The sequence below is a fragment of the Caulobacter hibisci genome, assembly GCF_016135805.1.
GTDB lineage: Bacteria > Pseudomonadota > Alphaproteobacteria > Caulobacterales > Caulobacteraceae > Caulobacter > Caulobacter hibisci.
Window position 1 is genome coordinate 560,532 of sequence record NZ_JADWOX010000002.1, and the last position, 54,772, is coordinate 615,303.

At 68.9% G+C, this 54,772-nt stretch carries 53 protein-coding genes and 2 pseudogenes (2 of these 55 only partly in view); 19 read left to right on the top strand and 36 right to left on the bottom strand.

Features of this window, described 5'->3' with window-relative positions:
* From I4Q42_RS05750 to radA, 5 genes are all read right to left on the bottom strand, one after another.
* Positions 1-301, bottom strand: the 5' end (the start) of a protein-coding gene (locus I4Q42_RS05750) for an SDR family NAD(P)-dependent oxidoreductase (RefSeq protein WP_198575094.1). The gene continues 452 nt to the left of window position 1, outside the view; the window shows 301 of its 753 coding nt (coding positions 1-301); the start codon lies at positions 299-301; its stop codon lies off the left edge, out of view.
* A 52-nt stretch (positions 302-353) separates the two neighbouring features.
* Positions 354-1,337: a bile acid:sodium symporter family protein gene (locus I4Q42_RS05755; protein ID WP_198575095.1), complete on the bottom strand. Its 984-nt coding sequence runs from the start codon at positions 1,335-1,337 to the stop codon at positions 354-356.
* Between the two features lie 135 nt (positions 1,338-1,472).
* Positions 1,473-2,975 (bottom strand): amidophosphoribosyltransferase, encoded by a 1,503-nt coding sequence (gene purF / locus I4Q42_RS05760; RefSeq protein ID WP_198575096.1) that lies wholly within the window; start codon positions 2,973-2,975, stop codon positions 1,473-1,475.
* Positions 2,972-3,595 carry a CvpA family protein gene (locus tag I4Q42_RS05765; protein WP_198575097.1) on the bottom strand — a complete coding sequence of 208 codons (624 nt, stop codon included), beginning with the start codon at positions 3,593-3,595 and terminating at the stop codon, positions 2,972-2,974. The genes purF and I4Q42_RS05765 overlap by 4 nt, the downstream gene beginning before the upstream one ends.
* On the bottom strand, positions 3,592-4,974 hold the full coding sequence (radA, locus tag I4Q42_RS05770; protein ID WP_198575098.1) for a DNA repair protein RadA: 1,383 nt from the start codon (positions 4,972-4,974) through the stop codon (positions 3,592-3,594). The genes I4Q42_RS05765 and radA overlap by 4 nt, the downstream gene beginning before the upstream one ends.
* 162 nt (positions 4,975-5,136) lie before the next feature.
* Here radA and I4Q42_RS05775 point away from each other — a divergent pair, with 162 nt between their 5' ends.
* On the top strand, positions 5,137-6,330 hold the full coding sequence (locus I4Q42_RS05775; protein ID WP_198575099.1) for a Yip1 family protein: 1,194 nt from the start codon (positions 5,137-5,139) through the stop codon (positions 6,328-6,330).
* 18 nt (positions 6,331-6,348) lie between these two features.
* Here the strand turns inward: I4Q42_RS05775 and alr are convergent, their stop codons facing one another.
* From alr to rpsF, 8 genes are all read right to left on the bottom strand, one after another.
* Positions 6,349-7,431, bottom strand: coding sequence for an alanine racemase (alr, locus tag I4Q42_RS05780; RefSeq protein WP_198575100.1), 1,083 nt, complete (start codon positions 7,429-7,431; stop codon positions 6,349-6,351).
* 61 nt (positions 7,432-7,492) lie between these two features.
* Positions 7,493-8,179 (bottom strand): MarC family protein, encoded by a 687-nt coding sequence (locus tag I4Q42_RS05785; RefSeq protein WP_198575101.1) that lies wholly within the window; start codon positions 8,177-8,179, stop codon positions 7,493-7,495.
* Positions 8,180-8,240: 61 nt separating this feature from the next.
* On the bottom strand, positions 8,241-8,549 hold the full coding sequence (locus I4Q42_RS05790; protein WP_198575102.1) for a hypothetical protein: 309 nt from the start codon (positions 8,547-8,549) through the stop codon (positions 8,241-8,243).
* A gap of 5 nt (positions 8,550-8,554) precedes the next feature.
* Positions 8,555-10,075, bottom strand: coding sequence for a replicative DNA helicase (locus I4Q42_RS05795; RefSeq protein ID WP_198575103.1), 1,521 nt, complete (start codon positions 10,073-10,075; stop codon positions 8,555-8,557).
* A 152-nt stretch (positions 10,076-10,227) separates the two neighbouring features.
* Positions 10,228-12,642, bottom strand: a complete 2,415-nt coding sequence (locus I4Q42_RS05800) for a TonB-dependent receptor plug domain-containing protein (protein WP_198575104.1) — start codon at positions 12,640-12,642, stop codon at positions 10,228-10,230.
* Positions 12,643-12,856: 214 nt separating this feature from the next.
* Positions 12,857-13,441 carry a 50S ribosomal protein L9 gene (gene rplI / locus I4Q42_RS05805; protein WP_198575105.1) on the bottom strand — a complete coding sequence of 195 codons (585 nt, stop codon included), beginning with the start codon at positions 13,439-13,441 and terminating at the stop codon, positions 12,857-12,859.
* A gap of 13 nt (positions 13,442-13,454) precedes the next feature.
* Positions 13,455-13,730, bottom strand: a complete 276-nt coding sequence (gene rpsR / locus I4Q42_RS05810) for a 30S ribosomal protein S18 (protein ID WP_198575106.1) — start codon at positions 13,728-13,730, stop codon at positions 13,455-13,457.
* A 14-nt stretch (positions 13,731-13,744) separates the two neighbouring features.
* On the bottom strand, positions 13,745-14,152 hold the full coding sequence (rpsF, locus tag I4Q42_RS05815) for a 30S ribosomal protein S6 (protein ID WP_110117828.1): 408 nt from the start codon (positions 14,150-14,152) through the stop codon (positions 13,745-13,747).
* A 342-nt stretch (positions 14,153-14,494) separates the two neighbouring features.
* On the opposite strand from rpsF, the gene I4Q42_RS05820 reads away from it, so the two are divergent.
* On the top strand, positions 14,495-15,151 hold the full coding sequence (locus I4Q42_RS05820; protein WP_198575107.1) for a hypothetical protein: 657 nt from the start codon (positions 14,495-14,497) through the stop codon (positions 15,149-15,151).
* Positions 15,152-15,332: 181 nt separating this feature from the next.
* On the opposite strand, the gene I4Q42_RS05825 is transcribed toward I4Q42_RS05820, so the two are convergent.
* The gene (locus I4Q42_RS05825; protein WP_198575108.1) at positions 15,333-15,878 is read right to left on the bottom strand and encodes a peroxiredoxin; all 546 of its coding nucleotides are present in this window, start codon (positions 15,876-15,878) and stop codon (positions 15,333-15,335) included.
* Between the two features lie 204 nt (positions 15,879-16,082).
* Here I4Q42_RS05825 and fabD point away from each other — a divergent pair, with 204 nt between their 5' ends.
* The gene (gene fabD / locus I4Q42_RS05830) at positions 16,083-17,027 is read left to right on the top strand and encodes an ACP S-malonyltransferase (RefSeq protein WP_198575109.1); all 945 of its coding nucleotides are present in this window, start codon (positions 16,083-16,085) and stop codon (positions 17,025-17,027) included.
* Positions 17,028-17,064: 37 nt separating this feature from the next.
* On the opposite strand, the pseudogene I4Q42_RS26560 reads toward fabD, so the two are convergent.
* Positions 17,065-17,159, bottom strand: a pseudogene (locus I4Q42_RS26560) (hypothetical protein); the annotation flags it as partial.
* A 23-nt stretch (positions 17,160-17,182) separates the two neighbouring features.
* Here I4Q42_RS26560 and fabG point away from each other — a divergent pair.
* The 6 genes from fabG to gmk all read left to right on the top strand — a co-directional run bounded on the left by fabG (position 17,183) and on the right by gmk (position 22,417).
* Positions 17,183-17,923, top strand: a complete 741-nt coding sequence (fabG, locus tag I4Q42_RS05835) for a 3-oxoacyl-[acyl-carrier-protein] reductase (protein ID WP_198575110.1) — start codon at positions 17,183-17,185, stop codon at positions 17,921-17,923.
* A 160-nt stretch (positions 17,924-18,083) separates the two neighbouring features.
* A complete protein-coding gene (locus tag I4Q42_RS05840) occupies positions 18,084-18,323 on the top strand; it encodes an acyl carrier protein (RefSeq protein WP_007672577.1) in 240 nt (79 codons plus the stop codon).
* Between the two features lie 176 nt (positions 18,324-18,499).
* Positions 18,500-19,780 (top strand): beta-ketoacyl-ACP synthase II, encoded by a 1,281-nt coding sequence (gene fabF, locus I4Q42_RS05845; RefSeq protein ID WP_198575111.1) that lies wholly within the window; start codon positions 18,500-18,502, stop codon positions 19,778-19,780.
* A gap of 10 nt (positions 19,781-19,790) precedes the next feature.
* Positions 19,791-20,885, top strand: coding sequence for an endolytic transglycosylase MltG (gene mltG, locus I4Q42_RS05850; RefSeq protein ID WP_198575112.1), 1,095 nt, complete (start codon positions 19,791-19,793; stop codon positions 20,883-20,885).
* A 4-nt stretch (positions 20,886-20,889) separates the two neighbouring features.
* On the top strand, positions 20,890-21,771 hold the full coding sequence (locus I4Q42_RS05855) for a YicC/YloC family endoribonuclease (RefSeq protein WP_198575113.1): 882 nt from the start codon (positions 20,890-20,892) through the stop codon (positions 21,769-21,771).
* Entirely contained in the window at positions 21,761-22,417 is a 657-nt protein-coding gene (gene gmk / locus I4Q42_RS05860) for a guanylate kinase (protein ID WP_198575114.1), read from the top strand. Before I4Q42_RS05855 ends, gmk begins: the two co-directional genes overlap by 11 nt.
* A gap of 118 nt (positions 22,418-22,535) precedes the next feature.
* On the opposite strand, the gene I4Q42_RS05865 is transcribed toward gmk, so the two are convergent.
* From I4Q42_RS05865 to lptF, 8 genes are all read right to left on the bottom strand, one after another.
* The gene (locus tag I4Q42_RS05865; protein ID WP_198575115.1) at positions 22,536-22,934 is read right to left on the bottom strand and encodes a response regulator; all 399 of its coding nucleotides are present in this window, start codon (positions 22,932-22,934) and stop codon (positions 22,536-22,538) included.
* 22 nt (positions 22,935-22,956) lie between these two features.
* The gene (locus tag I4Q42_RS05870; protein ID WP_198575116.1) at positions 22,957-23,361 is read right to left on the bottom strand and encodes a response regulator transcription factor; all 405 of its coding nucleotides are present in this window, start codon (positions 23,359-23,361) and stop codon (positions 22,957-22,959) included.
* A gap of 123 nt (positions 23,362-23,484) precedes the next feature.
* Entirely contained in the window at positions 23,485-24,318 is an 834-nt protein-coding gene (gene rsmA / locus I4Q42_RS05875) for a 16S rRNA (adenine(1518)-N(6)/adenine(1519)-N(6))-dimethyltransferase RsmA (protein WP_198575117.1), read from the bottom strand.
* Between the two features lie 173 nt (positions 24,319-24,491).
* On the bottom strand, positions 24,492-25,496 hold the full coding sequence (pdxA, locus tag I4Q42_RS05880; protein ID WP_198575118.1) for a 4-hydroxythreonine-4-phosphate dehydrogenase PdxA: 1,005 nt from the start codon (positions 25,494-25,496) through the stop codon (positions 24,492-24,494).
* The gene (locus I4Q42_RS05885) at positions 25,493-26,818 is read right to left on the bottom strand and encodes a peptidylprolyl isomerase (protein WP_332873025.1); all 1,326 of its coding nucleotides are present in this window, start codon (positions 26,816-26,818) and stop codon (positions 25,493-25,495) included. Before I4Q42_RS05885 ends, pdxA begins: the two co-directional genes overlap by 4 nt.
* A 168-nt stretch (positions 26,819-26,986) precedes the next feature.
* The gene (locus tag I4Q42_RS05890; RefSeq protein WP_232792864.1) at positions 26,987-29,386 is read right to left on the bottom strand and encodes an LPS-assembly protein LptD; all 2,400 of its coding nucleotides are present in this window, start codon (positions 29,384-29,386) and stop codon (positions 26,987-26,989) included.
* Positions 29,387-29,414: 28 nt separating this feature from the next.
* Complete coding sequence (gene lptG / locus I4Q42_RS05895; protein WP_232792919.1) at positions 29,415-30,506, bottom strand: LPS export ABC transporter permease LptG; 1,092 nt, start codon at positions 30,504-30,506, stop codon at positions 29,415-29,417.
* Between the two features lie 11 nt (positions 30,507-30,517).
* Positions 30,518-31,660 (bottom strand): LPS export ABC transporter permease LptF, encoded by a 1,143-nt coding sequence (gene lptF, locus I4Q42_RS05900; protein ID WP_198575122.1) that lies wholly within the window; start codon positions 31,658-31,660, stop codon positions 30,518-30,520.
* A 248-nt stretch (positions 31,661-31,908) separates the two neighbouring features.
* Between lptF and I4Q42_RS05905 the strand changes: the two genes are divergently transcribed.
* Genes I4Q42_RS05905 through I4Q42_RS05915 form a run of 3 tightly spaced genes read left to right on the top strand, consistent with a single transcriptional unit; the run spans position 31,909 to position 34,195 of the window.
* Complete coding sequence (locus I4Q42_RS05905) at positions 31,909-33,390, top strand: leucyl aminopeptidase (protein WP_198575123.1); 1,482 nt, start codon at positions 31,909-31,911, stop codon at positions 33,388-33,390.
* Between the two features lie 8 nt (positions 33,391-33,398).
* Entirely contained in the window at positions 33,399-33,860 is a 462-nt protein-coding gene (locus I4Q42_RS05910; RefSeq protein WP_198575124.1) for a DNA polymerase III subunit chi, read from the top strand.
* Positions 33,857-34,195, top strand: a complete 339-nt coding sequence (locus tag I4Q42_RS05915) for a peptidase inhibitor I78 (RefSeq protein ID WP_198575125.1) — start codon at positions 33,857-33,859, stop codon at positions 34,193-34,195. Before I4Q42_RS05910 ends, I4Q42_RS05915 begins: the two co-directional genes overlap by 4 nt.
* Positions 34,196-34,914: 719 nt before the next feature.
* Here I4Q42_RS05915 and I4Q42_RS26565 read toward each other — a convergent pair.
* Positions 34,915-35,064, bottom strand: a pseudogene (locus I4Q42_RS26565) (hypothetical protein).
* Between the two features lie 27 nt (positions 35,065-35,091).
* On the opposite strand from I4Q42_RS26565, the gene I4Q42_RS05920 reads away from it, so the two are divergent.
* Entirely contained in the window at positions 35,092-35,409 is a 318-nt protein-coding gene (locus I4Q42_RS05920; protein ID WP_198575126.1) for a hypothetical protein, read from the top strand.
* On the opposite strand, the gene I4Q42_RS05925 is transcribed toward I4Q42_RS05920, so the two are convergent.
* Together I4Q42_RS05925 and I4Q42_RS05930 are read right to left on the bottom strand one after the other, a co-directional pair.
* Positions 35,406-35,816: a hypothetical protein gene (locus I4Q42_RS05925; protein ID WP_198575127.1), complete on the bottom strand. Its 411-nt coding sequence runs from the start codon at positions 35,814-35,816 to the stop codon at positions 35,406-35,408. The two genes, I4Q42_RS05920 and I4Q42_RS05925, sit on opposite strands and share 4 nt — an antisense overlap.
* Before the next feature lie 99 nt (positions 35,817-35,915).
* Entirely contained in the window at positions 35,916-37,787 is a 1,872-nt protein-coding gene (locus I4Q42_RS05930; protein WP_198575128.1) for an ABC-F family ATP-binding cassette domain-containing protein, read from the bottom strand.
* An 89-nt stretch (positions 37,788-37,876) separates the two neighbouring features.
* On the opposite strand from I4Q42_RS05930, the gene ndk reads away from it, so the two are divergent.
* The gene (gene ndk, locus I4Q42_RS05935) at positions 37,877-38,296 is read left to right on the top strand and encodes a nucleoside-diphosphate kinase (protein WP_198575129.1); all 420 of its coding nucleotides are present in this window, start codon (positions 37,877-37,879) and stop codon (positions 38,294-38,296) included.
* 161 nt (positions 38,297-38,457) lie between these two features.
* Here the strand turns inward: ndk and purN are convergent, their stop codons facing one another.
* A complete protein-coding gene (gene purN, locus I4Q42_RS05940; protein WP_198575130.1) occupies positions 38,458-39,039 on the bottom strand; it encodes a phosphoribosylglycinamide formyltransferase in 582 nt (193 codons plus the stop codon).
* On the bottom strand, positions 39,039-40,076 hold the full coding sequence (purM, locus tag I4Q42_RS05945; RefSeq protein WP_198575182.1) for a phosphoribosylformylglycinamidine cyclo-ligase: 1,038 nt from the start codon (positions 40,074-40,076) through the stop codon (positions 39,039-39,041). Before purM ends, purN begins: the two co-directional genes overlap by 1 nt.
* Before the next feature lie 125 nt (positions 40,077-40,201).
* Here purM and rnd point away from each other — a divergent pair, with 125 nt between their 5' ends.
* Both rnd and I4Q42_RS05955 read left to right on the top strand, forming a co-directional pair.
* A complete protein-coding gene (rnd, locus tag I4Q42_RS05950) occupies positions 40,202-41,371 on the top strand; it encodes a ribonuclease D (RefSeq protein WP_198575131.1) in 1,170 nt (389 codons plus the stop codon).
* 253 nt (positions 41,372-41,624) lie between these two features.
* Positions 41,625-43,304 carry an ATP-binding protein gene (locus I4Q42_RS05955; RefSeq protein ID WP_332873026.1) on the top strand — a complete coding sequence of 560 codons (1,680 nt, stop codon included), beginning with the start codon at positions 41,625-41,627 and terminating at the stop codon, positions 43,302-43,304.
* A gap of 15 nt (positions 43,305-43,319) precedes the next feature.
* Here the strand turns inward: I4Q42_RS05955 and I4Q42_RS05960 are convergent, their stop codons facing one another.
* From I4Q42_RS05960 to hdaA, 5 genes are all read right to left on the bottom strand, one after another.
* A complete protein-coding gene (locus I4Q42_RS05960) occupies positions 43,320-43,604 on the bottom strand; it encodes a hypothetical protein (protein ID WP_198575132.1) in 285 nt (94 codons plus the stop codon).
* 124 nt (positions 43,605-43,728) lie between these two features.
* Positions 43,729-45,216, bottom strand: a complete 1,488-nt coding sequence (locus tag I4Q42_RS05965; RefSeq protein ID WP_198575133.1) for a Ppx/GppA phosphatase family protein — start codon at positions 45,214-45,216, stop codon at positions 43,729-43,731.
* Positions 45,217-45,313: 97 nt separating this feature from the next.
* A complete protein-coding gene (locus I4Q42_RS05970) occupies positions 45,314-47,539 on the bottom strand; it encodes an RNA degradosome polyphosphate kinase (RefSeq protein WP_198575134.1) in 2,226 nt (741 codons plus the stop codon).
* A gap of 76 nt (positions 47,540-47,615) precedes the next feature.
* Positions 47,616-48,344, bottom strand: coding sequence for a DUF6624 domain-containing protein (locus I4Q42_RS05975; protein WP_198575135.1), 729 nt, complete (start codon positions 48,342-48,344; stop codon positions 47,616-47,618).
* Between the two features lie 67 nt (positions 48,345-48,411).
* A complete protein-coding gene (gene hdaA, locus I4Q42_RS05980; protein ID WP_198575136.1) occupies positions 48,412-49,110 on the bottom strand; it encodes a DnaA regulatory inactivator HdaA in 699 nt (232 codons plus the stop codon).
* A gap of 249 nt (positions 49,111-49,359) precedes the next feature.
* On the opposite strand from hdaA, the gene I4Q42_RS05985 reads away from it, so the two are divergent.
* Complete coding sequence (locus tag I4Q42_RS05985) at positions 49,360-50,136, top strand: EcsC family protein (protein ID WP_198575137.1); 777 nt, start codon at positions 49,360-49,362, stop codon at positions 50,134-50,136.
* A 26-nt stretch (positions 50,137-50,162) separates the two neighbouring features.
* Here the strand turns inward: I4Q42_RS05985 and I4Q42_RS05990 are convergent, their stop codons facing one another.
* The 3 genes from I4Q42_RS05990 to I4Q42_RS06000 are packed head-to-tail and all read right to left on the bottom strand — an operon-like array spanning position 50,163 to position 52,409.
* A complete protein-coding gene (locus I4Q42_RS05990) occupies positions 50,163-50,399 on the bottom strand; it encodes a hypothetical protein (protein WP_198575138.1) in 237 nt (78 codons plus the stop codon).
* Between the two features lie 35 nt (positions 50,400-50,434).
* The gene (locus I4Q42_RS05995; protein WP_198575139.1) at positions 50,435-51,070 is read right to left on the bottom strand and encodes a DsbA family oxidoreductase; all 636 of its coding nucleotides are present in this window, start codon (positions 51,068-51,070) and stop codon (positions 50,435-50,437) included.
* Between the two features lie 16 nt (positions 51,071-51,086).
* On the bottom strand, positions 51,087-52,409 hold the full coding sequence (locus I4Q42_RS06000; protein ID WP_198575140.1) for a diguanylate cyclase domain-containing protein: 1,323 nt from the start codon (positions 52,407-52,409) through the stop codon (positions 51,087-51,089).
* Positions 52,410-52,594: 185 nt separating this feature from the next.
* Between I4Q42_RS06000 and I4Q42_RS06005 the strand changes: the two genes are divergently transcribed.
* Together I4Q42_RS06005 and I4Q42_RS06010 are read left to right on the top strand one after the other, a co-directional pair.
* Positions 52,595-53,722 carry a CaiB/BaiF CoA transferase family protein gene (locus tag I4Q42_RS06005; RefSeq protein ID WP_198575141.1) on the top strand — a complete coding sequence of 376 codons (1,128 nt, stop codon included), beginning with the start codon at positions 52,595-52,597 and terminating at the stop codon, positions 53,720-53,722.
* Positions 53,723-54,068: 346 nt separating this feature from the next.
* A protein-coding gene (locus I4Q42_RS06010; RefSeq protein ID WP_198575142.1) for a YihY/virulence factor BrkB family protein crosses the window boundary here: on the top strand, positions 54,069-54,772 show its 5' portion. The gene runs 247 nt beyond the window's last position; only the first 704 of its 951 coding nucleotides appear in the window; the start codon lies at positions 54,069-54,071; its stop codon lies beyond the right edge, outside the window.

Below are 54,772 nucleotides of genomic sequence, written 5' to 3' on the forward strand. Positions count from 1 at the left end.
CCAGAACCCCGGCCGCGCCGATCAGGATGTCCAGCCTGCCAAAGCGTTGATGCAGCGCCGCGCCCAGATGATCCAGGCTGTCGGCCTCGCGCAGGTCCATCGGCACGAGAGTGGCGTGCTCGCCGGTGGCGGCCAGGATGGCGTCGTCCAGCGCCTCCAGCGCCCCTTGCGTGCGGCCCAGGGCCACGACGTGGGCGCCGGCCTGGGCCAGGCCCAGGGCGATCGCCTGGCCGATGCCGCGGGTGGCGCCGGTGACGAGGGCGATGCGGCCGGCCAGCGGCTTGTCGGTCGGGATGGTCATGAGCGTTTCCGGGGGCCTCTGACGGGCGATTGTTCTTGGCGTGGGAAGGAGATCAGGTCTCGTCGGCGGGCCTGGCGCCGTAGCGCTGGGCGATGACCGAGCAGGCCATCAGCTGGATCTGGTGGAAGATCATCAGCGGCAGCACCAGCACGCCGGCGGTGGCGCCGGGGAACAGGATGCCGGCCATCGGCACGCCGGTGGCCAGGCTTTTCTTGGAGCCGCAGAACACGATGGCCACCTCGTCGGCCTTGGAGAAGCCCAGGGCCCGGGCGCCGAACACCGTGGCCAGCATGACCACGGTCAGCAGCACGCCGCAGGCCAGCAGCAGCACGATCAACTCCAGCGGCGAGACCTTGCGCCAGAGGCCCTCGACCACGGCGGCGCTGAAGGCCGAATAGACCACCAGCAGGATCGAGCCGCGGTCGACGCGGCCGACCAGGGTCTTGTGCTTCTCGATCCACTTGCCGACCACCGGCCGGGCCAGTTGGCCGGCCACGAACGGCAGCAGCAGCTGGACGACGATCGACTGGATCGAGTCCCAGCCGCCGACGTCGCCGTGGGCGTTCATCAGCAGGCCCACCAGCACCGGCGTCAGGAAGATGCCGAACAGGTTCGAGGCCGAGGCCGCGCAGACGGCGGCGGCGACGTTGCCGCGTCCGATCGAGGTGAAGGCGATCGACGACTGCACGGTCGAGGGCAGGCAGGCCAGGAACACCATGCCCGCCGCCATGGTCGGCGACAGCACTCCGGCCTTGCTGATCGCCAGGCCCAGGAGCGGGAACAGCAGGAAGGTGAAGGCCAGGATGGTCAGGTGCAGCCGCCAGTGGGTGATCCCGGCGACCACGGCTTCGCGAGAGAGTTTCGCGCCGTGCAGGAAGAACAGCAGGGCGATGGCGATCTTGACCACCCAGCCCATGATCTCGGCGGCCTGGCCGCGCACCGGCAGGAACGAGGCCAGCACGACCATGCCGATCAGGGCCAGGATGTAGCCGTCGATCTTCAGCTTGGAGAGGACGGCGGAAACGGGATTGGCCAAGGGGCGACTCTCACAGGAGGTGTCACCCGTGTGTCCGGGCGATCCGAGCGGCCGGAGGTCAAACCAGACAGGCCGTGTAGCGGGTTAGCGCAGCTTGGGTCCCCCGAACAAGCCGGAGGACCCGAAAGGCGCGGCCTAGGCGCTGACCAGCAGCGACAGCTGCTTCTCGGCCTGGTCGTTGCGGCCTTCGGCGATCTCGCGATCGGTCAGGCGGGTGGGGTAGTCGCCGGTGAAGTAGTGGTCGGTGAACTGCGGGGCGGCCGGATCGCGCGGTGCGCAGTCCAGGGCCTCGTACAGGCCTTCGACCGACAGGAAGCCGAGGCTGTCGACCTCAAGGAACTTGGCCATCTCTTCCAGCGACTTGGTGGCGGCCAGCAGCTGTTCGCGCTCGGGCATGTCGATGCCGTAGAAGTCGGGCCACTTGATCGGCGGGCTGGCCGAGCGCAGGTGCACTTCCTTGGCGCCGGCCTCGCGGACCATGCGGACGATCTTCAGCGAGGTGGTGCCGCGCACGATCGAGTCGTCGATCAGGATGACGCGCTTGCCTTCCAGCACGGCGCGGTTGGGGCTGTGCTTCATGCGCACGCCCAGTTCGCGCACGCCTTGGGTCGGCTGGATGAAGGTGCGGCCCACATAGTGGTTGCGGATGATGCCCAGGTCGAAGGGCAGGCCGCTTTCGGCCGCGTAGCCGATCGCCGCCGGCACGCCGCTGTCGGGCACGGGCACCACGACGTCGGCCTCGACGCCGGTCTCCATCGCCAGGCGGCGACCCATGCGCTTGCGCACCTCGTAGACCGAGCGGCCGTTCACGACGCTGTCGGGACGGGCGAAATAGACATATTCGAACACGCAGGGGCGGGCGGCCGGGGCCGCGAACGGCCGCAGCGACTTCACGCCGGTATCGCTGATCACCACCATCTCGCCGTGCTCGACGTCGCGCACAAAGCGGGCGCCGATCATGTCGAGGGCGCAGGTTTCCGAGGCCAGCACCGGCTTGCCGTCCAGGTCGCCCAGAACCAGCGGGCGGATGCCCAGCGGGTCGCGGATGCCGATCATCTTCTTGTTGGTGATGGCGACCAGGGCGTAACCGCCCTCGATCTGGCCCAGGGCGTCGATGAAGCGGTCGACGATGCGGGCCTTTCGCGAGCGGGCGATCAGGTGGAGGATCACCTCGCTGTCCGAGGTCGACTGGAAGATCGCGCCTTCCTGCACCAGGCGCTCGCGCAGGGTCAGGAAGTTGGTCAGGTTGCCGTTGTGGGCGAGGGCCAGGCCCCCCGTCTCCAGGTCGGCGAACATCGGCTGGACGTTGCGGATGAAGCTGCCGCCGGCGGTGGAATAGCGGGTGTGGCCGATGGCCATGTGGCCCGGCAGGCGCTGGACCAGGTCGGCGCCGGTGAAGGCGTCGCCCACGTGACCCATGTGGCGCTCGGTGTGGAAGCGCTGGCCGTCGAAGGCGGCGATGCCGCAGGCTTCCTGGCCGCGGTGCTGCAGGGCGTGCAGGCCCAGCGCCGCGATGGCCGAGGCGTCGCGCACCCCGAACACGCCGAACACGCCGCACTCCAGGCGCAGGGTGTCGTCCTCGGGGTCACGCCAGGGCATGGACGAGAAGCGGTCGGTCGACTGGCCGATAGACGTCATCGAGATTTCTCCACCAGGTCGTCGGACTTTCGACGCTGGTCTTTATCATAGCCTTCTTCGCCACGGTCGGCGTCGGACGGTTTGTCGCTGGCGCCGTCTCGGACCGCGTCCTCGATGGCGGGAGCCAGCTTGCCGGCAAGTCCTGCGCCCTTCGGGGCGAACACCTTCAGCACCCGGGCGCTGGCGTTGGACAGCGGATAGAAGATCGACTCCGACACCCAGGCCGGCACGCGGTCGCGCGGCGTGGCCATGTGGAAGACGAGGTTGAAGACGCCCAGCACCACGAGGGCGCGGAGCAGGCCGAAGGCCAGGCCGATCAGCCGGTCCAGCAGGCCCAGGGCGCCGTCGGCGTGCAGGGTCTTGGTCAGCTGGCCGCCCAGCAGGCGCAGGGCCACGAAGGCCACGACGAAGGTGACCAGGATGGCGGCGGCTGTCGCCGCCCAGTCCGGATCCATGATGTCTCGGAACAGGGGACCCGTCAGCCGCAGGCCCAGCAGCGCCACCACGGCGGCGACGATGAACGACAGGGCCGAGGTCAGCTCCCGCGAGGCGCCCCGGAAGAAGCCGACGGCGCCGGAGACCAGCAGGATCAGTCCGGCGATGATGTCGAACGGCGTCACGCGTGCGAGCTCCAGATGTCGTTCTCGATTCTACGGACCGCGTCGGCCAGTCGCGCCGCGCCGGCCACCGGCAGGGCGCCGCCGCCTTCGGGCAGGCCCGACAGCGGTCCCAGCGCGCGGCCGAACCCCAGCTTGGCGGCTTCCTTCAAACGCGACTCCATTCGGCTCACGGGCCGGATCTCGCCGGAGAGGCTGACCTCGCCGAACACCACGCAGTCCTGCGGCAGGGCGACATCCATGGCCGAAGAGGCCAAAGCGGCCGCCGCCGCGAGGTCGGCGGCGGGTTCGGTGATCCTCAGCCCGCCGGCGACGTTCAGATAGACGTCCTTGTCGCCAAAACCAAGGCCGCAACGCGATTCAAGCACGGCGAGCACCATGGCCAGGCGTCCGGAATCCCATCCGACCACGGCGCGTCGGGGCGTTCCGTAAGCGGACGGGGCCACCAGGGCCTGGAATTCCACCAGCACCGGACGCGAGCCCTCGATGCCGGCGAACACCGCCGCGCCCGCCGCCCGCTCGCCGCCCTCGTTGAGGAACAGGGCCGAGGGGTTCTTGACCTCGCGCAGGCCGATGTCGCCCATCTCGAACACGCCGATCTCGTCGGTGGCCCCGAAGCGGTTCTTGGCCCCGCGCAGGATGCGGAACGGATAGCCGCGCTCGCCTTCGAAGCTCAGCACCGCGTCGACCAGGTGCTCGACCACGCGCGGGCCGGCGATCTGGCCGTCCTTGGTGACGTGGCCGACCAGCAGGATGGCCACGCCCTGCTTCTTGGCCAGCCGCACCAGCTCGGTGGCGCAGGCGCGGACCTGGGTCACCGTGCCGGGACCGGCCTCGTGGGCGTCGCTCCACATGGTCTGGATCGAGTCGATGACCACCAGGTCGAACTTGTCGCGCTTCAGCCCGTCGAGGATGTCGCGCAGGCTGCTCTCGGCCGCCAGCTTCACCGGCGCGCCGGCCAGGCCCATGCGGTCGGCGCGGCCGCGGATCTGCTCCACGGCCTCTTCGCCCGAGATGTAGGCGCAGGACACGCCCCGGCTCGAGGCGTTGGCGCAGACCTGCAGCAGCAGGGTCGACTTGCCCACGCCTGGGTCGCCGCCGATCAGGATCGCCGAGCCGGGCACCACGCCGCCGCCGCAGACCCGGTCGAACTCGTCGACGCCGGTCAGGATGCGGGGCGGGGCGGGGGTGTCGCTTTCCAGGCCGGTGAACTGCAGGCCGCGGTTGCGGGTGGCCTTGGTGGCCGACAGGCTGCCGGGCGCGCGCACGCCGACCTCCTCGACGAGGGTGTTCCAGCTCTGGCAGGCGGGGCATTGCCCGGCCCATTTGCTCTGGACCGCCCCGCAGGACTGGCAGGCGTAAACGGCGCCGTCGCGGGCCATGGGGTCTTCCTGATTCTCGAATGGGTGGAGACTACAGGCTGGCGCGGTCCTGCGCCAAAGCCGGACGCAGCAGGCCGTCGCCGAACCTTGTTCCCGTTTTGCGCGCGGTGCGTATAGATAACACCGGGGGGCGCAGACTCAGGATCTTTCTGGAGGCGCCTAATGTCCGTGGTCGAGCCCGGCACTGTTTCTTCTTCCGACCTGGTCGGCCGCGTGAAGCGGCTGCTGCTGTCACCGTCCGCCGAATGGGAGCGGATCGATCCGGAACCGGCCACTATCAGGGGGCTGTATGTCGGCTATGTCTGCATCCTGGCGGCCATTCCCGCGATCGCGGGACTGATCGGCGGCCAGGTCTTCGGCCACGGCATTCCCGGTCTGGTGACGGCCAGACCCGCCCTGGCCGCCGCGATCGTCGGAACCGTCGTCGCCTACGGCCTGTCGCTGCTGTCGGTGTTCCTGCTGGCCCTGATCATCGACGCCCTGGCGCCGTCGTTCGACGGTCAGAAGAACCAGATCCAGGCCTTCAAGGTGGCCGCCTATTCCAACACCGCCGGCTGGCTTGCCGGGGCTTTCAGCCTCTTCCCGCCGCTGGGGATCATCGGCGGGCTGCTAGGGCTCTACGGTCTCTACCTGCTCTATACGGGCCTGCCGCGCCTGATGAAGGCGCCCAAGGACAAGGCCGTCGGCTACACCGTGGTGACGGTGATCTGCGCCATCGTGCTGTTCTTCGCCGTCAGCCTGGTCACTGGCGCCATCGCCGGCATGGCGGCCTTCGGCGGCCTTGCCGCGGCCTCCAAGGTCTCGGGCGACAGCGGCTCGCTGACGATCGGGGGCAACACCGTCGACCTCGGCAAGATGGAGGCGGCCTCCAAGCAACTGGAGGCGGCCAACGCCTCGATCGAGGCGGGCAAGGACAAGCCGGCCACCTCGCCCGACGTGCTGAAAGGGTTCCTGCCGGGCGCCGTAGCGGGCTTCTCGCGCACCACGCTGGAGGCCCACTCGGCCGGCGCCGAGGGGGCGGGCATGTCCTCGGCCCAGGGCGACTACGAGAAGGACGGCAAGCGCTTCAGCCTGGCCGTCACCGATCTGGGCGCGCTGGCGGGCCTGACGGCCATGGCCTCGGCCATGAACGCCCAGAGCTCGACGGAAACCGAGACCGGCTACGAAAAGGCCAGCACGGTCGGTGGCCGCCTGGTGTCCGAGAAGTGGGACCGTCAGGCCAAGTCCGGCAGCTACAGCGTCGTGGTCGGCAACCGCTTCACCATCGAGGCCAATGGCGACGCCGACAGCATCGACCAGCTCAAGTCGGCCGTGGCGGCGGTCGACGCGGGCAGGCTCGAAGGCCTGGCGAAGTAATGGAAAGGGGCGGGGCCCTCAGGCCTCGCCCAGCACCACGCGGCGGGCGCGGCCGGCCAGGCGCACCAGCAGCTCGTAGCTGGTCGTGCCCGCCGCGGCGGCGGCTTCGTCCACCGGCAGGTTCGGGCCGAACAGTTCGACCATCGCCCCGGGACGGGCCGCGTCGCAGTCGGTGATCTCGACCGCGATCAGGTCCATCGACACCCGGCCCAGGATCCGCCGGCGCGCGCCGTCGAACCACACCTGGCCGGCGGGGCTGGCCGCGCGTAGCACGCCGTCGGCATAGCCGCAGGCCAGGATCGCCACGCGGGTAGTGTCGTCGGCCGTGAAGGCCGCGCCATAGCCGATCGACTCGCCGCGCGGCACGACCCGCACCTGCAGGATCGGCGCTTCCAGGGTCGCCACGGCCTTGATCCGGTCGTCGGCCACGTCGCGCGGCCCGCCGCCATAGAGGCTGATCCCCGGCCGGCACTGGTCGAAGCGATAGGCCTCGCCCAGGAAGATCCCGGCCGAATTGGCGAGACTCCGGCGAGCGTTCGGGAACAGCGCGGCCGCGTCGGTGAAGCGGGTCAGCTGGCGGGCGTTCAGCGGATGCTCCGGCTCGCCGCCGCAGGCCAGGTGGCTGATCACCAGCGAGACGTTCAGGTGCTTCAGCCGGTCCATCGAGGCCGTCAGCACCGCGGCCTCCTCGTGGCGCAGGCCCAGGCGGTTCATGCCGGTGTCGATGTGGATCGCCGCTTCCAGCACGCCCTTGCCGGCCTGGCTGTTCCAGGCCTCAACCTGCGGCAGGCTGTTGAGCACAGGGATCAGCCCGGCCTGGACCAGCGTCGGCCCCGAGCCCGGCGTCGCGCCGTCCAGCACGTGGATCGTCGCGTCCCGTTCGCCCAGCGCCTTGCGCAGGGCCACGCCCTCCGACAGCCGCGCCACATAGAAGCCGCGCGCGCCTTCGTCCCACAGGCGACGGGCGACCAGGCCCGCGCCCAGGCCGTAGCCGTCGGCCTTCACCGCTGGCGCGAGCTCGGTCCCGCCGGCCTCGGCCTTCAGCGTGGCGTAGTTGGCCGCCAGGGCGTCCAGGTCGAGGGTCAGGCGAGCTTCGGTCACGGCTGGGGAGGTAGCCGACCCGCGCGGCCAAGGCCAGTGCAGATGCTGTGGAGATATCGGTCTAGCGCGTACTCAGGAACTGCGTCACCAGGGCCTCGACGCCGCTGGCGACGATCTGCACGCCGATGCACATCAAGAGGAACGCCATCAGCCGTGACATCACCCGCGCGCCGTTGACGCCCAGCAGGGCCAGCACACGGTCCGAGGCGCGATAGAACACCCAGACCATCAGGGCGATCACCGCCACCGCCAGGCTCGCGCCCAGGAAGAACGGGGCCACCGAATGGCCCTCGGCCGGCCGCTGCGACGATAGGGCTATGGCCACCGAGATCGCGCCGGGGCCGGTGGTGAACGGCATGGTCAGCGGGAAGAAGGCCATGTCCTCGGCCCGGCTCTTGGCGGGTGAGGCGGCCTGGTCGGCCTTGCGCTCCTCATGCTCCTCGGGGGTCATCAGCAGCGCCCAGGCGCGGATGGCCACCACCAGGCCGCCGGCCACGCGCAGCGCGCCCAAGCTGACGCCGAAGAAGTTCAGCACGTAGCCGCCCAGCAGCAACGAGCCGAGCAGGATGAAGAAGGCGTAGAGCGCGATGGTCGGCGCCAGGCGCCGGCGGGTCTCGGCTGGGTGGTCGGCCAGCATCTGGTGGAAGATCAGCGCCGCCCCGACCGGATTGACGATCGAGAACAGGGCCGGAAAGGCCAGCAGGAACGCCCCGACGAAGGTCGAGACGGGCAGGGGGCTGAAGTCCATCAGGCAACCTCGTTCACGCGACGACCGACACCCTGGCCGACGGGCGTGCTCCGGGTCAAATTCAGGCGACCGAGAAGGTCGTCAGCCCCTTGGGGTGCAGCACGATATAGCGCTCGTCGTCGGCTTCATCGTCGCGATAGGCGGCTCTCAGGCTCGTCATGTACGGCGCCAGGAGCGATGCGAGCGCCGCCAGGGCGCTTTCCGGTTCTGGCGAGAAGACGAAGATGTTCATCTCGCCCTCGCCAGCGTCGTGGCCGTCCACCTCGCCAAGCTCGCCGAGGACCTCGTCGATCTGCTCTTCCAGCGCGATCATGGCGTCGTAGTCCGCCAGCGCGTCGTGCGGAAACTGGAGAACGAGCTGATAGGCCATCGCGATTACTCGTCGCTGCCCGAGCGCATCTGGTGGAAATAGTGGTCGCGGGCCAGGTTGCCGAAGCGGGTGGTGTCGCTGTTGAACGACAGGCGCACCGTGCCGATGGGACCGTGACGTTGCTTGGCGATGATCACCTCGGCCAGGCCCTGCAGCTTGTCCATTTCTTCCTGCCAGGTCAGGTGCTCGGGCGTGCCCTCGCGCGGCTCGGCCCGGCCGACATAGTAGCTTTCCCGAAACACGAACCAGACCATGTCGGCGTCCTGCTCGATCGAGCCGGATTCGCGAAGGTCGGACAGCTGCGGGCGCTTGTCCTCGCGGCTTTCGACCTGACGCGACAGCTGCGACAGAGCGATGACCGGGCAGGCCAGTTCCTTGGCCAGGGCCTTCAGGCCCATGGTGATCTGCGAGACTTCCTGCACGCGGCTGGCGTTGGAGCCCAGGTCCGAGCCGGTGACCAGCTGCAGGTAGTCGACGACGATCAGGTCCAGGCCCACCTGGCGCTTCAGGCGCCGGGCCCGGGCGGTCAGCTTGGCGATGGAGATACCACCGGTGGCGTCGATATATAGCGGCGCTTCCTGCAGCTCCATGGCCGCGTCGCGCACACGGCCGAACTCGCTGGCGTCGATCTCGCCCTTGCGGAGCTTGTCGCCCGAGACGCCCGAGGCGTCGGCCAGCATACGCAGGGCCAGCTGCTCGGCGCTCATTTCCAGCGAGTAGAAGGCCACGACCCCGCCGTTGACGGTCTTGCGGCTGCCGTCCGGCTGGGGCTCCCAGGCGTACTTCTTGGCGACGTTGAAGGCGATGTTGGTGGCCAGGGCGGTCTTGCCCATCGACGGACGGCCGGCCAGCACGATCAAGTCCGATGGGTGCAGGCCGCCGATCTTCTGGTCGAGGTCGATCAGGTCCGAGGCCAGGCCCGACATGCCGCCGTCGCGCTGGAAGGCCTCTGCGGTCATCTCGACGGCGCCGCGCAGGGCGTCGCCGAAGCTGACGAAGCCGGAGCTGGCCGTGCCGCTTTCGGCCAGGGTGTAGAGCTGCTGTTCGGCCGACTCGATCTGGTCGCGGGCCGGGCGCTTCTCGTCGCCGTGGCCGTGGGCGGCCGAGGCGATCTCGCCGCCGATGCGGATCAGGTCGCGGCGCAGGGCCAGGTCGAACACCGCCCGGGCGTAGTCGCCGACATTGGCGGCCGGCGGGGCGCGATCCACCAGGTCGGCCAGGTAGCGGATGCCGCCCAGCTCCTGGAACGCGGTGTCGTGCTTGAACTCGTCGGCCAGCAGGATCGGCTCGGCCAATTGGCCCTTGCGGATATGGGTCTCGATCGAGCCGAACAGCCGCTGGTGGAAGGGCTCGTAGAAGTGCCGCCCCTGCAGGCTGTCGGTCAGCCGCTCATAGGCCGAGTTGTCGTACAGCAGCACCCCCAGCAGCGCCTGCTCGGCTTCCAGGTTGTGGGGGGCGACAGCGATAACGGGGGCGTCCTGCGCCGGCGGGCGCAGATCAAGGGCAGGTACGAGCGACATCGTCATAAGTTAACGCGAACGCCGTCCGGGCGCGCGGACGCAGCACGGTGAACGGCCAGATGGCTGGGGATGTTCTGTGTATATCTTTCCTATGACAAACGGGGACGCAGCGTCGCCGCCGCGTCCCCGTTCATGCTTACGTTAGGTTAGGTTAGGTTTCACCAGTTGTAGCTGACCCGGGTGTAGAGGAACCGGCCGTTGAAGCCGAACGGCGAGTAGTTGGGGAAGCCGACCACGCCGCTGGTGCTGTTGACGGCCGCCGGGGTGCGGTTGGGATACTCGTCGAACAGGTTGTTGGCGCCGACCGCCCAGGTCAGGTTCTCGCCGAAGGTGCGGCGGGCCTCCAGGTCGATCACCGCCTTGCGGCCGGTCCAGTAGTCGAGCGAGGCCGTGGCGTTGGGCTGCAGCACGGTGCCGTAGCCGGTCAGCTTCAGCGTCGCGCCCCAGGGTCCGTTGCTCCAGTCGCCGCTGGCCACGAACTTGGTGCGCGGCGTGCCCCGTTCGAAGGTCAGGACGTTGACCCGGCCAAACAGGGTCGGCGGGACCGGCAGCGACGACAGGGTGTTGGTCGTCGGCAGGCGGGTGACCTCGGTCTCGTTGTAGTTCCCCGCCAGGGTCAGGTCGAAGCGGCCGGCCGCCTCGGCGTCCAGGCGATAGCGCACGACCACGTCCAGGCCCTTGGTGGTGGTGTCGACGCCGTTGATGAAGAACCGCGCCGTGGTCACGCCGTAGGGCTGCAGCAGGGTGTAGATCGCCTGCTGGGTCGCCGTGCCGGTCGCGCTGCCCTGGATGTTCTCCGAGAGCACGATGCGGTTGTCGATGTCGATCTGGTAGGCGTCGAGCGTCACTTCCAGCGGGCCGCGGCGATAGACCACGCCCAGCGAGTAGTTGGTGCTCTCTTCCGGCTCCAGGGCCTTGGCGCCCAGCACCTGCGAGACGGCGCTGGTGGCCGGGAAGGTGCCGACCTCGGTGGCCACGCCGCTGATGATGTTGGTCGAGGTGGCCGTGAAGTACTGCTGTTGCAGGGCCGGAGCCCGGAAGCCCGTCGACACCGCCCCGCGCAGGGCGAAGCTGTCGGTGAAGTCGTAGCGGGCGGCGATCTTGCCGGTCGTGGTCGAGCCGAAGTCGGAATAGTCCTCGAAGCGGGCGGCCACATCGACGTCCAGCTTGTCGGTCACCTGGCTGTCGAGGTCGACATAGAGGCTGTAATTGTCGCGGCTGACATCGACCTCGTTGCTGGGGCGGAAGCCCGGGAAGCCCTGGGCGCCGGCCGCGAGGTTGTTGTAGCCGCCATTGGCCCAGGACGCGGTCTCGCCGGCCAGGATCTCGTAGGATTCCTTGCGGTACTCGGCCCCGAACGCCAGGGTCGAGGGCTGGGCGAAGGCGGCGATTTCCAGCGGACGGGTGATGTCCAGCGAGGCCACCGCCTGCCGGTACTTCATCGAGCCGGCGTAGAACGCGGTCGGCGAGGTCGGGCCGTAGGAGGCGTTGAGGCTGTCCTTGACGCCGTAGTCGATGTCGTTCTCGCCGTAGGTGACGCTGGCGTCGACCGTGTAGGCGCCGATCTCGCCCTTGGTCCCCAGGGCGAAGTTGTAGTCGTCGATGTCGGTGGTGATCTTCGGCAGGAAGCCCTGCGGATAGATGGCGGCGATGTTGTTGGCGTTGCTGGCCAGGCGCGGGAAGGCCGCGCTCTCGCCCTCGCGCTTCTGGTAGCCGGCCCAGCCGTAGAGGCTCCAGGTCTCGCCCAGCGGCAGGCCGGCGTTGGCGAAGATCGACTTGCTCTCGACCTCGGCGTCGCCGTAGCGGCCGGTGACCTTGTTCGGGGTGATGGCCGAGGACAGGTCGGAACGGTTGGTCGGGTTGCGCTTGGACCAGTCGCCGGTGACCGTCAGGAAGCCGTCCTTGGGCAGGGTGAAGCCCTGCCAGATCGAGGCGGTGTAGGTGACGCCGTCGTGGGCCTTGCGGCCGTCGGTGTCGCGGGCGGTCTTCACCTCGGTGTCGTAGAGGCCGTAGCTGGCCGTGGCGCCGCCGCCGCTGCGGGCTTGCCGCAGGCGCAGGTTGACGACCCCGGCGATGGCGTCCGAGCCGTACTGGGCGGCCGCGCCCTCGCGCAGGATCTCGACGCGGTCGAGGGCGGCGGTCGGGATGGTGTTGAGGTCGAAGGCGGCCGAGCCGCGGCCGACCGCGCCGTTGATATTGACCAGGGCGGCGGCGTGGCCGCGCTTGCCGTTCAGCAGCACCAGGGTCTGGTCGGGCGCCAGGCCGCGCAGCGTGGCCGGACGCACCGAGTCGGTGCCGTCCACGGCCGACGGGCGCGGGAAGTTCAGCGACGGCGCCAGGGTCGACAGGGCCTGGGCCAGTTCGGTCGAGCCCTGGCGGGTCAGGGCCTTGCTGTCGACCACGTCGACCGGCGAGACGGTGTCCAGGCGCGAGCGGCCGGCGGTGCGGGTGCCGGTGACGACCAGCTCCTCGACGGCGGTGGGATCGGTCGCGGCGACGTCCTGGGCGTAGGCGGACGAGGCGGCGAAGGCCGATGCCGAGGCGGCGGCCAGCAGGGCAAGTTTGATACGCATGAGATAACCCCTCTCGAAACCTGTCGGTCGGGGGACGTGCTGATACGCCTCTTGTATCCGACAGATGGATAGATGCTCGGAACTTGGGTGAGCGGAGGGGGCGATACAATCTGAGCAATTCTAGCCGCCCGCACAGAAAAATAGGGGGGGCGCAGAAAAAACGGCGCGGATTGCTCCGCGCCGTTCTTCAGTCTTCTGCGAAGGTCCTGACGGATCAGGCTTCGTAGTGGTCGCCTTCGTGCGAACCGGCGCCACCTTCCAGCATGTCCTGGGCGGCTTCGGCGTCGGCGGCGCGATCTTCTTCGAATTGCGAGGCGATGACGTTTTCGCCGCGCGCTTGGCGATCGGCTTCGTCTTGGCTGCGCGCGATGTTGAGGGTGACCGTGACGGTCACTTCAGCGTGCAGCTTCACCTTCACTTCGTGGACGCCCAGCGTCTTGATCGGCTTGTCCAGCACGATCATCGAGCGGTCGACCTTGCCGCCTTCGGCCTTGATGGCGTCGGCGACGTCGCGGCCCGCGACCGAACCGTACAGCTGGCCGCTTTCGCCAGCTTGACGGATCAGGACGTACTGCGTGCCGTCCAGCGATTCACCGGACTTGCCGGCGGTTTCGCGGTTGCGGACGTTGCGGGCTTCGATCTCGGCGCGTTGCGCTTCGAAAGCCTTGAGGTTGTTCGAGTTGGCGCGGAGAGCCTTCTGGCGCGGCAGCAGGAAGTTACGGGCGTAGCCGTCCTTCACCGTCACCACGTCGCCCAGGACGCCCTTGCCTTCGACTCGTTCGAGCAGGATCACTTTCATCGTGGCGTCTCCCTTACTTCACGACGTAGGGGAGCAGAGCCAGGAAGCGGGCGCGCTTGATGGCCTTGGCCAGTTCGCGTTGCTTCTTGGCCGACACCGCGGTGATGCGCGACGGCACGATCTTGCCGCGTTCGGAAACGTAACGCTGCAGCAGCTTCACGTCCTTGTAGTCGATCTTCGGCGCGTTGGCGCCCGAGAACGGGCAAACCTTGCGGCGACGGAAGAACGGGCGGCGAGCGCCGCCGGCGGCGGCCGGAGCCGCGGCTTCGGGAGCAGTCGTATCGGTCATGATCTATTTCTCCCTTACGCTTGCGGGGCGAAGTCTTCGCGCGGACGCTCGGAACGCTCAGGGCGGTCCGAACGCTCGGGGCGATCGCTGCGCTCACGGTCGCGACGGGCCAGAACCGGCGACAGTTCCAGGTCCAGCTCTTCCACGCGGATGGTCAGGAAACGCAGCACGTCTTCGTTGATCGACAGCTGGCGCTCCAGTTCCTTCACCGCCGGCGCCGGGGCGTCGATGGCGAGCAGGGAGTAGTGGCCCTTGCGGTTCTTCTTGATGCGATAGGTGAGGTTACGCAGACCCCAGTATTCGATCTTGGCGATGTGACCACCACCTTCTTCGATCAGGGTCTTGATTTGCTCGTTGAGAGCTTCGGCCTGTTGCGGCGAGATGTCCTGCCGCGCGATGACCACGTGTTCGTAGAACGACATGTTTTCCTTCTTCCGTTGTGGAAGGCGGCGCGGTCGGCGACGGAAGTCCGACAACCACGATGGATCCTGTGCGACGAGCGGGATAATCCCGGCCCCGTGAGGGGTTCGCGCAAGACCGCCTTCCAATAGAGCGCGCGCTATTACAGGAAACGGCGGTGCGAGGCAAGGCGAGGATCCATCCGGCGCCTGGCCGTCGAGCGCCGGGCGGGGCGCCTGAAATGCGGGCGCAATGTGCAGAGCCGCCGCGCCGCAGGCCTTTCTGCGTCGAAATTTCCGCGGCGAAATGGCTTTCGTAGCGGAAGTCAGCTTGCCGTTAACACCTTCGGTGGATAGGGAAGGAGCATGCGGGGCAGCATCCTCAGAAGCTTGATCCTTGGCGGCGCGATCGCGCTGTCGATGACGGCCGCCCCGACCTTCGCCCAGACCCTGCTGCGCAAGCCCGACCTGTCGGTGTCGTCCAACGACGGCCGCTTCACGGGCTATTCGGCCGCCCTGCCGGTCGACCTGTCGACCGACGCCGAGCGGGTCGACTTCACGGCCAAGGTGGCCGGCAATATCGAGCAGCCCACCTACGACGTGAACCTGAACCTCACGGCCAAGGCGCAGGAAGGGCCCAGCCCCCACGCCGTGGCCCTGGGCGCCTCGCTCAACAAGCGCGAGGCCGGCTTCCGCTCGTCGATGTCGCGGCTGTTCGGCTTCGGCGACCTGCCCAAGTCGAACTATGTCAGCCTGTCGGTCGACATGAACGCCACCCGCTCGATGATCGTCCCGGCCGCCATTCCGCTGGCCCGCGCCAATCTGCGCTCGGCCCTGACGCTGGACGGCCGCCAGGTCGCCGCTATCGGCTTCGGCGGCGGCACCATCGGCGACGAGGGCGTCGACTTCGCCCTGATCCGCCCGTTCGACATCCCGGCCGAGTTCTCGGTCAGCCTCCGCGCCGAGGACGAGCGGCTGCAGGACGGCCGCTTCATGGTCAAGCTGATCAAGACCAACTGGTAGCGGTAGGGCGCGGCGAGCGCGCCGCTGTCTTCAAAAACTCCCCCTACAAAAAGTCATCGCCCGCTTCATGCGGGCGACCCAAGCGACATGTCAGGATCGCAAAGTCAGCTTGGGTCGCCCGGACAAGCCGGGCGATGACTTCAGATACAGGAATGGAGGGAGGGCAGGGCGCCCCCGCCCCCTACTTCTTCTTCCCCGCCTTGTAGGCCTTCACCGCCTCCATGGTCTGGGTCACGTGGCCCTGGAAGTTCAGGTCGCTATAAGCCAGCAGCACCTTGCCGCCCGGCGCGATGACGTAGGAGGTGCGGTTGGACATGGTGTCCTTCAGCGGCAGCTTGACGTCGTAGTCCTTGATCAGGGCCGGGCTGGCGGCGGCCACGGCGAACTTGTCGCGGCAGTGCTCCTTCGAGAACTCCTTGATCCGGTCGACATTGCCGCCGGTGACGCCGATCACCGTCGCGCCCAGCTTTTCGAACTCGGGCGTGGCCTCGGCGAACTCGTGGGCCTCGGCCGTGCAGCCCGAGGTGTAGGCGGCCGGGAAGAAATACAGCACCACCGGGCCCTTCTTCAGCGCCTTGCTCAGCTTGAACTCGAAGTCCTTGCCGGCCAGGGCCGCCGGGGCGGTGAAGTCGGGGGCCTTGTCGCCGGGCTTCAGCGCCGCCAGGGCGGGGGCGGCGGCCAGCAGGCCGAAAGCAGCCAGCGAGGCGGCGAGGGCGAGGCGTTTCATCTTGGCGACTCCGATAGGGCGGGGGAAGAGCGGTGCGCGTTCAGATACGGAACGGCGAGCAATGTGGACGCGCCCCAACGGAAAGCAAGCGACGGCCCTTAGGGAAAGCAAGCGGGGGCAAAACGTCGGTCCGGCTTGCCCAGGCCTTGGGTTTCCCCTAACCCTCCGCCCCCAAGACATTGAATTACAGAGGAGCGGGCCGCCATGAGCATCGCCTTCATCTTCCCGGGGCAGGGCAGCCAATCGGTCGGCATGGGCGTCGAGCTGGCGGAGGCCTTCGCGTCCGCCCGCGAGGTGTTCCAGGAGGTCGACGACGCCCTGGGCCAGAAACTCTCCCAGCTGATGCGCGAAGGTCCGGAGGGTGATCTCACCCTGACCGAGAACGCCCAGCCGGCCCTGATGGCCGTCAGCCTGGCCGTGACCCGCACCCTCGAGAAGGAGTTCGGGATCGGCATCGAGCGCGCCGCATTCGTGGCTGGCCACAGCCTCGGCGAATATTCGGCCCTGGCCGCCGCCGGCGCCATCAGCCTGACCGACACCGCGCGCCTGCTGAAGCTGCGCGGCCAGGCCATGCAGCGCGCCGTGCCGGTGGGCGAGGGCGCCATGGCCTCGCTGATCGGTCCCAAGACCGATCTCGCTTTGGCCGAAGCGGCCGCCGCCGCCGGCTCGGAAGTCGGCGTCTGCGTCGTCGCCAACGACAACAACAACGGCAATGTCGTGATCTCCGGCGCCAAGGCCGCGGTCGACAAGGCCATCGAGAAGGCCAAGGAACTGGGCGCCCGCGCCATTCCGCTGAACGTCTCGGCCCCGTTCCACTGCCCGCTGATGCAGCCGGCCGCCGACGAGATGGCCGCCGCCCTGGCCGTGACCACCATCCTGGCCCCCAGGGCCCCGCTGCTGGCCAACGTCACCGCATCGCCGGTCCATGATCCGGACGTCATCCGCAAGCTGCTGGTCGAGCAGGTCACCGGCCGCGTCCGCTGGCGCGAGAGCATGACCTGGCTGGCCGGCGAGGGCGGCGTCACCCGCTTCGCCGAGGCCGGCGCCGGCAAGGTGCTGTCGGGCATGGCCAAGCGCATCGCCCCGGACGCCGAGGCGACCCCGCTCAACAGCCCGGCCGACCTCGAAGCCTTCGCCAACTCGCTCTGAAGGCGTCGCTCTGATCTTCCGCCTTGCCACGTCCTTATCCTTCGACAAGCTCAGGATGAGGACGACCGGCGCGGCGATCCGTTTGAAAACCTCATCCTGAGCTTGTCGAAGGACGAGGTTTTCGCGCTCAATCCCTCCGAAACGGAGAACGAAAAATGTTCGACCTCACCGGCAAGACCGCCCTCGTCACCGGCGCCACCGGCGGCATCGGCGGCGCCATCGCCCGGGCCCTGCACGGCCAGGGCGCCCACGTCGTGCTCTCGGGCACCCGCGAATCGGCCCTGACCGAACTGAAGACCGAGCTGGGCGAGCGCGCCTCGTTCGTCGTGGCGAATCTGTCGGACGCCGCACAGGTCGACGGCCTGGTCGCCAAGGCCGAGGAAGCCGCCGGCGCCCCGCTCGACATCGTCATCGCCAACGCCGGCATTACCCGCGACGGCCTGATCGTGCGGATGAAGGACGAGGACTGGGAAACCGTCATCAAGGTGAACCTGGAAGGCTACTTCCGCCTGGCCCGCGCCGCCGCCAAGGGCATGATGAAGCGCCGCGCCGGCCGCATCATCGGCATCACCTCGGTGGTGGGCGTCACCGGTAACCCCGGCCAGACCAACTACGCGGCCTCCAAGGCCGGAATGATCGGGTTTTCCAAGGCCTTGGCCCAGGAACTGGCCAGCCGCGGCGTGACCGTCAACTGCGTCGCCCCCGGCTTCATCGCCAGCCCGATGACCGACTCCCTGAACGACGCCCAGAAGGCCGGCATCCTGTCGACCATTCCGGCCGGAAAGCTGGGCGAAGGGAGCGATATCGCCGCCGCCTGCGTTTACCTGGCCAGCGATCAAGGTGGTTACGTCACCGGTCAGACCTTGCACGTCAACGGCGGCATGGCCATGATCTAGGCGAACGCCGCCTTGGGCTTTAAATGGCCCCGCTTCTTCGCGGCTGACCCGCTGGTCACCCGAAAAGGAACGTGATAGGCGGTGACCCGACATCTCGCGGACGGCGAATATTTTCAGCCGGTCGTGGGGTAAACAGATATCAAAACGAGGGACTAACAGAATGTCCGACATTCTCGAGCGCGTGCGTAAGATCGTCATCGAACACCTGGATGCCGATCCCGAGAAGGTCACCGAGAAGGCTAGCTTCATCGACGACCTGGGCGCCGACAGCCTCGACAACGTCGAGCTGGTCATGGCGTTCGAAGAAGAATTCGACATCGAAATTCCGGACGACGCGGCTGAGCACATCCAGACGGTTGGCGACGCCGTGAAGTTCATCACGGAAAAGACCGGCGCCTAAGGGCGTCGGGTTCGTACCCTCACGGGCGAACAGGACTATCAGCCGCCGCGCAGCACGGGCTCTTGCCATCGTGCGCGCGGCGGTTTTCGTATGTGGCCAAGATTCGCGCCGCAACCGGCCGATAGGGGTTAGCCTTATCGTCCGAGAACGGTGCGTCGGAAGGTTGGGAGCAATCCATGCGTAGAGTCGTCGTCACCGGGCTGGGCCTGCTGACTCCTCTGGGCCAGGGCGTCGAGACGTCCTGGAAGAACATCCTGGCCGGCAAGTCCGGCGCGGGCCGCATCACGGCTTTCGATCCGACCGACTATGCCTGCCAGGTCGCCTGCGAAGTGCCGCGGGTCGACGGTCGCGGCGGCGGCGGTCCGGATGTCGAGGGTTCGTTCGACCCCGACCAGACCATGAGCCCGCGCGATCAGAAGCGCGTGGACGACTTCATCCTCTACGGCATCGCCGCGGCGGACGAGGCGGTGAAGGATTCGGGCTGGGTGCCGGAAACCGACGAGCAGAAGTGGCGCACGGGCGTCATCCTCGGCTCGGGCATCGGCGGCCTGTCGACGATCGCCGACACCGCCCTGGAGCTGGAAGCCAAGGGCCCGCGCCGCGTCAGCCCGTTCTTCATCTCCTCGGCCCTGATCAACCTGATCTCGGGCCAGGTCTCGATCCGCTACGGCTTCAAGGGCCCCAACCACGCCGTGGTCACGGCCTGCGCCACCGGCGCCCACGCCATCGGCGACGCCGCCCGCCTGATCAAGTACGGCGACGCCGACGTGATGGTGGCCGGCGGCGCGGAAGCGGCCGTCTGCAAGATCGGCATCGCCGGCTTCATCGCCTGCCGCGCCGTCGCCACGGCCTATAACGACACCCCCGAAAAGGCCTCGCGTCCCTACGACAAGGACCGCGACGGCTTCGTCATGGGCGAGGGCGCCGGCGCCGTCGTGCTCGAGGAGTACGAGCACGCAAAGGCCCGTGGGGCCAAGATCTACGCCGAAGTGGTCGGCTACGGCCTGTCGGGCGACGCCTATCACATCACCGCCCCGGCCGAGGACGGCGAAGGCGGCGGCCGCGCCCTGGCGGCGGCGGTCAAGGACGCGGGCCTCCAGCCCTCGGACATCGACTACATCAACGCCCACGGCACCTCGACCATGGCCGACGGCCTGGAAGCCGGCGCCGTGGCCCGGTTCCTCGGCGATCACGCCAAGAACGTGGTGATGTCCTCGACCAAGTCGATGACCGGCCACCTGCTGGGCGCGGCCGGCGCGATCGAGTCGATCTTCTCGATCCTGGCCATCCGCGACCAGATTTGCCCGCCGACCATCAACCTCGACAATCCCGACGTCGACGTGCCGATGAACCTGGCGCCCAACAAGGCCGTGCCGAAGAAGATCGACGTGGCGGTATCCAACAGCTTCGGCTTCGGCGGCACCAACGCCTCCGTCGTGTTCCGTAAAGTCTCGTGAGCCAAGTCTCGTGAGCAAGGCCCCGCGTCCGCAGAAGAAGGCTCCGGCGTCCAAGCGGGCGTCGGGCGCCCGTAAACGGGAAACCGCGACCCTGGGGCGTCGCCTGGCCGCCATGGCCGGCGGCGGCCTGGTGGTCGCCGCGGTCGCGGCGCTCGTCGTCGCCGGCGGGGCCGTCTGGGTCTATGGCGGGCCCGGCCCCAAGGCCAAGAACGGCGAATACACCTCGGTGGTCCTGCGTCGCGGGGCCAGCGTCTCCGAGATCGCCGGCGCGCTGGAAGCGGGCGGGGCGATCCGCTCCTCGTCGCTGTTCCTGACCGCCTCGCAGATCACCGGCGCGGCCCGCAGGCTGAAGGCCGGCGAATACGAATTCCCCACCGGCGCCTCGCTCTCCACCGTCCTGGCCATGGTCCGCGACGGCAAGGTGGTGCGCCACCAGGTCACCGTGCCCGAGGGCGTGACCTCCGAGATGGTCGTCGAGATCCTGCAGCGCTCCGACGTGCTGGTCGGCGACGTGCCCACCCCGCCGGAAGGCGCCGTCCTGCCCGAGACCTATCAGGTCGAGCGCGGCGAGGAGCGGGCCGCCGTCCTGCAGCGGATGATGGACGACCGCGACAAGGTGCTGAACGCCCTCTGGGCCGACCGCGAGCAGGGCCTGCCGTTCCAGACCAAGGACGAGGCCGTCACCCTGGCCTCGATCGTCGAGAAGGAGACGGGCCTGGCCAGCGAGCGTCCGCGCGTCGCGGCCCTGTTCATCAACCGCCTGCGCATCGGCATGCGGCTGGATACCGATCCCACCGTGATCTACGGCATCACCCGCGGCCGGCCCCTGGGCCGGGGCCTGCGCCGGTCGGAGCTGGACACGGTCACGCCCTACAACACCTACAAGATCCCCGGCCTGCCGCCGACGCCGATCGCCAATCCGGGCCGCGCGGCCCTGGCGGCGGTGATGAACCCGCCCAAGACCGACGAGCTCTATTTCGTCGCCGACGGCACCGGCGGCCACGTCTTCGCCAAGACCTACGAAGAGCACGAGCGCAACGTCGCCCAGTGGCGCAAGATCGAGCGCCAGGCCAAGACCACGGCGCCGCCGTCGGCGGGAGACTGATCGCATGGCGCTTTCGGGCATGACAGGTTTCGCGCGCGTCGAAGGCGCCCTGGGCGACTGGAGCTGGGCCGTCGAGGCCCGCAGCGTCAACGGCCGCAACCTCGAGACCCGCTTCCGCGGCCCGCCGGGCCTGGACAGCCTCGACCGCGCCGCCCGTGACGGGGCGCAGGCCCGCTTCCAGCGCGGCCAGCTGACCGTCAACGTCCAGGCTCGCAAGGCCGAGGCCGCCGCCGCCCCGCAGGTCAATGTCGAGGTGCTGGAGCGCTATCTGAAGGCCGGCAGCCCCTATGTCGCCACCGGCATGGTCGCCAAGCCCAGCCTCGACGGCCTGCTGGCCCTACGCGGGGTCATCGAGGTCCGCGAGGACGACGAGGATGCCGACGCCCGCGCCGCCCTCGAGGCCGCCATGGCCGCCAGCCTGCACCAGGCCCTCGACGGCCTGAAGGCCGCGCGCCAGGAGGAGGGGGCTTCGCTCGCCCCGGTGCTGGCCGGTCTGGTCGACCGCATCGAGACCCTCACGAGCCTCGCCGCCGCCGAGGCCGAGGGCCAGCCGGCCATCCTCAAGCAGCGCTTCGAGCGCCGCATGGCCGAGCTGCTGGGCGAAAGCGCCTCGCCCGACCGCATCCTGCAGGAAGCCGCCGCCCTGGCGGTCAAGGCCGACGTCCGCGAGGAGCTCGACCGTCTGGCCGGCCACGTCGCCGCCGCCCGCACCCTGCTGGCCAGCGACACCGCCTCGGGCCGCCGCCTCGACTTCCTGTCCCAGGAATTCATGCGCGAGGCCAACACCCTCTGCAGCAAGTCGGCGCTGACCGCGCTGACCGCCCACGGCCTGGAACTCAAGGCCACGATCGAACAGTTTCGCGAACAGGTTCAGAATGTCGAATAACCCGGCCGACAAGAGCGGGCGCAAGCACCGCGGCCTCCTGCTGATGGTCGTGGCCCCCTCGGGCGTCGGCAAGACCTCGCTGACCCGCCGCCTGGTGGCCGACCATGGCGACCTGCACCTGTCGATCAGCGCCACCACCCGCGAGCCGCGCCCCGGCGAGCACGACGGCCGCGACTACCACTTCGTCTCCAAGGACAAGTTCAAGGCGATGATCGAGGAAGACGCCTTCTTCGAGTGGGCCGAGGTCTACGGCAACTACTACGGCAGCCCCAAGGCCCCGATCCTGGAGGCGCTGGAGCGCGGCGAGAGCGTGCTGTTCGACATCGACTTCCAGGGCGCCATGAAGGTGCACACCCAGGCCGGCCCCGACAGCGTGCTGGTCTACATCCTGCCGCCGTCCCTGGCCGAGATGAGCCGCCGCCTGCACGCTCGCAGCCAGGACAGCGAAGAGGTCATCGCCCGCCGCCTGTCGCGCGCCAAGGACGAGGTCGCCGCCTGGGAAGAGTTCGACTACGTCGTGCTCAACGACGACTTCGACAAGGCCTATGCGGACCTGGCCCACATCTACCACGCCGAACGCCACAAGCGCGCCCGCAACCCGTGGATCGGGGATCTGGTGCAGGACCTGCTGGGCGAGGAGATCTGAGCGGGATCACTGCGTGATCCTCGTCCTTCGACAGGCTCAGGATGAGGGTCAAGGACGGGCTGGACGCTAAGAAAACCTCACCCTGAGCTTGTCGAAGGGCGAGGTTTTAGCCCCCCACTCAGTAGTGGAAGCTGCCGCTCTCGCGCGGCTGGATCAGCTCGCGGGCCCGCATGACGATCTGCACGGCGGTGAAGGGCTTCATCATGTAGGTGGTGGCCCCGGCGCTCATCGCCTCGACCACGCGGTCCAGGCGCCGCTCGCCGGTCATGATCACCACCGGCACCTCGCGGCCCCAGTCGCTGACCCGCAGCCGCCGCAGCACCTCGATCCCCGTCTCGCCCGGCATGCGCACGTCGAGGAAGACGATCGCCGGCTTGCGGTCCTGCACGTCGGTCAGCAGGCTCTGGGCGCCTTCGGCCGTCTGGACGTCGAAGCCGCCATCGATCAGCGCGCCGGCCACGAACTCCAGCATCAGAGTGTCGTCGTCGATCACCAGGGCCAGGGGACGGGACGTCATGCGGGGTCTCCGTACGCGCGCGTCACAACCAGACGCGAGACTGGTTCTTGGTCGCCGCGCGCACCCTTTGCAACAGGTCGTCGGCGGAAAACGGCTTGAGCACGTAGCCGACCGCCCCGGCTTCCATGGCGGCCTTGACGTTGGCGCCGGCCGCCGAGGCGGTGATCATGATCGCCGGCACGTCCTTGAGCCGCTTTTCGGCCCTCAGACGGCGCAGCAGGGTCAGGCCGTTGATCTCGGGCAGGCCGACGTCGAGCAGGAAGACGTGCGGCGGACGGCGGATGGCGGCGGCCAGGGCGTCTTCGGCGTTGTGGGCCACCTCGACGGCGAAGCCGTCCATCTCCAGCCGAAACCGGACGAATTCGGTCACCAACGGGTCGTCGTCGACCACCAGGACCGGGTGCTGCTGCTCGGGCGAGGCCTGCATGACCAAATGATTCCTCCGCCGGAGCAGAATGGCAAGCGCCGGCTCAGGCGGCGGCGATCAGGGCGCCGGAGCGCGCCAGGGTTAGGTGTTGAGCGGCTAACCCGCCCGGGCGCGCTCTAACACTCAAATCAGAGCCTGAAAGGCTCTGGCCAGGTCCTGGAAGCCGTCGACGGAAATGGTCTCGGCGCGGGCGTCCGGATCGATCCCGGCCGCCTCGCACAGAGCGCCGCCGCCCAGGGTCTTGAGGCTGGAGCGCAGCATCTTGCGCCGCTGGCCGAAGGCGGCGGCCGTCACCCGCTCCAGGGCCGAGACCATGGCCTTGTCGGGGGCCGGCGCCAGCGGGACCAGGTGGACCACGGCCGAAGCCACCTTCGGCGGCGGGGTGAAGGCGCGGGCCGGCAGGTCCATGACCACCTTGGCCGAGCACACCGTCTGCGAGATCACCGCCAGCCGCCCATAGGCGTCGTCGCCGTCCTGGGCGGCGATGCGGTCGGCGACCTCCTTCTGGAACATCAGGGTCATCGACAGCGGCCGGAACGGTCCCGTCAGCCAGTCGATCAGGAGCTGGGTGCCGACATTGTAGGGAAGGTTCGACACCATGTGCGCCGGGCCGCCCGCCAGGGCCGCCATGTCGGCCCGCAGGGCGTCGCCCTCGACCAGGGTCAGGCGGCCGTCGGCGGCCTCGGCCAGCTCGCCCAGCAGCGGCAGGAAGCGGCTGTCCTTCTCGACGGCGATCACCTTGGCGCCGGTCTCCAGCAGGGCCCGCGTCAGGCCGCCGGGGCCGGGGCCGACCTCGATCACCGTGTCGCCTTCGCCCACCTGCGCCATGCGCGCGATCTTGCGGGTGATGTTGAGGTCGAGCAGGAAGTGCTGGCCGAAGCTCTTGCGGGCCAGCAGGCCGTGGCGTTCGAGCGCCTCGCGCAGCGGCGGCAGGTTGGCGAGGGAAGGGATCGTCATCGCCTTCGTCTAATTCGAATTGCCGCGTAAGCCTAGGATGGATCGCACGGCCTTCCGAGACGAAAACCTCGTCCTTCGACAAGCTCAGGATAAGGTTTTTCTACAGTCCAGGCCTGCAATGGTCCTCACCCTGAGCCCGTCGAAGGGCGAGGACCACGCAATGAGCGCTGTTTTCAGCTGGCCGCGCGCCGGGCGGCGATCTCGGCGGCCAGGCGCAGGGCGGCGATCAGGCTGTCGGGACGGGCCAGGCCGCGCCCGGCGATGTCGAAGCCCGTGCCATGGTCGGGCGAGGTGCGCACGATCGGCAGGCCCAGGGTGACGTTCACCCCGCCCCAGAAGTCGAGCATCTTCACCGGGATCAGGGCCTGGTCGTGGTACATGCACAGCACCCCGTCATAGGTCTTGCGCGCGTCGGGATGGAACAGGCTGTCGGCGGGCGAGGGGCCGCGGGCGTCGACGCCGCGGGCCCGCAGGGCCGCCACGGCCGGGATGATCGTCTCGATCTCCTCGCGACCCAGGGCCCCGCCTTCGCCGGCGTGCGGATTGAGGGCGGCCACGGCCAGGCGCGGCTGGGCGATGCCGAAATCGGTCTTCAGGGCCTGGGCGGTGACCAGGCCGGCCGCGACGATGCGGTCGATGGTCAGGGCGGCCGGAACCGTGCCCACCGCCTGGTGGATCGTCACTAGGGTGGCGCGCAGGTCGGCGGCGGTCAGCATCATCACCGGCCCGCGGGCCCCGGCATAGGGCGCAGGGGCGGTCAGCTCGGCCAGGAACTCGGTATGACCGGGAAACTTGAAGCCGGCTTCGTACAGCGGCGCCTTGGCGATCGGGGCGGTGACCAGGCCGGCCACGGCGCCCGACAGCGCCAGGCCCGCGCCGGTCTCGATGCAGCGGATGATCTGGGCGGCGTGGGCGCTGGACGGCTGGCCGGCGATCACCGGCGACTGCAGGGGCGTGTCCAGCACGGGCAGGGCGTCGGCGAAGACCTTGGCGGCTTCGACCGGCCCCGTCACGGCCTTGACCTTAACCCCGCCGCCGGCCGCGGCCAGGCTCTGCAGGTCGCCGACGGCCATGAAGGCCGGCCCGGTTTCCCGAAGCTGGCCCCAGGCCTTGGCGATGATCTCGGGCCCTACGCCGGCGGGATCGCCGACGCTGAGGGCCAGGATGTCTGTCTTCACCGGGTCTCGATGGTGGCGGAGTTGCGCAGGTCTCGCAGGTAACGTTTGGAGATCAGCGCAAGTTGCTGACCACGCAGGCGGTTTTCGATCTGGTCGTGGTTCGGGGCGGCGGCGCCGGACTGGCGCTTGCCGCACACCGCGATCAGGTGCAGGCCGGCGTCGGTGCGGATCGGGTCCGACACCTGGCCGACGTTGAGGGCGTTGGCGGCTTCCTGGAAGGCAGGAGCCAGGTCGCCGATCTCGGCTTCGCCGAGGTCGCCGGCCACGACGCCGCTGACCTTGCCGGCCTCGGCCTCCAGGGTCGGGCAGCTGGTCAGCTTGGGCTTCAGGCCCGCCAGCAGGACGGTGGCGGCCTGGACGTCGGCTTCCGGCGCGTCCTTGGGCAGGGCCACGGCCACCTGCTTCAGGTCGACCAGGGTCGCCTTGGAGCCCGAACGCTTGTCGCGCAGATAGACGATGTAGACGCCGTCCTTGACCGGGATCGGGGTCGACAGCTGGCCGGGGCGCAGCTGTTCCAGGGCCACGTCGACCTCGGCCGGCATTTCGCCGGGGCTGACCCAGCCGGCGTCGCCGCCGTTGGCCGCGGTGGCGGCGGCCGAGAACTGGCGGGCCACGGCCGGGAAGGGCGCGCCCTGCTGGATCTGGGTCACCAGCTGGCGGGCCCCGTTCAGGGCCACGTCCGGGCCGCCGACGCGGGTGGCGTCGATGAACACTTCGCTGACCTGGTACTGCGGCTTGCTGGCCGATTCGGACAGGCGGCGCTGGAAGGCCTTGATCTGGTCTTCGCCGATGCGCAGGCGCGAGCCGTAGCGGCCGCTGATCCAGTTCTGCCAGCTGGTCTCGGCGCGGATCTGGGCGCGCCAGGTGTCGGCGCTGACGCCCTGGGCGGCCAGCTGGTCCAGCAGCTGCTGGGCGGTCATCTTGTTGCCCTGGGCGATGCCGCCGATCTCCTCGTCGACTTCCTTGTCGGTCGAGATGATCGTGATCTTCTGTTCCTTCTCGACCCGACGCAGCTCCTGCATCTGGACGTGCTCGTCGATCAGCGAGCGCAGGGCTTCCTGCTCCAGCTGGGGCAGGTTTTCCTGGGTCGGCTGCAGGCCCGAGGTGACCATCAGCAGGCGCATGCGCTGCATCAGGTCGTAGGACGAGATGATGTCGTCGTTGACGACGGCCGCGACGCTTTCCGACAGCGGATTGGCCCGAGCCTGGGGCGGGGCCGCCGCGGGGGCGTCGATGACGGGCGCGGCCTGCTGGGCGTGCGCCGGAAGGCCCGCCATGGTCAGGGCGAGAATGGACGCGGCGCTGGCCGCGAAAGTCGTCACGCTACGCGCAGGCCGCATGGGTAGTGTCGTTCCTCTGGAGCCCGACCCCTTGGGATCGGCCTCGATTTCAAGCCTCTGATGGCGCGAGCGCCCCTGTGGGCGATCGCGCCTCGATACGCCATATGGACGGGTGCGGACCCCCGCACGCCCCCCGGCGCGATGGATTTCTTAGTCGCTGTACCCTGTATCACCTAATGTGGCGAGGGTTAGGCGGACCACGATCGACTCGTCTGGCTGGAGCTTCAGCCCGGTAACGGTCGAGCTATAGCGGTCTTCGTGTTGGTAGATGATGTCCACCCGGATGCAATCGTCCGTGTAGGCGATCCCCAGGTCGCGACGGCGCCAGGTCTCGGCCACCAGGTCGAGCTGGCCGAAGGCGGTCAGGGCCCACTTGTCGGTCAGCTTCAACTGGCCCCGGGTCTCGAAGTTTTCCTGCCGCTCGCCGTTGGAGTCGACATTGTCCTTCAGGTAGCGGAACGAGCCCTGGACCCGCGAGGTATAGGCGTCTGCGCCGGTTTCCAGGCGGTTGATCTTGGTGGTGTCGGAGTCCAGGCGCGTGCGGATATAGGCGTTGATGCCGCGCACCGGCGTGACCGTGGCGGCCACGATCCAGTCGGACGACTTGTCCTGCAGGCCCGTGCGTTCCGGCAGCAGCGGATCGTATTCGGTGCGGAAGCTGCGCCCGACCAGGATGCTGCCGCCGCGGCCGTCGGCGGTGTTAAAGGTCGCCCGGCCGCCGACATTGGCCCGCGTGCCGCCCTCATAGAGGTCGAAGCCCGGCGACTTGTTGGTGCGGAACAGGTTGGTCTCGTCGAACTCGAAGGCCGAGCTGTCCTCGTTGTAGAGGTAGGTCGTGGTCCCGTTGCGCGCCACCACCACCGGCACCCGCGAGCTGTCCGAGCCCGAGGCGATCTGCACCAGGGGCTCCAGCACGACGCTGCCGCCGTTCTTCAGGCCCTTGTAGAGCGGCAGGCTGAGGTCCACCCCGGCCACGCCCAGGGCGCGGGAATAGTTGACCTCGGCGTCGTCGCCGGCCGCCAGGGCCGCCGTCGTCAGGTAGATGCCCTTGACCTTGTAGGCGTCGGCGCGGGCCTGGGCGAAGGGCTGGATGCGCAGGCCCGGCCCGACCACCGCGCTGGCGCGCCAGTCGGCCTGGAAGCTGCCGCGAACGCTGTCGACGCCGTCCTCGCCCCGATAGGCGGTGAAGGCGTAGGGCGACTCTCCGTATTGCGACTCCGAGCGGTTCAGCATCACGCCCGAGCCCTGCAGGCGCAGGCGCCCGAACAGCACCGGCGATTCAGGCTCCCAGCGGCCCTCGACCAGCGGGCCGATGAACGGGAAGGCGCCGCTGTTCTCGAACTTGTTGCCCAGGCCCGTCGAGGAATCGGTGCCGACGACCCGCAGGCCCTGCACCGAGACGGCCGAGACCGAGAACCACGACCGCTCGTCCTGCCGCGAGGCGTAGACCTGCGAGGTCAGACGGTGGTCCTCGCTCGTGAACAGGCCGCGCTGCTGGTAGACGTCGTTGATGTCGTACTTGTCGAACAGCAGGGCGTCGGAGGCGCGCTCGGCGCTGAAGCCCCACTTCCACTTGTCGTCGATGTCGAAGGCGCCCTTGGCCAGGATGTAGCTGCGGGTGGTCGCCTCGCCGAAGCGATTGCCCCGGTTGTCGAATTCCTTCTCGTACGTCGCCCCGAAGCGCGCCTCGAGCATGCCCGAGTAGAAGCGCTTGCGGAAATTGACGTTCACGAACGGATTGATTTTCGTGTTGATCTGAGGACTTACGATGACATCCGAAGACGGCGAGAGAACCTGCAGATAGGGCTGCTGGTACGAAAGTCCGCGCTTCTTCGACAGCCCGACCTTCGGCGTCAGGAAGCCCGAGCTCTGCTCGGCCTGCGGGTCCGGGTGCCAGAACAGCGGCAGGTAAAGCAGCGGCGCGCCCCACAGGCGGATGCGGGCGCCGTGGTAGTAGACGATCTTCTTGCTCTTATCCTGCACCACCTTGTCGGCTTCGATCGACCAGGTCGGCTTGGGCTTTTCGGCGCAGACGTCGCAGGGGGTGTAGATCGCCTGGTTGAGCTCGGTGACCTGCTCGTTGCGGCGGATGGCCGTAGCGGCGGCGATCTTGACGTTCTCGTCCAGGCGCGTGGAGAAGTTGCGCGCGAAGCCGGCGCGCATGTCCTTGTCCAGGGTCAGGTCGTCGGCGAACTGGGCCGTGCCGTCGGCGTTGATCAGCGAAACCTTGCCGTGGGCGGTCACCACGCCGGTCTTGGTGTCGTAGATCACTTCCTGGGCGCGCAGCACGCGGCCCTGGTAGCGCACCTCGACCGAACCGCGCGCGGTCATGGTCTGGGTGGTGTCGTCGCGGATCAGCAGATCGGATTCGAGATAGTAGCCGTCGTCGCCCAGGCCGTCGTCGGGAACGGCGGGTCTGGCCGGAACTTCCGGGATCGTCGTCAGGGCGGGCTGGGCGGCGGCCGCGCTCGCGGCGAACGCCAGCCAGGCCACGCCGGCCATCAGCAGCTTGCGAACCGCCGCGCCAGGCGCTGGGCTTAGATCGATCATCAGGGGCCTCGATGCCGGCGTCACAGACTCAACCATCCTCGGTATAGCAAAGCAGGGTCAAACCCGCCAAAAGCGCCGCGGCCGGCGGGGTCCAGGCGGCCAGGATCGGCCCCAGGACATCGGCCTTGCCAAGCGCGCCGCACAGTTCGTTGAAGAAGAAGAAGCCAAAGCCGAGGGCCACGCCCGAGCCGGCCAGGGCCGCCAGGCCCCCCAGGCGCATCAGGCGCAGCGAGAAGGCCGCCGCCAGCACCGACATCGCCGCGAACAGCAGCGGCGTGGCCAGCATCTGCTGCAGGCGCATCTTGAACGGCGTCGCTGAGAAGCCGGCCGCCTCGGTGCGGGCGATGGTCTCGGGCAGGCGCCAGAAGGCCACGGCCTGCGGGTTCTTGAAGCGGTCGGAGGCGGTGCGCTCGTCCAGGTCCGACGGCACCGAGGCGCTTTCCGAGCGCAGGGCGCCGGCGCCGGGCGTGGCCTCGCTGACGCCGGTCAGGCGCCAGAAGCCCGGCTCCAGCCGCGCCTCGGCCGCCTCGTAGCGGCGCGAGAACACCAGGCTGCCGTTGGGCTGCACGTCGTAGACGAAGAACGACACGCCGCGCAGGCGCACCGCGCCGCCGACCGTGTCGCGCATGCGGGCGCGGATGACGATCTGGCGCTTGTCGTCGCCCTGCCGCAGCCAGGCGCCCTTGGGGGCGTTCTTCAGATAGCCGGCCATCAGCGCGTCGCGCTCGGTCTCGAAACGCGTGCTCATCGCCGCCGTCAGCGGGTTCAGCAGGGTGACCGTGACGATGCCCATGGCGAAGGCCGCGAAGGCCGCCGGCAAGATGAAGCGCCAGGCCGAGACGCCGGCCGCGCGCATGGCGATCAGCTCGCTGCGGCGGTTCAGGCCGACGAATGCGCCCAGGGTGCCGAACAGGAAGATGAACGGCGTCAGGGTCAGCAGGGTGGCCGGCGCCTGCAGCACGGTCAGGTACAGCAGCTGGCCAAAGCCCGCGTCCTCCGAGCGCGTGCCGACATTGCGGGCGATGTCGACGAAGGCGATCAGCATCACCAGCGCGCCCAGCACCGCCAGGGCCGCGCCCAGCGAGGCCAGCGTCTTGCGCAGCACGTAGCGCTCGATCATGCCCGGACCGATCACGAGGCGGCTCCCAGCGGCTGGAGGTCGTCGCGATGCTTGCCGATGGGCACGTAGCGCATGATCTTCTGCCGGAAGATCTGCGACAGCCCCCACCAGATGGCGCCGATAGGCACGGCGTATTGCAGCACGTTCAGCCAGACGTTGTCGTCGCAGGCCGCCTGCACGCCGAAGCCGACGATGCGGATCACCGCCGCGGCTGCGCCGACGGCGGCGATCCGCTTGGCGTAGCCCATGCGGCTGAACGAGCCGCCGATCACGGCCGCCAGGGCCATGGCCATCATGGCGATGTTGTAGAGCGGGCTCGACAGCCGCGAATGGCCCTCGGCGATCAGCTTCACGCGGTTATGCTGCTCCCACTCCTGGGTCATGTCCGGGAAGAACAGCTCGTGCGGATAGCGGTCGGCGATCTTGTAGTGCAGCAGCTCGTCGCTCTGGAACAGGGTCGACAGGTCGAAGACGTATTCCTCGAACGACAGGTAGTTCAGCACGCCGTTGCTGGAGAACTCCTGGTTCGAGCCCTTGCGCATGATCAGCACCGGCAGGTCGTTGCGCTTGGCGATGACGCCTTCGCGGGCCGTGTAGGTGACCGAGCCGCCGTTGGGCTTTTCCTGGTGGATGAAGAGGTTCTTGATCAGGCTGTCGCGGTCGATCGACTGGGCGTAGACGGTCAGGCCCGGTCCGGGCTCGGTGAACTCGCCGGGCCGCACCAGGGTCGAGGCCAGGTCGGTCTTCATGTCGAAGGCGGTCTCGCGGATCAACCGCGCCGACCAGGGCTGGGCCCACAGCCCCAGCGCCAGCGAGATCAGGGCCGCGCCCACCGCCAGCCTCATGGCCGGCGAGATCACCCGCCAGCGGCTCATGCCGCCGGCGAAGCAGACGACGATCTCCTGCTCGGTGTGCAGACGGTTCAGCGCCACCAGGGCGGCCACGAACACGGCCACCGGCATGATGATGTTCAGCAGCTGGGGCAGGGCCAAGAGGATCATCTTGGCGAAGATCAGCGCGGTCTGGCGCTGCTCGACCAGGATGTCGAACTCCGACAGGCTTCGCGCCAGCAGGGCCAGCGCCGCCAGGGCCGCGGTGGCCAGGATGGTCGGCCCGACCAGCTGTCGGAAGAGATAGCGTTCGATCAGGCGCATTGAGGGGTGTTTCGGGGGCTTCACGGATTCGCGCGGCGAACCCCGGCGGTTGGCGTGTTCTACACGTCTGGCTCGGCTTGGCACAACCGAAGACATGATGTGGGACGGCGTGACGGGGCTGTGAACGGCGACGGTCTTTTCCCCGGATGCGGCATGGACTATGCCGGGCGTTCACGTCCTGTCGTGTCGGATCGCGGCCTTCTCAAGGCCGCGCCGCGACCGGGTCTTCCGCTTCCCAGGAGCGCTCAATGCGTATCGAGTTCGTCACCGCCGACAGCCAGGCCGGCGCCAACGCCGCCCTCGCGGTCCTGGCCTACGAGGCCGCCGCCCTTTCGCCCGAGGCCAAGGCCGTTAACGACGCCGCCGGCGGCGCGATCGCCCGCGCCGCGGCCGGCGGCCGCTTCATCGGCGCCAAGGGCCAGGTGCTCGACATCGTCGCGCCCGCCGGCCTCGACGCCGCCCGCGTCGTCGTCATCGGCGTCGATGGGTCCGGCGCGGTCGAGCCGGAGACGATCGAGATCGCCGCCGCCCACGCCTACAACGCGGTGAAGACCTCGGGCGTCACCGAACTGCTGCTCAAGCTCGGCGGCGACGCCGAGACCGCCGCCCGCGTCGCCTTCGGCGTCAAGCTGGCCGCCTATCGCTTCGACAAGTACCGCACCACCGAGAAGGCCGAGAAGAAGCCCTCGGTCGCCACCGTCAAGGTCGCCGCCGCCGATCCGGCCAAGGCCCAGAAGGCCTTCGCCGCCCTCGAGCCGATCGCCGACGCCATCCTGTTCAGTCGCGACCTGGTCTCCGAGCCGGCCAACATCCTGCATCCGGAAGAGTTCGCCGCCCGCGTGAAGGGCCTGGAAAGCCTGGGCCTGGAGGTCGAGATCCTCGGCGAGGCCGCCATGGCCGAGCTCGGCATGGGCAGCCTGCTCGGCGTCGGCCAGGGCAGCGTCCGCGAGAGCCAGCTGGTCATCGCCCGCTGGAACGGCGCGGCCGACAAGTCGGCCCAGCCCATCGCCTTCGTCGGCAAGGGCGTCTGCTTCGACACCGGCGGCATCTCGATCAAGCCGGCCGACGGCATGGAAGACATGAAGTGGGACATGGGCGGCGCGGCCGCCGTGGCCGGCGTCATGCACGCCCTGGCCGGCCGCAAGGCCAAGGTCAACGCCATCGGCGTGCTCGGCCTCGTCGAGAACATGCCCGACGGTAACGCCCAGCGTCCCGGCGACGTCGTCACCTCGATGTCGGGCCAGACCATCGAGGTCATCAACACCGACGCCGAAGGCCGCCTCGTCCTGGCCGACGCCCTCTGGTACACGCAGGACCGCTTCAAGCCGAAGTTCATGATCGATCTCGCCACCCTGACCGGCGCGATCATCATCTCGCTGGGCAACGACTACGCCGGCCTGTTCAGCAACAACGACGGCCTGTCGGAGAAGCTGCTGGCCGCCGGCGAGTCCGAGCGCGAGCCCCTGTGGCGCCTGCCGCTGCCCAAGGCCTACGAGAAGCAGATCGAAAGCCCGATCGCCGACATGAAGAACATCGGCGGCCGCCCGGCCGGCTCGATCACCGCCGGCCTGTTCCTGCAGCGCTTCGTCAACGGCGTGCCGTGGGCCCACCTCGACATCGCCTCGACCGCCTGGCGCAAGGGCTCGTCCGACCCGACCGTGCCGGACGGCGCGGTGGGCTTCGGCGTGCGCCTGCTCAACCGCCTCGTCGCCGACGCCTACGAAGGCTGAAGCCAGGCATGACTTCCGCCGCGCACTGCGAGATCTGGTTCTACCATCTGGAGCGAAGCAGCGCCGAACAGGTGCTGCCCGAGCTGCTGGAAAAGACGCTGGGGCGCGGCTGGAAGGCTCTGGTCCGGGGCGGGGATCCGGCGCGCCTCAACGCGCTGGACGCCCACCTCTGGACCTGGCGCGACGACAGCTTCCTGCCCCACGGCCTGGCCGAGGAGCCCATGGCCGAGCGCCAGCCGGTGCTGCTCAGCGCCGGGCTCGACAACCCGAACGGCGGCGATGCGTTGTTCCTGCTCGACGGCGCCGAGCCGGGGGATCTGGGCGACTTCGCGCGCTGCATCCTGCTATTCGACGGCCGTGACGAAGAGGCCCTGCGGCTGGCGCGGGGCCGCTGGAAGGCGTTCAAGGCGGCCGGCCACCCGGTGTCCTACTGGCAGCAGGCCGAACGCGGATGGGAGAAGAAGGCATGAAGCGGTTCGGCGTAATTCTGGGTGCGGCGATGATCCTGGCGGCCTGCTCGACGGGCGCGCCCGAACCCGCCCCGCCGCCGCCGCCCGAAACCCCCGTCGCCCCGCCCGCCATCGCCCTGCCGAAGCCCCCGGAGCCCGAAAAGGACCAGTGCGGCCTCAAGGACGCGCAAACCTTCGTCGGCAAGAACCGCACCGCGCTCCCGGCCCCGGTCGATCCCTCCCGCTGGCGCGTGGCCTGCACCACCTGCCCGGTGACCATGGACTACCGCCCCGACCGCCTGAACATCCTGTTCAATCCGGACACAGGCGTGGTGCAGCAAGTGAAGTGCGGCTGAGGGCGGCCTAAAAATCCCTCTCCCAGAGGGAGAGGGAGGGGCCCGCGCGAAGCGTGGGAGGGTGAGGGGGTACGCCGCTCGCGGTCCTATCCCCGTTCCCCCCACCCGTAAAATCCCCGCGAAAGCGGGGACCCAGGCTTTTTCTGCCACCACGGCCCTCGACGATAAAACACCTGGGCCCCGCTTTCGCGGGGGTTTTACGGTTTGGGGTGGGCCGTACGCACGCTGCTCACACGGCGAACTCAGAAAAGAGTCCAGCGAACTCAAGGGCCTACAACTTTATAACCCCAATCGATCCCCACCCACTCAAACCACCCCCATACTCACAGTCATCCCAGCCATGGGGAGGGCTCTTGGTACCGGCCCAAGTTGCGGCTGTGATCGCATCGAGCGGGGCCGCTTGGAGCGTCATGGGAAGGGCGGGTTTGCAGGATCGCTCAGAAGGCGTGATTGGGCCGTCAGCCGTTCCGTGACGCGACAAGCGGGTCGACAGGCCGGGAACGTTCAAACCGGTTCAACAGGATCAGCCGAGGCCGCGCCGGATTACCGCGGGGCTGTCGATCCTGCCCGTCCGAGGGCTAGCCGGGCCAATGGCTGAAATAGCGCCTACGCCCCCGGTCCTTCGAGCCAACGATGCGGCGGAGCGGTCTGACGAAGCCGAAACGCTAAAACCCATCACGGTCTCCGGGCTCCGCCCGGCCGCTCCGCGCCTTCCCGACCTAACGCGCATTCGCGCGGGAGACCGAAAAGCCGTGCCCCTCTCCCCTTGCGGGAGAGGGTGGCCTGCGAAGCAGGTCGGGTGAGGGGTCTCTCAGAACCGTCCGCGCGACCCCTCATCCGTCGCCTGTCGGCGACACCTTCTCCCGCAAGGGGAGAAGGACGAAGCGGAGAACCCCATGCCCAAGTCCAAGCCCCCGCGCAGCCGCCTGCGTCGCACGCCTAACGGCAAGCCTCTCAATCGCATCAGTCAGCGCATGATCGCCGATAGCGAGGCCAACATCGCCTCTCTCCAGCGCATGGTGCGGGACGTCGAGCGCATCGCCCACAAGGCGCCCGCCGACGAACTGGCCAGTTTTCGCGAGGAAATGAACGAGGGAATCCGCTGCTGGACCAGCGTGCGCAACATTCAGCTGGAATTCCAGAACAACACCAAGCCGGTCTGGCCGGGGATCGTGAAGGCGCTGGAGGAAGAGGCGGCCCGCCTGAAACGCTAGCGCTTGCCCACGCCCGGGAACATCGCCACCTCGCCGTCGAACACGCCCAGATAGCCCAGCTCGCCGAGCAGCGGCGTCAGGTCTTCCAGGGTGTCGGCGCCGGCGCGGGCGGCGGCCAGTTCGCTGGGACGGCCTTCCTGGTCGTGCAGGCGGTAGACCGTCCACATCTTGCCCTTGGGCGCGGTCGCGCCGGGGGCAAGGTAGCGGTGCTCCCAGCCGACCAGGGCGGGGCTGCGGCCGATCTCGACGTCGAACGGACGGTCGCGGAAGGCCAGGTCCATCTCCAGCCGGGTGGCCTCGGCCAGCCGCTGGTCCAGCCACTCGGCGAAGGCCTCCAGCACGCTGGCGGCCGACAACCCTTCCGGGTTGGCGATCACATGGTTGCGACTGGAAAGGGCTGCGCTCATGGGTCGCAGTTTTGCGCCCATAGGTGTCACGGAAGGCCTAAACGTCTTGGTTTACTGACGTTTACCGCGATTTTTCCGCGCCTCGCCTAAGGTGAAGCTCTAGCCCTCGGCCTCGGCCAGCTGCTCGGCCAAGTCCATCCACGCCGCCTCGGCCTCGTCGAGCTTGGCCTTGGCGTTGTCGCGGCGCTTCTCCAGTTCGGGCACCTTGGCCGGTGTCTTCACATAGAGCTGCGGGTCGGCCAGCTGGGCTTCCAGCTCGGCCAGGTCGCGGGTCTTGCGGTTGAGCACCTGCTCGGCCGCCTCGACCTTGCGGCGCAGCGGCTCGACGGCGACGGTCTTGCGCGGGGGGGCGGCGGGCTCGGCCTTGACCGGCTCGCGGGCCACCTGGGTCGGCTTCACCGCCTGCTTGGCGCGGTCGAGCACGAACTTGGCGTAGTCGTCCATGTCGCCGTCGAACGGCACGACCTTGCCGTCGGCGGCCAGCCAAAGCCGGTCGGCCACCAGCTCCATCAGCGAGCGGTCGTGGGTGATCAGCAGCACCGCGCCCTCGTAGTCGTTCAGGGCGTCGAGCAGGGCCCGGCGGCTGTCGATGTCGAGGTGGTTGGTCGGCTCGTCGAGGATCAGGACGTGCGGGGCGTCCATGGCCACCAGGTTCAGCAGCAGACGGGCCCGCTCGCCGCCCGACAGGCTGGCGACCGTGGTCTCCTGCTTGTCGAAGTTCAGGCCCCACTGGGCCAGGCGCGAGCGGCGCGAGGATTCGCTGGAGTCCGGCATGGCCCGGCGGACGATCTCCAGCGGGGTGTCGTTGGGATCCATCGCCTCGATCTGGTGCTGGTGGAACCAGCCGACCTTCATCTTCTTGTCGCGATGCAGCTCGCCCGACTGCACGGTCAGGGCCCCGGCGATCATCTTGGCGAAGGTCGACTTGCCCGCGCCGTTGACGCCCAGCAGGCCGATGCGGTCGTCCAGGTCCATGCGCAGGTTGAGGTTCTTGAGGATCGAACGGCCGTCCTCGTAGCCGACATTGGCCTTTTCCAGCCTGATCAGCGGCGGCGGCAGCGGGCGCGGCGGCGAGGGCAGGGTGAAGGGCGCGACGCGCTCCTCGATCGTCGTCGACACCGGCTCCATCTTGGCTAGGCGCTTCATCCGCGACTGGGCCTGGGCGGCCTTGGACGCCTTGGCCTTGAAGCGGTCGACGAAGGATTGCAGGTGGGCGCGCTCGGCGTCCTGCTTGGCCTTGGCCGACAATTGCAGGCGGGCCTTCTCGGCGCGGCGCTTCTCGAAGTCGTCGTAGCCGCCGACATAGAGCTCCAGCTTGCCGCCTGCCAGGTGCAGCATGTGCGTGCAGCTGTTGTTGAGCAGTTCGCGGTCGTGGCTGACGATCAGGGCGGTGTGCGGATACTTCTTCAGGCGCGCTTCCAGCCACAGGGCGCCTTCGAGGTCGAGATAGTTGGTCGGCTCGTCGAGCAGCAGCATGTCGGGCTCGGCGAACAGCGCCGCGGCCAGGGCCACGCGCATCCGCCAGCCGCCCGAGAACTCGCTCATCGGCCGTTGCAGGTCTTCCTGGGTGAAGCCCAGGCCCGCCAGGATTTCCGAGGCCCGCGACGGCGCCGAGTCGGCGTCGATCTCGATCAGCCGGCCCCAGATCTCGCCCATCTCCTCCGGATCGGCGGTTTCCAGCCGGGTCAGCAGGTCGTGACGCTCCTCGTCGGCCTCCAGCACGGTGTCGAGCAGGGTCACGGGCGTGGCCGGGTGCTCCTGGTCCACCGAGCCGATGCGGGCGTTCTTGGGCAGGCTGATCTCGTCGCCGGCGGCGACCAGCTGGCCCAGGATCAGCTTGAACAGCGTCGACTTGCCCACGCCGTTGCGGCCGATCAGCCCGACCTTGGCCCCCGGCGGCAGGCTGACGGTCGCCTTGTCGAAGAACCGGCGTCCCCAGGCGTCGAAAGTAAGTTCGTTGATCTGAAGCATGTTGGGAACGCGGGGTTGGCGGGGAGGAGGCGCCCGGCTATAAGCCCGCAACCTCCCAATTCACAAACTTTCTCTGTGAGATTTTCGGAATGACCGAACGCACCTTCTCGATCCTGAAGCCCGACGCGACCCGCCGCAACATCACCGGCAAGATCAACGCCGTGATCGAGGAAGCCGGTCTGCGCATCGTCGCCCAGCGCCGCGTCCACCTGACCGACGCCCAAGCCAAGAAGTTCTACGAAGTGCACGCCGAGCGCCCGTTCTACGGTGAACTCGTCGCCCAGATGACTGCCGAGCCGGTCGTCGTGCAGGTCCTGGAAGCCGAAGGCGCCGTGGCCAAGTACCGCGAAGTCATGGGCGCCACCAACCCGGACAACGCCGCCGAAGGCACCATCCGCAAGCTGTTCGCCCTGTCGATTGGCGAAAACTCGGTCCACGGTTCGGACAGCCTCGAGAACGCGGGCATCGAAATCGCCCAGTTCTTCAAGGACGAAGACATCGTCGGCTAAGGCTTTCGAGCTTTAGCGACGGCAAAAGGCCGGCGGGGAAACCCGCCGGCCTTTTTGTTTGGGGTTTGGTGTGCTGTGGGGCTTGCTTCTCGCCACCCCTCCAACCGCCTTCCTCGCCTTCGTGGCGGGGAAGGCAAATATGGGGTGGTGAATGAGGGCCCTCAAAGCCCTCGCACGAACGCGCTCAGCACCGCCGGATAGAGCCTGTGCTCTTCCTTCAGCACCCGCACCGCCAGCGCATGGTCATTATCGCCAATCTCAATCGGCACCCGCGCCTGGCCCAGGATCGGGCCTTCGTCGACCCCCGCCGTGACCAGATGCACCGTGCACCCCGCCTCCGCATCCCCGGCCGCGATGGCGCGGGCGTGGGTGTCGAGGCCCGGATACTTGGGCAACAGCGACGGATGGATATTGAGCATCCGGCCTTCCCAGGCGTCGACCAGGAACGGCGTTAGAATCCGCATGTAGCCGGCCAGGGCGATGACCTCGATGCCGCGCTCGCGCAGGGCCGTATCGACCGCGCGCTCATGAGCCTCGCGGTCCTTGCCGAACGGCTTGCTCTCGACGCAAAGAGCCTCGATCCCGGCCGCCTGGGCCGTCGCCAGACCGCCGGCGTCGGCCTTGTTGGCCAAGACGAGGGCGATCTCGAACGGGCAGGCGGGATCCTGGGCGGCGCGGACCAGGGCCTCCATGTTGGAGCCCCGGCCCGAGATCAGGGCGGCGACCTTGGTCCTTGCCGTCATCAGGCCTGGGCCAGCTGACCGCAGACAAAGGCGTCTTCGCCGGCATTCAGCAGCGCGGCGAGCACCGGCTCCACGTCCGACTGGGCGACGATCAGGATGAAGCCGACGCCGCAGTTGAAGGTGCGGCGCAGTTCGTGGGCGTCGATCTGACCGACCTCTTGCAGCCACTCGAACACGGGCGGCAGGGCCCAGGCGTTCCAGTCGAACTGCGGAACCAGGCCCTCGGCGATGCAGCGCGGCGGGTTCTCGATCAGGCCGCCGCCGGTGATGTGGGCGCCGCCCTTGACCCGGCCCGACTGCAGCAGCGGCAGGAGCGACTTCACATAGATGCGGGTCGGGGCCATCAGGGCCTCGGCCAGGCTCTTGCCGTCTTCGAAGGGCGCCGGAGCGTCCCAGGCCAGGCCCGAGCGCTCGACCACGCGGCGCACCAGCGAATAGCCGTTCGAGTGCGGACCCGACGAGCCGAGGCCGATGATCACGTCGCCGGCCCGCTGCTTGTCGAGCTTGGGCAGCACGCCGTCGCGCTCAACCGCGCCGACCGAGAAGCCGGCCAGGTCGTATTCGCCGTCATTGTACATGCCCGGCATCTCGGCGGTCTCGCCGCCCACCAGGGCCGCGCCGGCCAGCTTGCAGCCCTCGGCGATGCCGGCCACCACGCTCTTGGCGGTCTCGACGTCGAGCTTGCCGGTGGCGAAGTAGTCCAGGAACATCAGCGGCTCGGCGCCTTGCGCCAGCAGGTCGTTGACGCACATGGCCACCAGGTCGATGCCGACCGTGGCGTGCATGCCCGCGTCGATGGCGATGCGCAGCTTGGTGCCGACGCCGTCGGTGGTCGTCACCAGCAGGGCGTCCTCGTAGCCGGCCGCCTTCAGGTCGAACAGCGCGCCGAAACCGCCAAGGCTGGCTTCCGCGCCGGGGCGACGGGTCGCTTTCGCCAGAGGCTTGATGGCGTCCACCAGGGCGTTGCCGGCATCGATGTCGACGCCCGCCTGGGCGTAGGTCAGGCCGCCGGCGTGGTCGGTCTTCGGATCGCTCATCGGGTCGCTCATCTGTGGTTCCAGGCCCTTCGCGACCCGCCTCGGGCGCTTTGGGACAGAAAAGTGGCTGCTCCGCAACGCTTGACGCTTGCAGACTCGGGGGTGCGCGAGGCTATTAGCAGCCGATGACGCCGATCACCACCACCGCCGCGCTGGCGGAGTTCTGTAATGGTTTGAAGGGGCAGCCCTTCATCGCCGTGGACACCGAGTTCATGCGCGAGACCACCTATTGGCCCAAGCTCTGCTTGATTCAGGTCGCCTCACCGTCTTCGGACGCCGTGATCGATCCGCTGGCGGACGGCCTCGACCTCGAGCCGCTGCTCGAACTGATGCGCGACGAGACCCTGCTCAAGGTGTTCCACGCCGCCCGTCAGGACGTCGAGATCTTCAACAATCTCAAAGCGATGCCGACGCCTTTGTTCGACACCCAGGTGGCCGGCATGGCCGCGGGTTTCGGCGAGCAGATCGCTTATGACGCCCTTGTGCGTCAGATGCTGAAGATCGAAATCGACAAGTCGAGCCGCTTCACCGACTGGGCCCGCCGCCCGCTGACCGACGCCCAGCTGGCCTACGCCCTGGCCGACGTGACGCACCTGGCGCGGCTGTTCCCGGTGCTGCGCGATCGCCTCCAGGAATCAGGCCGCCTGGCCTGGGTCGAGGAGGAGATGAAGGCGCTGAGCGATCCGGCCGCCTACGATGTCGACCCGGAAAAGGCCTGGCGCCGCCTGCGTCCGCGCAAGACCCAAGCCAAGTACCTGGCCGTGTTCAAGGCCGTCTCGGCCTGGCGCGAACGCACCGCCCAACAGCGCGACCAGCCGCGCGGCCGCATCCTCAAGGACGAGGCCATCGACGAGCTGGCCACCCAGGCCCCGACTTCGCTGGAGGGCCTCAACACCCTGCGCGGCGTGCCCAAGGGCTTCGGTGGCAGCAAGTTCGGTCCGGACCTCCTGGCCGCGATCAAGGCCGCCCTGGCCGATCCCGAGGGCTACGCCCCCGTGGTCGATAAGCCCGGCCCGCCGCCGCCGCCTTCGGCCGGCGCCGTGGTCGAGCTGCTTAAGGTGCTGCTCAAGGCTCGCGCCGAGGAAGCCGGCGTGGCCTCCAAGCTGATCGCCACGGTTTCGGATCTCGAGAAGATCGCCGCCGACGACGAAGCCGAGACCCCGGCCCTGCAAGGCTGGCGGCGCGAGGCCTTCGGCGCCGACGCCCTGAAGATCAAGCGGGGCGAACTGGCCCTGGTGCTCGACGGGACCAAGGTCCGCGTCGTCGAAGTCCGCCGGGCCCCGCGCCCGGCCTGATCCGAGCTCCAGGCGGCGCGGCCCAAAAGAGGGTTGCGCCGCCCGCGGGCCGGCGCGAGAGCAATCTCCGCTTTGTGCAAGACGGCACAGCCGCCTTGCCGCTGACATGTTTTGACAAATTCATTGTGACCTCCGGGCGCTATAACGGCGCCACGGAGATGTCGGCCGTGGGGACGGCCGAAGACTGGGGAACTAGGTCGAGTTGGCGTACACGGAACCGGATCCGTGGCCGGTCAGGGCCGCGCGTAGCTATGTGAGGCCCGCCAAGGCGCTGCGGCAGCAGATTCCGCTGCGCCTGTTCGTCATCGCGGTGATCTGCGCGGCCGTCGGCCTGCAGGTGCAATTCGCCTTCATGCTGCCCTGGGCCCTGGCCTGTCTGGCCGCCCAGATCCTGCAGGCCTTGGCCCTGCGCGTCTTCGAACGCGATCCCGTGCGCTGGATCCTGGTTTGCCTGGCCGCCGACTTCCTGCTGGCCGTCGCCTTCGGCTGGGCCGCGGTGCCGCTGTGGCGGACGGGCCTGCCCAGCGGCGCGGCCGGGGCTGCCCTGTTGCTGGCCGGCTCGATCCTCACCGCCCTGATGGGCGCCAAGGGCTCGCGCCTGGGGTTCGCCGCCACCGTCACACCGCATCTGGCCTATCTGTTCCTCACCCCGCTGCTGGCCGGCGGCGCCGATCCGGGCGTGCGCGCCTTCCTGGCCGGCGGCGGTCTGATGGCCCTGGTCACGGCCCTGGTGTTCGGCTGGTCGCGCCACACCCTGGTGGCCGAGCGCGAGGCGAGGGCGGCCGCCGAGATCCGCCGCGAGCAGGCCGTGGCCGCCGACGCCGCCAAGAGCGCCTTCGTCGCCATGGTCAGCCATGAGCTGCGCACCCCGCTCAGCGCCATCCTGGCCGGGGCCGGCGAGATCGCCCGCGCCTCGCGCGGCCAGTCGCGGGCCAAGGCCGGGCTGATCGCCGACGCCGGCGTGATGATGCGAGCCCTGCTCAACGACCTGCTCGACCTGTCGAAGATCGAGGCCGGGCGCATGACGGTGGAGTCCATCGACTTCGCCCCGCGCATCCTGATCTGCGACACCCTGCGGTTCTGGCGCGCCGAGGCCCGGGCCAAGGGCCTGGCGCTGCGCTTCACCGGCGGCCATCGCCTGCCGCGCTGGATCAAGGGCGACCCGGTGCGCCTGCGCCAGGTGCTCAACAACCTGCTGTCCAACGCCATCAAGTTCACGCCGGACGGGCGGATCTGCGTCGAACTGGAAGTCGCCCCGCGCGCCGAGGGCGGCCTCCTGCTGACCCTGTCGGTGACCGACACCGGGCCGGGCCTGGGCCCCGAGCAGTTGCAGCGTCTGTTCACGGCCTATGACCAGCTGGGCGCAGACACCGCCCGCACCTTCGGCGGCACGGGCCTGGGCTTGGCCATCAGCCGCGATCTGGCCCGCCTGATGGGCGGCGACCTGGCTGCGGAGTCGGCCCAGGGACGCGGCGCGCGCTTCATCCTGACCCTGCCGGCGCCCGTAGGCGAGGAGCCGCCCGCGCCCGAGCCGCTGGATGCGCCCGCCGACGGCTTCACCGACGCTGCGGCCGTGCTGGTGGTCGACGACCACGAGATCAACCGCCGCACCCTGGCCCAGGTGCTCGAAGCCTTCGGCCTGAAGGTGACCCTGGCCGCTGACGGCGAGACGGCGCTGGGCCTGGCCGCCGCCACGCGCTTCGACGTGGTGCTGATGGACGTCAACATGCCGGGGCTGGACGGCCTGGACACCACCCGGCGGCTGCGCGCCGACGGCCTGAACCGGGCGACGCCCGTTGTGGCGGTGACCGGCGCGGTCAGTCAGGCCGAGGTGGCCGCCTGCCGCGCGGCGGGCATGCAGGATTTCGTCGAGAAGCCGTTCGAGGTCGCCGCCCTGCACGCCGTTCTGGTGCGGGTGCTGGGCGGCGCCTGATCCCGAAAAAGGGTCTTAGCTGAACAGGTGCGACAGCGTCTCGCTGGCCGCCAGGCCCAGCGCCACCAGCACCACGACGTGATAGGCCGCGCCGAGCAGCACGGTGCGCTTCACCGTCCAGCCCTGGCGGGCGCCGAAGGCCGCGGCCAGGTCCTGCTGTAGACGGCGGGCCGGACTGTCGACGGGCGTCGCGCTGGCCCCGGCCAGGCGGACGATCTCGCCGGTTGGCGGCGCGGGCGACGGCGAGGCTTCGGTGGTTTCGATCTGGTAGTCGTGCTGTTCGGCGACTTGCTTCTGCATGTCGGCTGGCTCCCCTGCTGAGACGGAGAGCTTCGCCTTGCGTGGATAACAAACCATGCTCGCGGAACGCTGTTCGGGTGCGGCCGGCTGTCGCAGCCAAGCTTCGACGGATGCCGCTGACGCCCTAGAGGGGGGCGATCTTCAGCTTCAGGCCCAGCACCTGGGCCAGGGTGCTGGCGCGCTTGGCGGTCTGTTCGCCCAGCAGCATGGCCGCATAGCCGGGTTCGGCCGACAGCTGGACCTCGGTCTTGTCGATCGTCAGTCGTGAGCGCGACAGCAGGGCCGGACTGCGGCCCGAAAGATCGCAGCCCAGGCGGATGGCCGCGCCCAGGGCCCGCGCGCGCTTGAGGCGGGCGGGGGTGAGCAGACGATCCAGCACCACCATCTCCGGCGGGGTGAAGGCCGTGGCGTGACGGGCGAAGGCGGCGGCGGCCAGGAAGGCGCGCTCGGCGTGGGTCTGGCCGGCGATCGGCGCGCGCAGCACCTGCTCGAAGACCAGATCGGCGCGATGGTCCGGATGCAGCCGCGCGCCAAGGTCGGCCAGGCGGCAGGCGGCCGAGGTCAGCACCGCGTCGCGGCCCTCGAAGGCGGGCTCCAGCTTGTCGAAGGCCGGCGCCAGCCAGGCGTCCAGCGCCACGCCCAGGTCGTCGGCCACGCCCTGGCGCGCCGTCAGAGAGGCGCAGCCCTCGATCAGCGGGTCCAGGCCCCGCACCCGCGGCGGCATGGCCTCGAACAGCAGGCCTTCACGCACGCCGAAGGCCGAGATCTCGATGCGCTTGAGGTCCAGCCGCTCGATCAGGCTTTCCAGCACGATCGCCGCATAGGGCAGGGTCTCGATCCGCTTCTTGGACATGCCCTCGATGCGTTCGAGCGAGCTTTTCGACTGGTGCGAGACCAGGCGCGCAGCCTCCAGGGCTTCGGTGCGGCCGATCTCGTACTGGTGGACGACCTGCAGCGGATAGCCCGACAGCCGCATGTGCAGCAAAGCAAGGTTCCGCCAGGCGCCGCCGACGGCGTGGAAGGTGTCGGCCTTGAAGGCCTCGGCCACCGGGGCCAGGCGCTGGGCGGCCATGCGGCGCACGCGGTCGGCGTCGAAGCCGTCGGCCAGGCCCAGGCTGAACGGCCCCAGCGGCAGGGTCACGCCCTGGCCCGCGCCGGTCGGCTCCAGCCGCACCAGCTCCAGGCTGGCGCCGCCCAGGTCGCCGACCACGCCGGTGGCGTCGGGCGTCCCGGCCAGCACGCCCAGGGCGGCGTAGCGGGCCTCTTCCTCGCCCGACAGCACGCGGATGGTCAGGCCGGTCTCTTCGATCACGCGCTTGACGAAGGCGGCCCCGTCACTGGCCTCGCGCACGGCGGCGGTGGCGGCCACGAAGGTCTCGGCCGGCTGGACGGCCTTCAGCACCGCCTTGAAGCGCTTCAGCGCCGCCAGGGTCTGGGTGACGCCCTCGGGGGCCAGGCGGTTCTTTGAGCCCAGCTCGCGGCCGAGGCCGGCGAGCACCTTCTCGTTGAACACGGTCCAGATGGCGCGGCCTTCCAGCCGGTACACCACCAGGCGGACCGAGTTTGAGCCGATATCGATCACGGCCGCGTCGCGCGGCGCCGAGAGGGGCATGAGGCTGGTTTAACGCATTCGGCGCGCAGGGGAAGCGGCGGCCTTGGACGAAACCGTCACGAAAGCCGTCGCTCCCCAGGTTTTCAGCGCCAAGTCCTCAGCGCTTGCGCTTGGGGCCGACGTGGTCGAAGGCCCGCGGCAGGTCCTGCACGTGATGCCCGCGGCCCGACAGGCTGGGATTGGTCATGAAGTATTCGTGGGCCGAGAAGGCGCCCTTGCTTTCCCAGGCCGGGTCGCGGGCGTAGCGGCCTTCGCTGTCCAGCTTCCAGCTCTGAGCCTCGTCATTGAGGTTGGCGACCATGATCTGGCTCAGCACCTGCTGGTGCACGGTCGGGTTCTCGACCGGCACCAGGCTTTCCACCCGGCGATCGAGGTTGCGCGGCATCCAGTCGGCCGAGCTGATGAAGGCGCGGGTCTGGGCGCTGGGCATGTCGGCGCCGTTGGCGAAGGCCACGACGCGGCTGTGTTCCAGGAACCGGCCGACGATCGATTTGACGCGGATGTTCTCCGACAGGCCCTTGATCCCGGGACGCAGGCAGCAGATGCCGCGCACGACCAGGTCGATCTGCACGCCGTCCTGGCTGGCCAGGTAGAGGGCGTCGATGATCTGCGGATCGACCACGGCGTTCATCTTGGCCCAGATGCCGGCTGGCTTGCCGGCGCGGGCGTTGGCGGCCTCGGCGGCGATCATGGCCAGCAGGTCGGGCTTCAGGGTCTGGGGCGAGAACGACAGCTTCTCCAGCGCGCCGGGCTGGGCGTAGCCGGTGATGAAGTTGAACAGCTTGCCGCCGTCGCGGCCCATGGCCGGATCGCAGGTGAAGAGGCTGAGGTCGGTGTAAACCCGGGCCGTCTGCGGGTGATAGTTGCCGGTGCCGAAGTGGCAGTAGGTGCGCAGGGCCTCGCCCTCGCGCCGCACCACCACCGACAGCTTGGCGTGGGTCTTCCAGTCGACGAAGCCGAACACCACGTGCACGCCGGCCCGTTCCAGATCGCGCGCCCACTTGAGGTTGTTTTCCTCGTCGAAGCGCGCCTTGATCTCGACCAGGGCGGTGACGTTCTTGCCGTTGTCGGCCGCCTCGATCAGGGCCGCCACGATCGGGCTGTCCTTCGAGGTTCGGTACAGGGTCTGCTTGATCGCCAGCACGTTGGGATCGCGCGCGGCCTGGCGCAGGAACTGCACCACCACGTCGAAGCTCTCGAACGGATGGTGGACCAGGATGTCCTTTTCGCGGATCGCCGCGAAGCAGTCGCCGCCGTGGTCGCGCACCCGCTCGGGGAAGCGGGCGTTGTAGGGCTTGAACTTCAGGTCCGGACGATCGGGCGGGATCAGCTCGCTCATCTGGGCCAGACCCAGCTTGCCGTCGACCAGCACCACGTCTTCCGGCGCGGCGCGCAGGCCCTCGGTGATGAACTCGCGCAGGTCGGCGGGCATGGTGGTCTGGATCTTCACCCGCACCACGCGGCCGAGGCGGCGCTTCTTCAGCCGCGCCTCGAACTCGCGCACCAGGTCTTCGGCCTCTTCCTCGATCTCCAGGTCGCTGTCGCGGATCAGGCGGAACAGGCCACGGCCCTCGACCTCGTAGCCGGGGAACAGGTGGTCGAGGAACAGGATGATGAAGCTTTCCAGCGCCACGATCTTGCGCTCGCGCTTGCGGCCGCGAGCGGTGCTGGCGATCTCCCAGAAGCGCTGAACCTGGTTGGGGATCGGCGCCAGGGCGTAGAGATGCTTGTCGTCCGAAATCCGGCGCAGCTTCAGCGCCAGGCAGAAGCCCAGGTTGGGGATAAACGGGAAGGGGTGGGCCGGATCCACCGCCAGGGGCGTCAGCACCGGGAAGATGCGGGTCTTGAAGATCTCCTCGGCCCGCTCGCGGTCGGCGCCGACGATGTCCTTGGCGTCCAGCAGCTTCAGGCCCTCGGCCCACAGCTCGGCGCGCACCTCGCGCCAGATCTTCTGCTGCTCGCTCATCAGCTCGAAGGCCGAGGCGTTGATGCGGGTCAGCTGCTCGCCCGGCGTCAGGCCGTCCAGGCTGACCACCCGCACGCCCTCGCGCACCTGGCCCTTCAGGCCGGCCACGCGGACCATGTAGAATTCGTCGAGGTTGTTGGCGCTGATGGACAGGAAGCGCAGGCGTTCCAGCAGCGGGTGGCGCGGATTGGCGCTTTCCTCGAGGACGCGCTGGTTGAAGGCCAGCCACGACAGTTCGCGGTTGAAGAAGCGTTCCGGCGAGGCCAGCTGGTCCTCGTCGAGCACCAGGCGCGCGCGATCCTCGGGCGCGGTCTCCACCTTGTGAGGGGCGGGCGCGAGGGCGGCGGCGTCGGTCATCATCTACTCCAGGGCAACGTCTCGCATCGTGACCGAGCCTGATGACAGCCGCAAGACAAACGGCCTGTCTTCGTCTTCAGTCGAGCTTCATGCCCGGCGGCGGAGGCGAGCGGGTCTGTGGACAGGGCGGACCCGACTGCATGCGCGCCTTGTATTCGGCGTAAGGGTCGGGGAAGGCCAGGAGGGCGCGGCGGGCTTCCAACCCGGCTTCGTCCTCGATCGGATAGGGCCGCCATTTGCCGCCGTCGCAGCGGAACTGGGTGCCATAGCGCTGTTGGCGTCCATTCGACGTGGCCACCCGGTCGAACATCATGCCGTAGTTCTGGCCCTCGAACTCGCCGGCCCTCACCAGCGGCTCCAGCGCTGGCAGAAACCGCTCCTGAGCGGCGGTGTCGGCATGCTGAATGATGTGAAAGGCCGAGGTGGCCGCCTTGTCGCCATAGCGGCTGCGCAGGAACCAGCCCTCGGGCGGCAGCAAGGCCAGCAGGGCTTCGCGATTGGACTTGTCCTGCGCCTCGATGGGCGCGAAGGCCGCCCTCATGGCGGCGTCCCGCTCGGCTTGCGGCAGGGTGGAATAGTCGAAGCTCAGGGCCACGCGGCGCGGAATCTGGTCCAGCCGGCCAAGCCGAACCAGGCGTTCGGCGTCGTCCTTGGGCAGCGGCAGGGCGGCTTGGCGAGCCTGTTCCTGGTCGATCGAGGCCTGCACGGAGGCGATCAGCGCCCGGGCCTCAGGCGACACGAGCGCCGGCGCTGGCGCGGCGGTCGTTTGCGCCAGCATCGCCGCCGCGATCAGCAGTTCCAGCATCCGCCCCTCCAGCCTCCGGTCACGACGTCAGGTTGTCGTCAGGGCGTGGCGAAAGCTTGGCCGCCTTCTAGGCCTCGTCGAAATCCTCGTCCTCGCCGAAGGCCAGCACCTGGGCGGCGAAGGCGCGGGTGATCCCGCGACCGCTTTCGGAGGCGGCCTCGTCCAGCAGAGCCACCAGGGCCACCGCCTCGGGAGCGCTGCGCGGGATGCGGCGCAGCAGGAACGCGTAGACGTCGTCGGCCGGGCGGATCAGGCGGTCGGCGAAGGCGCGGCGCAGCACCGCCTCCAGCACCACGTCGTCCGGCTCGTCGATGACGGCGGCGGTCAGGGCGTTGAGACGCGAGCGCAGGTCGGGCACCACCGTCCGCCATTCCAGCGGCGCGACCTGGGCCGTCAACAGCAGGCTGCCGCCGTCGATCCCGGCCATGTTCAGCAGATGGAACAGGTCCTCGTCCGAGACCACGCCGCCGAGCGCGCGGCGATCGGCGTCCTCGATCAGGATCGCCCGGCCGCGCAGGGCGGGCAGGTCCAGCGGCGCGAGGTTCGGATCCGCCGCATCGATGACCACCGCGCCGGCCTTCTCGGCCCAGGCGCGCGCCAGGTGCGTCTTGCCGCTGCCCGAGGGGCCGACCAGGGCCAGGCGGCCGTTCGGCCATTCCGGCCAGGTATCGACGGCGCGCACGGCGTCCTCGTTGGCCGGCGATACGGCGAAGTCGTCCCGCTCGAAGCTCGGCGGACGTTCCAACGGCAATTTCAGCTGGCTCAAGGTCGGGGCGAAGTCACATGGTGAATGGTCGGCAATCTATAGGCGGCGCAGACTCTTACAGCGAGACGGCGAACGGGCGCGCTTGGGGATAGAGAAGGCGATAGGTGTGGACGCTAGGCAAGGGTGTGGACGCACGTGTGGATGTCCGGTGGACGCTCGGTGGGCCTTCGTGTGGATGGCCATGACCAAACTGTCCCCGTTGATGCACAGGGCCTTGGGGAGGACTCCGATCCGCGCGCCGAATGGGTCATGATCTCTGTGGCCGATGCGATTCATCTGGCCGCTCAAACGCTTCGGAGACCTCTTCTGGCCCAGACCGCCGCCACCGCCGATCTCGCCGCCTGGCGGGCGCAGATGACCAGGCCGCCCGGCGCCTTGGGCCAGGCCGCCCGCGCCGTGCAACTGAAGGTCAACAAGATCATCCCGGAGAAGGTCCACGCGGCGATCACCGCGGCGATGCAGGGCATGACTCGGGCGATCCTCACCGGTTCGGACTTCGCCACCGGCGCGCCGCTGGTCCAGGCCACGCTCGACGAGCGGCTGGAGCGTGTGCGCGCGGCCATCGACGGTTGGAAGAAGGCCGCCGCCGCCGAGGGCGGCATCGCCGGGGCAGGGGGCTTCGTCCTGGCCGCCGCCGACTTTCCACTGTTGATGAGCTTCAAGATCAAGCTGCTGTTCGAAATCGCCGCCGCCTTCGGCCATGACGGATCGGAGCTCTCCGAGCGGCTCTACATCCTGCACATCTTCGAGCTGGCCTTCTCGGACGCGGGCCATCGCGCCCGGGTGTTCGAGGCCATGGACGGCTGGGACGTCCGCCAGCACCCCACCGACCTCTCCGGCTTCGACTGGCGCGCCTTCCAGCAGCAGTATCGCGACCACATCGACCTGGCGAAACTGGCCCAGCTCCTGCCGATCGTCGGCGCGCCGGTCGGGGCGATCGTCAACTGGCGCCTGGTCGAGAAGCTCGGCCACACGGCGGTGATGGCCTATCGGATGCGGTTGGAGAGCCAGGCGCTGATCGGCTGAGCTTCGACGAGCGCCGACCGACGAGCCTAGCGTCGGGCGTCTGGTTTCACCTTCACCGGCTTGCCGCTGCAGGAATGGTATCTGACGACGTCCGGCGGATCGCCCGCGCAGTGAAAGCCCGAGGCGGAGAACGTCGGCTTGCCTGTCACGAGGGCCTTGGCGGCGCCTATGACCAGCATCGGCAGCGCCACGAGCAGGAACAAGATGGCGAAGATCTTGAAGACCTTCATTTTCGTAGCGGCGACGTAGTTCGAAGAGGCCATGTGGATCGGTCCCGTCTTGATTGACGGCGAGCAGGTCAGCTCAGCGCCTGTTCGATCGCCTTCTGCAGGTTTTCCGGGCTCTCGGCCCCGACCACCGCCACCTTGCCGGCGAAGATCGCCACCGGCACGCCGGTGACGCCGCCGCGCACGGCCATGGCGTGCTGCTGGACGATCACGTCCTTGTCGGCGCCGTCCGACAGCAGGCCCAGCACCGCGACCTCGTCCATGCCGGCGGTCTTGGCGATGTCGGCCAGCACGATGGGATCGCCGATGTCGCGGCCTTGTTCGAAATAGGCGGCGAACAGAGCCTCGACCACGGCGTCCTGCACGGCCGCGCCGCGCGCCCAGCGGATCAGGCGGTGGGCGGCGCTGGTGTTGGGCGACAGGGCGATCTTGTCGAAGGCGAAGGCGATGCCTTCCTCGGCGCCGGCCTCGACCAGGGCCTCGTGCACGGCCTTCAGCCGCGCCGGGTCCTTGAACTTGCCGGCCATGTAGGCGGCGCGGTCGACGCCTTCCTCCGGCAGGGTGGGATCGAGCTGATAGGGACGCCAGACCACGATCGGCTCCAGGTCGGGCCGCGCGGCCAGGGCGCTCTTCATCCGACGCCAGCCCAGATAGCACCAGGGGCAGACGACATCGGCGACGACGTCGACGGTGATTGGCGCACCCATCGGAAGCTCCTACAGACTAGACGGCTTTCTGGAGCGCCAGCGAGGCGGCGCGTTCCAGCGCGTGGATGGCGGTTTCGCCCGGCTCGATCTGGGCCACGCCGATGTCGAACTCGCAGACGAAGGGGCTGCGGTCCTCGCCGGCGTCGAAGGCCGTGCAGCCGATGACCGCGGCGATGCGCTCGGCGGCGGCCTTGGCGGCGGTCAGGTTGGTGGCCGGGAGGGCCAGCGCGAAGACTTCCGGCGCGAGGCGCGCGGCGGTGTCCTCGACGCGGACTAGGCGACCGACCATCGAGCCGATCTGCGGAATGGCGCGGTCCAGCCAGCCGTTCTGGCGGGCCCAGAGGACCTCGGGCTTGTCGGCGACGCGCAGCACGCCGATCGACAGCGGACGCCCCCGTTCGCGGGCGGCGCCGGCCAGGCGCGACAGGTGGGCGGCGAACAGGTCGCGAGTGAAGAGGCCGGTGGCGGCGTCCATCAGGCCCGAACTGCGGGCCTTTTCCAGCGCGCCGCGAATGGCTTCGCCCCGGCGATAGTTGCGGGCCAGCTCAATCACCCGGCGGGCGGTGTCGCCTTCGGGCGTCTGCGGCGAGGCCACGTCCGACACGCCGCGATGGAACGCCTCGGACATGGTCACATAGCTCTCGGCGTTCATGTAGAGCAGCGCCGGGATGTGGAAGAGGCGGGTGTTGCGGCGCATGCCGGCGGCGATCGACATCGCCTCCTGCTGGTTCTCGCCGGCCCACAGCACCACCGCGTCGAAGGCCCGCTCGTGCAGGTAGTCGAAGGCGGTGTAGGCGGTGAAGGCGCCGACCACGTCCGCGCCGCTGCGGGTCAGGGCGTTGGACAGGGCCAGAAACTGGGGAGCGGGCTCGCCGATGGCCAGCACGCGATAGGGCACGCTGGCGGCTTCCGGCAGGTCGAGCCGGCGGCCGCGATCGCCGAAGGTGGTCAGGCGAAGCTCGAACTCTTCCTCGGCGATGGCCGTGCGGACCAGGGATTCGAGGCGCAGCACCGCCTGCGACGGATGCAGCGGCGGCGACAGGGTCAGGTCGAAGGCGCTCTGGCCAACCTCGATGCCCGGCTCGCCGATGGCGATCACCGGCAGGCGGCGCGGGGCCACGGCGGCCTTCAGGCGACGGGCGAGGGTCTGGCTGTCGGGGCCGGCGGCGTCGATGTCGACGATCACGGCCTCGATCTGCAGGTCGCCCAGCGCCGCCAGCGCCGCATACGGGCCGCGGGCGGTGATGGTGCGCCAGCCCAGCCGGTCCAGCCCCTCCGACAGGGGACCGGCCCGCGTGTCGTCACGCGCCACGATCAGGATCCGGGCGTTCACCGCCAAATTCGTCTCTCCGCTGGCGCAGGCCTACGATTCGCGAGCCAACATAGCAGAGGCTTGGGTGCGGCAAAGGGATGCAAGGTCGCAGGCTTAACCTTGTCGACAGGTGGTTTGCGCCCGGGCTTGCCTGACCGAGCGTCAGCCGGGTCCTACTGCCCGCAACGAGATAGAAGAACGGGAGAGACGGGATGGGCCAGGGACCGCTTTCGGGGCTGAAGGTGCTGGAGTTCGCGGGGATCGGCCCCGGGCCGTTCTGCGGCATGCTGCTGTCGGATCTCGGCGCAGACGTCGTGCGGATCGACCGCAAGGGCTCGGGCCGCACCTCGGCCGCCGACGTCACCGCCCGCGGCCGCCGCTCGGTGGCGCTGGACCTCAAGCAGCCGGCCGCCGTCGAGACCTGCCTGAAGCTGATGGAGACCGCCGATGCGGTGTTCGAGGGCTTCCGTCCCGGCGTCATGGAACGCCTGGGCCTGGGTCCGGACGTCGCCCTGGCTCGCAACCCGAAGCTGGTCTACGGCCGCATGACCGGCTGGGGGCAGACTGGCCCCTACGCCAAGGCCGCCGGCCACGACATGAACTACATCGCCATCACCGGCGCCCTCGACGCCATCGGCGCGCAGGACAAGCCGATCCCGCCGCTGAACCTGGTCGGCGACTTCGGGGGCGGGGCGCTTTACCTCGCCTTCGGCCTGTTGGCCGGGGTGATCCATGCGCGCGAGACGGGCCAGGGCCAGGTCATCGACTGCGCCATGAGCGACGGCGCGGCCTCGCTGATGGCCATGTTCTACGGCTTCAAGGCCATGGGGATGTGGCAGGAGGGCCGGCGCAGCAACCTGCTCGACGGCGGGGCCCACTTCTACGACACCTACCAGTGCGCCGACGGCAAGTGGGTGTCGATCGGCTCGATCGAGCCGCAGTTCTACCTGTTGCTGCTGGAGAAGACCGGCATCACCGACCCGCACTTCCAGGCCCAGATGAGCCGCGAGGACTGGCCGGCCCTGCGCGAGAAGCTGGCCGCCGTCATCGCCACCAAGACCCGCGACGAGTGGTGCGCGATCATGGACGCCACCGACGTATGCTTCGCCCCCGTCCTGTCGATGGACGAAGCCCCCGGCCACGCCCACAACAAGGCCCGCAAGACCTTCGTCGAGGTCGCCGGCGTCATCCAGCCCGCCCCCGCGCCCCGCTTCTCGGCCACCCCCGGCGCCATCCAGGGGCCGCCGCCGAAGATCGGAGGCGACAACGCCGCCGCGCTTTCGGATTGGGGCTTCGAGGCGGGGGCGATCGCAGAGCTTGAGGCGGCCGGCGCGCTGTAGGCGCCTTGCGTGGTCCTCGTCCTTCGACAGGCTCAGGATGAGGACCAAGGACAGGGCGGCGCAGTAGAAAACCTCACCCTGAGCTCGTCGAAGGGCGAGGTTTTCGCACCCTCGCCAAACTGACAACCACGTTCAGCCGCGGTTCAGGCGGCGAATCCTAGTTTCGAACTGTGACCGGCCGCCGCGCCAACCCGTCCCTCGATGTGACGGCCGGTTCAGGCAAGTCCTGCGGAGACGCGTCGCTTTCCCTGAGGCGGCGCGTCTTTGACTTGCCAAGACCAGTGTTTCGAACAGCGCGGCCGTACAAGGGTTGCTTCCCCGGGCCGCCGGGGGCAGGTTCCGGCGGATGCAGCCCTCCAAGGCCCCCATCCGTTGGCGAGACCTCGATCTCGACCCGATCCACTGGATTCAGGAAATCCTCCGCGTCCTCGGCCTGGCCCTCACCCGGCTGTGGGGGCGCGATGTCATGCTCTATGTCGGCGGGGTGTCGTTCTTCGCCCTGCTGGCGGTGTTCCCGGGCCTGGCGATCCTGATCGGCCTCTACAGCCTCTTGCTGGACCCCAGCACCGCCGCCCGCCAGGCCGACGCCCTGGCCTTCATGATGCCGCCCGGCGCGCGGCCGATCTTCCAGAGCGAGATGCAGCGCCTGGCCCATGCGCCGGTCTACACCGTTTCGCTGCAGAGCCTCGTCATCCTGGTCATCGGCGTCTACGCCGCCCATCGCGGCTTCAAGGCCCTGCTGGCCGGCCTGTCGTTCATCCATGATGAGGAGGACCAGCGCGGCTTCTTCGGCTTCAACCTGATGGCGCTGTTCGTGCTGATCGCCGCCTTCGGCCTGCTGTTCGCCATGTCGGGGATCTTCCTGACCTTTCGGCTGCTCTCCAGCACCCTGAACCTGCGGCCGCTGGAGGGCGTGTCCTGGATCCAGAGCGAGTGGACCTGGGCCACCCTTGGCCTCGTCTTCGGCATGACCCTGATCTACCGCTACGCCATGTCGCGCGCCCCGGTCGGCTGGCGCGCCTCGATCACCGGCGGCGTCGCCGCGGCTCT

Bases quoted from the DNA above. Each gene is read 5' to 3' on its own strand.
- I4Q42_RS05795 (WP_198575103.1), bottom strand. From the start codon at position 10,075: ATGACGATGTCGCTCGTACCTGCCCTTGATCTGCGCCCGCCGGCGCAG.
- rnd (WP_198575131.1), top strand. From the start codon at position 40,202: ATGACGCCGATCACCACCACCGCCGCGCTGGCGGAGTTCTGTAATGGT.
- fabF (WP_198575111.1), top strand. From the start codon at position 18,500: ATGCGTAGAGTCGTCGTCACCGGGCTGGGCCTGCTGACTCCTCTGGGC.
- I4Q42_RS05870 (WP_198575116.1), bottom strand. From the start codon at position 23,361: ATGCAGGCCTCGCCCGAGCAGCAGCACCCGGTCCTGGTGGTCGACGAC.
- I4Q42_RS05995 (WP_198575139.1), bottom strand. From the start codon at position 51,070: ATGGGTGCGCCAATCACCGTCGACGTCGTCGCCGATGTCGTCTGCCCC.
- I4Q42_RS05920 (WP_198575126.1), top strand. From the start codon at position 35,092: ATGCCCAAGTCCAAGCCCCCGCGCAGCCGCCTGCGTCGCACGCCTAAC.
- purM (WP_198575182.1), bottom strand. From the start codon at position 40,076: ATGAGCGATCCGAAGACCGACCACGCCGGCGGCCTGACCTACGCCCAG.
- I4Q42_RS05785 (WP_198575101.1), bottom strand. From the start codon at position 8,179: ATGGACTTCAGCCCCCTGCCCGTCTCGACCTTCGTCGGGGCGTTCCTG.
- I4Q42_RS05965 (WP_198575133.1), bottom strand. From the start codon at position 45,216: ATGCCCCTCTCGGCGCCGCGCGACGCGGCCGTGATCGATATCGGCTCA.
- ndk (WP_198575129.1), top strand. From the start codon at position 37,877: ATGACCGAACGCACCTTCTCGATCCTGAAGCCCGACGCGACCCGCCGC.
- I4Q42_RS05970 (WP_198575134.1), bottom strand. From the start codon at position 47,539: ATGACCGACGCCGCCGCCCTCGCGCCCGCCCCTCACAAGGTGGAGACC.
- I4Q42_RS05820 (WP_198575107.1), top strand. From the start codon at position 14,495: ATGCGGGGCAGCATCCTCAGAAGCTTGATCCTTGGCGGCGCGATCGCG.
- I4Q42_RS05790 (WP_198575102.1), bottom strand. From the start codon at position 8,549: ATGGCCTATCAGCTCGTTCTCCAGTTTCCGCACGACGCGCTGGCGGAC.
- I4Q42_RS05840 (WP_007672577.1), top strand. From the start codon at position 18,084: ATGTCCGACATTCTCGAGCGCGTGCGTAAGATCGTCATCGAACACCTG.
- rpsR (WP_198575106.1), bottom strand. From the start codon at position 13,730: ATGACCGATACGACTGCTCCCGAAGCCGCGGCTCCGGCCGCCGCCGGC.
- I4Q42_RS05915 (WP_198575125.1), top strand. From the start codon at position 33,857: ATGAAGCGGTTCGGCGTAATTCTGGGTGCGGCGATGATCCTGGCGGCC.
- rpsF (WP_110117828.1), bottom strand. From the start codon at position 14,152: ATGTCGTTCTACGAACACGTGGTCATCGCGCGGCAGGACATCTCGCCG.
- I4Q42_RS05865 (WP_198575115.1), bottom strand. From the start codon at position 22,934: ATGACGTCCCGTCCCCTGGCCCTGGTGATCGACGACGACACTCTGATG.
- I4Q42_RS05925 (WP_198575127.1), bottom strand. From the start codon at position 35,816: ATGAGCGCAGCCCTTTCCAGTCGCAACCATGTGATCGCCAACCCGGAA.
- I4Q42_RS05825 (WP_198575108.1), bottom strand. From the start codon at position 15,878: ATGAAACGCCTCGCCCTCGCCGCCTCGCTGGCTGCTTTCGGCCTGCTG.
- I4Q42_RS05930 (WP_198575128.1), bottom strand. From the start codon at position 37,787: ATGCTTCAGATCAACGAACTTACTTTCGACGCCTGGGGACGCCGGTTC.
- I4Q42_RS05960 (WP_198575132.1), bottom strand. From the start codon at position 43,604: ATGCAGAAGCAAGTCGCCGAACAGCACGACTACCAGATCGAAACCACC.
- lptF (WP_198575122.1), bottom strand. From the start codon at position 31,660: ATGCGCCTGATCGAACGCTATCTCTTCCGACAGCTGGTCGGGCCGACC.
- purF (WP_198575096.1), bottom strand. From the start codon at position 2,975: ATGACGTCTATCGGCCAGTCGACCGACCGCTTCTCGTCCATGCCCTGG.
- I4Q42_RS05800 (WP_198575104.1), bottom strand. From the start codon at position 12,642: ATGCGTATCAAACTTGCCCTGCTGGCCGCCGCCTCGGCATCGGCCTTC.
- rplI (WP_198575105.1), bottom strand. From the start codon at position 13,441: ATGAAAGTGATCCTGCTCGAACGAGTCGAAGGCAAGGGCGTCCTGGGC.
- rsmA (WP_198575117.1), bottom strand. From the start codon at position 24,318: ATGACGATCCCTTCCCTCGCCAACCTGCCGCCGCTGCGCGAGGCGCTC.
- I4Q42_RS05855 (WP_198575113.1), top strand. From the start codon at position 20,890: ATGGCGCTTTCGGGCATGACAGGTTTCGCGCGCGTCGAAGGCGCCCTG.
- I4Q42_RS05905 (WP_198575123.1), top strand. From the start codon at position 31,909: ATGCGTATCGAGTTCGTCACCGCCGACAGCCAGGCCGGCGCCAACGCC.
- fabG (WP_198575110.1), top strand. From the start codon at position 17,183: ATGTTCGACCTCACCGGCAAGACCGCCCTCGTCACCGGCGCCACCGGC.
- I4Q42_RS05910 (WP_198575124.1), top strand. From the start codon at position 33,399: ATGACTTCCGCCGCGCACTGCGAGATCTGGTTCTACCATCTGGAGCGA.
- I4Q42_RS05890 (WP_232792864.1), bottom strand. From the start codon at position 29,386: ATGATCGATCTAAGCCCAGCGCCTGGCGCGGCGGTTCGCAAGCTGCTG.
- fabD (WP_198575109.1), top strand. From the start codon at position 16,083: ATGAGCATCGCCTTCATCTTCCCGGGGCAGGGCAGCCAATCGGTCGGC.
- I4Q42_RS05985 (WP_198575137.1), top strand. From the start codon at position 49,360: ATGATCTCTGTGGCCGATGCGATTCATCTGGCCGCTCAAACGCTTCGG.
- gmk (WP_198575114.1), top strand. From the start codon at position 21,761: ATGTCGAATAACCCGGCCGACAAGAGCGGGCGCAAGCACCGCGGCCTC.
- I4Q42_RS05775 (WP_198575099.1), top strand. From the start codon at position 5,137: ATGTCCGTGGTCGAGCCCGGCACTGTTTCTTCTTCCGACCTGGTCGGC.
- I4Q42_RS06005 (WP_198575141.1), top strand. From the start codon at position 52,595: ATGGGCCAGGGACCGCTTTCGGGGCTGAAGGTGCTGGAGTTCGCGGGG.
- I4Q42_RS05990 (WP_198575138.1), bottom strand. From the start codon at position 50,399: ATGGCCTCTTCGAACTACGTCGCCGCTACGAAAATGAAGGTCTTCAAG.
- purN (WP_198575130.1), bottom strand. From the start codon at position 39,039: ATGACGGCAAGGACCAAGGTCGCCGCCCTGATCTCGGGCCGGGGCTCC.
- lptG (WP_232792919.1), bottom strand. From the start codon at position 30,506: ATGATCGAGCGCTACGTGCTGCGCAAGACGCTGGCCTCGCTGGGCGCG.
- radA (WP_198575098.1), bottom strand. From the start codon at position 4,974: ATGGCCCGCGACGGCGCCGTTTACGCCTGCCAGTCCTGCGGGGCGGTC.
- I4Q42_RS05975 (WP_198575135.1), bottom strand. From the start codon at position 48,344: ATGCTGGAACTGCTGATCGCGGCGGCGATGCTGGCGCAAACGACCGCC.